This window comes from Campylobacter sp. P0109 (assembly GCF_002138755.1).
GTDB lineage: Bacteria > Campylobacterota > Campylobacteria > Campylobacterales > Campylobacteraceae > Campylobacter > Campylobacter devanensis.
Genome location: NZ_MJKK01000005.1, coordinates 1 through 57671, shown reverse-complemented (window position 1 = coordinate 57671; position 57671 = coordinate 1). Strand labels below are relative to the sequence as shown.

At 34.2% G+C, this 57671-nt stretch carries 58 protein-coding genes and 6 tRNA genes (1 of these 64 running past the window's edge); 38 read left to right on the top strand and 26 right to left on the bottom strand.

Annotated features, from left to right (window positions below):
- From recA to CIGNP109_RS06180, 5 genes are all read right to left on the bottom strand, one after another.
- Positions 1–105: the beginning of a recombinase RecA gene (recA, locus tag CIGNP109_RS06200; RefSeq protein WP_086225985.1), read on the bottom strand. 930 nt of this gene lie to the left of the window's left edge; the window shows 105 of its 1035 coding nt (coding positions 1–105); it begins with the start codon at positions 103–105; its stop codon lies off the left edge, out of view.
- Between the two features lie 141 nt (positions 106–246).
- Entirely contained in the window at positions 247–1359 is a 1113-nt protein-coding gene (locus CIGNP109_RS06195) for a glycosyltransferase family 4 protein (protein ID WP_086228667.1), read from the bottom strand.
- The gene (locus CIGNP109_RS06190; protein WP_086228604.1) at positions 1356–2894 is read right to left on the bottom strand and encodes a glycosyltransferase family 2 protein; all 1539 of its coding nucleotides are present in this window, start codon (positions 2892–2894) and stop codon (positions 1356–1358) included. The genes CIGNP109_RS06195 and CIGNP109_RS06190 overlap by 4 nt, the downstream gene beginning before the upstream one ends.
- A gap of 8 nt (positions 2895–2902) precedes the next feature.
- A complete protein-coding gene (gene coaE / locus CIGNP109_RS06185) occupies positions 2903–3517 on the bottom strand; it encodes a dephospho-CoA kinase (protein ID WP_086228603.1) in 615 nt (204 codons plus the stop codon).
- A complete protein-coding gene (locus CIGNP109_RS06180) occupies positions 3510–3872 on the bottom strand; it encodes a RidA family protein (RefSeq protein ID WP_086228602.1) in 363 nt (120 codons plus the stop codon). The genes coaE and CIGNP109_RS06180 overlap by 8 nt, the downstream gene beginning before the upstream one ends.
- A gap of 92 nt (positions 3873–3964) precedes the next feature.
- Between CIGNP109_RS06180 and CIGNP109_RS06175 the strand changes: the two genes are divergently transcribed.
- Both CIGNP109_RS06175 and purM read left to right on the top strand, forming a co-directional pair.
- Positions 3965–6775, top strand: a complete 2811-nt coding sequence (locus CIGNP109_RS06175) for an FAD-binding and (Fe-S)-binding domain-containing protein (RefSeq protein WP_086228601.1) — start codon at positions 3965–3967, stop codon at positions 6773–6775.
- Between the two features lie 42 nt (positions 6776–6817).
- Positions 6818–7801: a phosphoribosylformylglycinamidine cyclo-ligase gene (gene purM, locus CIGNP109_RS06170; RefSeq protein WP_086228600.1), complete on the top strand. Its 984-nt coding sequence runs from the start codon at positions 6818–6820 to the stop codon at positions 7799–7801.
- A 519-nt stretch (positions 7802–8320) separates the two neighbouring features.
- Here purM and CIGNP109_RS06165 read toward each other — a convergent pair.
- Genes CIGNP109_RS06165 through CIGNP109_RS06155 form a run of 3 tightly spaced genes read right to left on the bottom strand, consistent with a single transcriptional unit; the run spans position 8321 to position 9938 of the window.
- Positions 8321–8605: a hypothetical protein gene (locus CIGNP109_RS06165; RefSeq protein WP_086228599.1), complete on the bottom strand. Its 285-nt coding sequence runs from the start codon at positions 8603–8605 to the stop codon at positions 8321–8323.
- A 14-nt stretch (positions 8606–8619) separates the two neighbouring features.
- Entirely contained in the window at positions 8620–9462 is an 843-nt protein-coding gene (nfo, locus tag CIGNP109_RS06160; protein WP_086228598.1) for a deoxyribonuclease IV, read from the bottom strand.
- Positions 9459–9938: a hypothetical protein gene (locus tag CIGNP109_RS06155; RefSeq protein ID WP_086228597.1), complete on the bottom strand. Its 480-nt coding sequence runs from the start codon at positions 9936–9938 to the stop codon at positions 9459–9461. Before CIGNP109_RS06155 ends, nfo begins: the two co-directional genes overlap by 4 nt.
- A gap of 110 nt (positions 9939–10048) precedes the next feature.
- Between CIGNP109_RS06155 and CIGNP109_RS06150 the strand changes: the two genes are divergently transcribed.
- The 3 genes from CIGNP109_RS06150 (at position 10049) to CIGNP109_RS06140 (ending at position 13914) form a co-directional block, all read left to right on the top strand.
- Positions 10049–10123: transfer RNA gene (locus CIGNP109_RS06150), tRNA-Glu, on the top strand.
- Positions 10124–10291: 168 nt separating this feature from the next.
- On the top strand, positions 10292–12358 hold the full coding sequence (locus CIGNP109_RS06145) for a motility associated factor glycosyltransferase family protein (RefSeq protein ID WP_086228596.1): 2067 nt from the start codon (positions 10292–10294) through the stop codon (positions 12356–12358).
- A complete protein-coding gene (locus CIGNP109_RS06140; RefSeq protein WP_086228595.1) occupies positions 12355–13914 on the top strand; it encodes a class I SAM-dependent methyltransferase in 1560 nt (519 codons plus the stop codon). Before CIGNP109_RS06145 ends, CIGNP109_RS06140 begins: the two co-directional genes overlap by 4 nt.
- A 6-nt stretch (positions 13915–13920) precedes the next feature.
- Here the strand turns inward: CIGNP109_RS06140 and CIGNP109_RS06135 are convergent, their stop codons facing one another.
- From CIGNP109_RS06135 to hemB, 7 genes are read right to left on the bottom strand one after another with little or no spacing between them, the layout of a single operon-like run.
- On the bottom strand, positions 13921–15189 hold the full coding sequence (locus CIGNP109_RS06135; protein ID WP_086228594.1) for a (Fe-S)-binding protein: 1269 nt from the start codon (positions 15187–15189) through the stop codon (positions 13921–13923).
- On the bottom strand, positions 15190–15930 hold the full coding sequence (locus CIGNP109_RS06130) for a pyrroline-5-carboxylate reductase (RefSeq protein WP_086228593.1): 741 nt from the start codon (positions 15928–15930) through the stop codon (positions 15190–15192). It lies immediately after the preceding gene.
- A complete protein-coding gene (locus CIGNP109_RS06125; protein ID WP_086228592.1) occupies positions 15927–16745 on the bottom strand; it encodes a DUF5718 family protein in 819 nt (272 codons plus the stop codon). The genes CIGNP109_RS06130 and CIGNP109_RS06125 overlap by 4 nt, the downstream gene beginning before the upstream one ends.
- Positions 16746–16755: 10 nt before the next feature.
- Positions 16756–18111, bottom strand: a complete 1356-nt coding sequence (gene hemN, locus CIGNP109_RS06120; protein ID WP_086228591.1) for an oxygen-independent coproporphyrinogen III oxidase — start codon at positions 18109–18111, stop codon at positions 16756–16758.
- Positions 18112–18113: 2 nt separating this feature from the next.
- On the bottom strand, positions 18114–18539 hold the full coding sequence (locus CIGNP109_RS06115; RefSeq protein WP_086228590.1) for a DUF2603 domain-containing protein: 426 nt from the start codon (positions 18537–18539) through the stop codon (positions 18114–18116).
- Positions 18532–19461, bottom strand: a complete 930-nt coding sequence (gene argF / locus CIGNP109_RS06110) for an ornithine carbamoyltransferase (RefSeq protein ID WP_086228589.1) — start codon at positions 19459–19461, stop codon at positions 18532–18534. Before argF ends, CIGNP109_RS06115 begins: the two co-directional genes overlap by 8 nt.
- Positions 19462–19463: 2 nt before the next feature.
- The gene (hemB, locus tag CIGNP109_RS06105; protein WP_086228588.1) at positions 19464–20444 is read right to left on the bottom strand and encodes a porphobilinogen synthase; all 981 of its coding nucleotides are present in this window, start codon (positions 20442–20444) and stop codon (positions 19464–19466) included.
- Between the two features lie 115 nt (positions 20445–20559).
- Here hemB and ribA point away from each other — a divergent pair, with 115 nt between their 5' ends.
- The 6 genes from ribA to CIGNP109_RS06075 are packed head-to-tail and all read left to right on the top strand — an operon-like array spanning position 20560 to position 23616.
- Entirely contained in the window at positions 20560–21120 is a 561-nt protein-coding gene (ribA, locus tag CIGNP109_RS06100) for a GTP cyclohydrolase II (protein ID WP_086228587.1), read from the top strand.
- A complete protein-coding gene (gene rsmG, locus CIGNP109_RS06095; protein ID WP_086228586.1) occupies positions 21117–21656 on the top strand; it encodes a 16S rRNA (guanine(527)-N(7))-methyltransferase RsmG in 540 nt (179 codons plus the stop codon). The genes ribA and rsmG overlap by 4 nt, the downstream gene beginning before the upstream one ends.
- Positions 21653–21847, top strand: coding sequence for a hypothetical protein (locus CIGNP109_RS06090; protein WP_086228585.1), 195 nt, complete (start codon positions 21653–21655; stop codon positions 21845–21847). Before rsmG ends, CIGNP109_RS06090 begins: the two co-directional genes overlap by 4 nt.
- Positions 21844–22155, top strand: coding sequence for a hypothetical protein (locus tag CIGNP109_RS06085; protein WP_086225210.1), 312 nt, complete (start codon positions 21844–21846; stop codon positions 22153–22155). The genes CIGNP109_RS06090 and CIGNP109_RS06085 overlap by 4 nt, the downstream gene beginning before the upstream one ends.
- Before the next feature lies 1 nt (position 22156).
- Positions 22157–23020 carry a zinc metalloprotease HtpX gene (gene htpX, locus CIGNP109_RS06080; protein WP_086228584.1) on the top strand — a complete coding sequence of 288 codons (864 nt, stop codon included), beginning with the start codon at positions 22157–22159 and terminating at the stop codon, positions 23018–23020.
- Complete coding sequence (locus CIGNP109_RS06075; RefSeq protein ID WP_086228583.1) at positions 23020–23616, top strand: hypothetical protein; 597 nt, start codon at positions 23020–23022, stop codon at positions 23614–23616. Before htpX ends, CIGNP109_RS06075 begins: the two co-directional genes overlap by 1 nt.
- Positions 23617–23633: 17 nt before the next feature.
- Here the strand turns inward: CIGNP109_RS06075 and CIGNP109_RS06070 are convergent, their stop codons facing one another.
- Entirely contained in the window at positions 23634–25028 is a 1395-nt protein-coding gene (locus tag CIGNP109_RS06070; protein ID WP_086228582.1) for an anaerobic C4-dicarboxylate transporter, read from the bottom strand.
- Positions 25029–25164: 136 nt separating this feature from the next.
- Between CIGNP109_RS06070 and CIGNP109_RS06065 the strand changes: the two genes are divergently transcribed.
- From CIGNP109_RS06065 to ung, 4 genes are all read left to right on the top strand, one after another.
- The gene (locus CIGNP109_RS06065) at positions 25165–26130 is read left to right on the top strand and encodes a putative transporter (protein ID WP_086228581.1); all 966 of its coding nucleotides are present in this window, start codon (positions 25165–25167) and stop codon (positions 26128–26130) included.
- 65 nt (positions 26131–26195) lie between these two features.
- Complete coding sequence (gene rpmI, locus CIGNP109_RS06060) at positions 26196–26387, top strand: 50S ribosomal protein L35 (RefSeq protein WP_086225205.1); 192 nt, start codon at positions 26196–26198, stop codon at positions 26385–26387.
- An 81-nt stretch (positions 26388–26468) separates the two neighbouring features.
- On the top strand, positions 26469–26822 hold the full coding sequence (gene rplT, locus CIGNP109_RS06055; RefSeq protein ID WP_086225204.1) for a 50S ribosomal protein L20: 354 nt from the start codon (positions 26469–26471) through the stop codon (positions 26820–26822).
- 30 nt (positions 26823–26852) lie between these two features.
- Positions 26853–27530 (top strand): uracil-DNA glycosylase, encoded by a 678-nt coding sequence (ung, locus tag CIGNP109_RS06050; RefSeq protein WP_086228580.1) that lies wholly within the window; start codon positions 26853–26855, stop codon positions 27528–27530.
- A gap of 22 nt (positions 27531–27552) precedes the next feature.
- Here the strand turns inward: ung and CIGNP109_RS06045 are convergent, their stop codons facing one another.
- The 7 genes from CIGNP109_RS06045 to CIGNP109_RS06015 form a co-directional block, all read right to left on the bottom strand.
- Positions 27553–27840: a hypothetical protein gene (locus CIGNP109_RS06045; RefSeq protein WP_086228579.1), complete on the bottom strand. Its 288-nt coding sequence runs from the start codon at positions 27838–27840 to the stop codon at positions 27553–27555.
- 216 nt (positions 27841–28056) lie between these two features.
- The gene (locus tag CIGNP109_RS06040) at positions 28057–29400 is read right to left on the bottom strand and encodes an anaerobic C4-dicarboxylate transporter (RefSeq protein WP_086228578.1); all 1344 of its coding nucleotides are present in this window, start codon (positions 29398–29400) and stop codon (positions 28057–28059) included.
- Between the two features lie 64 nt (positions 29401–29464).
- On the bottom strand, positions 29465–30871 hold the full coding sequence (aspA, locus tag CIGNP109_RS06035) for an aspartate ammonia-lyase (RefSeq protein ID WP_086228577.1): 1407 nt from the start codon (positions 30869–30871) through the stop codon (positions 29465–29467).
- Positions 30872–31147: 276 nt separating this feature from the next.
- Positions 31148–32152: an AI-2E family transporter gene (locus CIGNP109_RS06030; RefSeq protein ID WP_236845059.1), complete on the bottom strand. Its 1005-nt coding sequence runs from the start codon at positions 32150–32152 to the stop codon at positions 31148–31150.
- 23 nt (positions 32153–32175) lie between these two features.
- A complete protein-coding gene (locus CIGNP109_RS06025) occupies positions 32176–32610 on the bottom strand; it encodes a molybdopterin synthase catalytic subunit (RefSeq protein ID WP_086228576.1) in 435 nt (144 codons plus the stop codon).
- 1 nt (position 32611) lies between these two features.
- Positions 32612–32833, bottom strand: coding sequence for a MoaD/ThiS family protein (locus tag CIGNP109_RS06020; protein ID WP_086228575.1), 222 nt, complete (start codon positions 32831–32833; stop codon positions 32612–32614).
- Between the two features lie 9 nt (positions 32834–32842).
- Positions 32843–34153 (bottom strand): NFACT RNA binding domain-containing protein, encoded by a 1311-nt coding sequence (locus CIGNP109_RS06015; RefSeq protein WP_086228666.1) that lies wholly within the window; start codon positions 34151–34153, stop codon positions 32843–32845.
- A gap of 62 nt (positions 34154–34215) precedes the next feature.
- Between CIGNP109_RS06015 and leuC the strand changes: the two genes are divergently transcribed.
- The 3 genes from leuC to CIGNP109_RS06000 are packed head-to-tail and all read left to right on the top strand — an operon-like array spanning position 34216 to position 37065.
- Complete coding sequence (gene leuC / locus CIGNP109_RS06010; protein WP_086225196.1) at positions 34216–35481, top strand: 3-isopropylmalate dehydratase large subunit; 1266 nt, start codon at positions 34216–34218, stop codon at positions 35479–35481.
- Entirely contained in the window at positions 35481–36020 is a 540-nt protein-coding gene (locus tag CIGNP109_RS06005) for a molybdenum cofactor guanylyltransferase (protein WP_086228574.1), read from the top strand. Before leuC ends, CIGNP109_RS06005 begins: the two co-directional genes overlap by 1 nt.
- The gene (locus tag CIGNP109_RS06000) at positions 36001–37065 is read left to right on the top strand and encodes a phospholipase A (RefSeq protein WP_086228573.1); all 1065 of its coding nucleotides are present in this window, start codon (positions 36001–36003) and stop codon (positions 37063–37065) included. The genes CIGNP109_RS06005 and CIGNP109_RS06000 overlap by 20 nt, the downstream gene beginning before the upstream one ends.
- A 256-nt stretch (positions 37066–37321) precedes the next feature.
- Here the strand turns inward: CIGNP109_RS06000 and fliI are convergent, their stop codons facing one another.
- Both fliI and folE read right to left on the bottom strand, forming a co-directional pair.
- Positions 37322–38632, bottom strand: a complete 1311-nt coding sequence (gene fliI / locus CIGNP109_RS05995; RefSeq protein ID WP_086228572.1) for a flagellar protein export ATPase FliI — start codon at positions 38630–38632, stop codon at positions 37322–37324.
- Complete coding sequence (gene folE, locus CIGNP109_RS05990) at positions 38629–39216, bottom strand: GTP cyclohydrolase I FolE (protein ID WP_086225192.1); 588 nt, start codon at positions 39214–39216, stop codon at positions 38629–38631. Before folE ends, fliI begins: the two co-directional genes overlap by 4 nt.
- A 131-nt stretch (positions 39217–39347) precedes the next feature.
- Between folE and tig the strand changes: the two genes are divergently transcribed.
- From tig to CIGNP109_RS08650, 20 genes are all read left to right on the top strand, one after another.
- Positions 39348–40646: a trigger factor gene (gene tig / locus CIGNP109_RS05985; protein ID WP_086228571.1), complete on the top strand. Its 1299-nt coding sequence runs from the start codon at positions 39348–39350 to the stop codon at positions 40644–40646.
- On the top strand, positions 40643–41227 hold the full coding sequence (clpP, locus tag CIGNP109_RS05980; RefSeq protein WP_180380025.1) for an ATP-dependent Clp endopeptidase proteolytic subunit ClpP: 585 nt from the start codon (positions 40643–40645) through the stop codon (positions 41225–41227). The genes tig and clpP overlap by 4 nt, the downstream gene beginning before the upstream one ends.
- 16 nt (positions 41228–41243) lie before the next feature.
- The gene (locus CIGNP109_RS05975; protein WP_086225189.1) at positions 41244–42290 is read left to right on the top strand and encodes a GGDEF domain-containing protein; all 1047 of its coding nucleotides are present in this window, start codon (positions 41244–41246) and stop codon (positions 42288–42290) included.
- Between the two features lies 1 nt (position 42291).
- Positions 42292–42810 (top strand): peptide deformylase, encoded by a 519-nt coding sequence (def, locus tag CIGNP109_RS05970; RefSeq protein ID WP_086228569.1) that lies wholly within the window; start codon positions 42292–42294, stop codon positions 42808–42810.
- Positions 42807–44321, top strand: coding sequence for a YifB family Mg chelatase-like AAA ATPase (locus CIGNP109_RS05965; RefSeq protein WP_086228568.1), 1515 nt, complete (start codon positions 42807–42809; stop codon positions 44319–44321). The genes def and CIGNP109_RS05965 overlap by 4 nt, the downstream gene beginning before the upstream one ends.
- Positions 44318–45730: an NAD(P)H-hydrate dehydratase gene (locus CIGNP109_RS05960; RefSeq protein WP_086228567.1), complete on the top strand. Its 1413-nt coding sequence runs from the start codon at positions 44318–44320 to the stop codon at positions 45728–45730. Before CIGNP109_RS05965 ends, CIGNP109_RS05960 begins: the two co-directional genes overlap by 4 nt.
- Positions 45721–46305, top strand: coding sequence for a phosphoribosylglycinamide formyltransferase (gene purN / locus CIGNP109_RS05955; RefSeq protein ID WP_086228566.1), 585 nt, complete (start codon positions 45721–45723; stop codon positions 46303–46305). The genes CIGNP109_RS05960 and purN overlap by 10 nt, the downstream gene beginning before the upstream one ends.
- A complete protein-coding gene (locus tag CIGNP109_RS05950) occupies positions 46298–47017 on the top strand; it encodes a TerC family protein (protein ID WP_086228565.1) in 720 nt (239 codons plus the stop codon). The genes purN and CIGNP109_RS05950 overlap by 8 nt, the downstream gene beginning before the upstream one ends.
- Before the next feature lie 113 nt (positions 47018–47130).
- Positions 47131–47208 (top strand) — tRNA-Pro (locus CIGNP109_RS05945).
- 4 nt (positions 47209–47212) lie between these two features.
- Positions 47213–47289 (top strand) — tRNA-His (locus CIGNP109_RS05940).
- Positions 47290–47305: 16 nt separating this feature from the next.
- A tRNA-Arg gene (locus tag CIGNP109_RS05935) sits at positions 47306–47382 on the top strand.
- A gap of 30 nt (positions 47383–47412) precedes the next feature.
- Positions 47413–47489: transfer RNA gene (locus tag CIGNP109_RS05930), tRNA-Arg, on the top strand.
- A 38-nt stretch (positions 47490–47527) separates the two neighbouring features.
- Positions 47528–47612, top strand: a tRNA-Leu gene (locus CIGNP109_RS05925).
- Positions 47613–48128: 516 nt separating this feature from the next.
- Positions 48129–48872, top strand: a complete 744-nt coding sequence (locus CIGNP109_RS05920; RefSeq protein ID WP_086228564.1) for a carbonic anhydrase — start codon at positions 48129–48131, stop codon at positions 48870–48872.
- A 394-nt stretch (positions 48873–49266) separates the two neighbouring features.
- On the top strand, positions 49267–50862 hold the full coding sequence (locus CIGNP109_RS05910) for a type I restriction-modification system subunit M (protein ID WP_086228562.1): 1596 nt from the start codon (positions 49267–49269) through the stop codon (positions 50860–50862).
- A gap of 3 nt (positions 50863–50865) precedes the next feature.
- Positions 50866–52086: a restriction endonuclease subunit S gene (locus tag CIGNP109_RS05905; protein ID WP_086228561.1), complete on the top strand. Its 1221-nt coding sequence runs from the start codon at positions 50866–50868 to the stop codon at positions 52084–52086.
- A 214-nt stretch (positions 52087–52300) separates the two neighbouring features.
- Positions 52301–55324, top strand: a complete 3024-nt coding sequence (locus CIGNP109_RS05900) for a type I restriction endonuclease subunit R (RefSeq protein WP_086228560.1) — start codon at positions 52301–52303, stop codon at positions 55322–55324.
- A 170-nt stretch (positions 55325–55494) separates the two neighbouring features.
- The gene (locus CIGNP109_RS05895) at positions 55495–56040 is read left to right on the top strand and encodes a superoxide dismutase family protein (protein ID WP_086225179.1); all 546 of its coding nucleotides are present in this window, start codon (positions 55495–55497) and stop codon (positions 56038–56040) included.
- 48 nt (positions 56041–56088) lie between these two features.
- On the top strand, positions 56089–56412 hold the full coding sequence (locus CIGNP109_RS08655; RefSeq protein WP_086228559.1) for an acyltransferase: 324 nt from the start codon (positions 56089–56091) through the stop codon (positions 56410–56412).
- Entirely contained in the window at positions 56405–56980 is a 576-nt protein-coding gene (locus CIGNP109_RS08650) for a hypothetical protein (RefSeq protein ID WP_086228558.1), read from the top strand. The genes CIGNP109_RS08655 and CIGNP109_RS08650 overlap by 8 nt, the downstream gene beginning before the upstream one ends.
- A gap of 84 nt (positions 56981–57064) precedes the next feature.
- Here CIGNP109_RS08650 and CIGNP109_RS05880 read toward each other — a convergent pair whose 3' ends face one another.
- On the bottom strand, positions 57065–57541 hold the full coding sequence (locus CIGNP109_RS05880) for a cysteine permease (RefSeq protein WP_086228557.1): 477 nt from the start codon (positions 57539–57541) through the stop codon (positions 57065–57067).
- Positions 57542–57671: the final 130 nt, after the last annotated feature.

Genomic DNA, 57671 nt, shown 5'->3' with positions numbered 1-57671 from the left:
TGGCTCAATTTCCTTATCGCCAAGCCTAAGAACAGTACCTTTACCAAAGGCTTTATCAATCTGTTTAAGGGCTAAATCAAGGCTTTTTTTCTTATTTTCGTCCATTATTTTCCTTGTTTTTTTGGTTATGCAAATGCTGATATTTTATCTTAAAAAAGCTAATATGCTAATAAAATTTACTAAATTTGAGATTTAAATTTTTATAAATTCAAGTTTTTGTGTAGTTTGTTTTCTTATTATTATAAATCAACTTTTAGTATAATATATCACTAGTAGAAGAGTTGCTAACTCTAGGTTATTTTTTAATCCCTTAAACAGCTCCATCCACTGCTTTATCACCACCTCTTTGCTAAATTTATTTTTGACTATCTCTTTGCTTTTTTCGCCCATTTTAGCTCTTAAGCTCTCATCTTGCATTAATATTTTTAGTTTATTGGCGTATTCATCTAGATTATTATCTTCTATCAAAAATCCGCTTTTTTCATCTTCTATTATATCGCTTGGGCCTGTGGCGATATCAAAGGCTATGGTTGGCAAGGCATAAGAACCCGCCTCTATAAGCACCATAGGAAGTCCTTCAAAGTGGCTTGCCATAGCATATATACTAGCGCTTAGATACTCTTTTTCAACTTCAGTAGTAAATGGTTTTAAGATTATAGAGTTAGATAAATTTAGATTATCTATCTTAGTTTTTATCTGCTCTTTTAGATCACCATCGCCTACAATGTGTAGCTTCCAATCTCCAAATTCCTTGCTATCTTGGATTAACTTCCATATATCGATTAAGCGCAAAAAGCCCTTTTCATCTACTTTTGTCATGCGTCCCATTGAGAGTACGACTTTTTGAGAGTAATTGGTGTTTGAATTTGGGATATTTGAGATGAAATTTGGGATTAAAAATATATTTTTATGATGACTTTGCCAAAAATCAATCTCTTTAGAGGCTATAAGCACTATAGAATCAAAATAGTTATATCTAGCCAGGTAGCGTCCTTTTGAAGCTGTGTGGTTGATTTTTAGATATTTTGTATTTTTATTTTTAAATAGTGGAAAATGCGGCGAGTTATTAAAAATCACAAAATCCTTATCTTTGAAATCACGCTTTAAGATATAGCTCTCAATAAATTTATAAAAGATTTTATAGAAGAAATTTTTACGCTTATCATCAAAAGATTTATCATGTAAATATCTTAACTTCACTCTACTATCAAGCTCAAAAGCTTCATTTATTCCTCCTTTATAAAAGCTTAAAATCTCCACATCTAGCCCAGAGGCCGCGTAAGCATTTGCTAGATTAGTTACAACTCTTTCAGCACCGCCTTTTATAGTGATATCGCCTATTGTTAGCAATACTTTTATCGCCATTTAACTCTCTTTTCTTTGATGGTGTTTAGGTAAATTTGGTGGTTTGATTCTAGCATTTTTCTGCTGTTTTCAGCGTGATAGAGATGATACGCAATCCCTGAAAATTTAAGCCTTCTAAGCTCTCCGCCACTAAACAAAAATCTCGCCACAAACTCAGAATCCTCCCTACCCCAGCCGATAAAATTCTCATTAAATCCGCCGATCTCATTGCAATCAATTTTATAAAAGCTCATATTACAACCTCTAATTCCTTTGATGAAATCTCGCTTTTTAAAGAAACTTGCCCTAATGGCTGAGCTTTTGTAGATGAGTTTTGAGAGTATGGAATTTCTCTTGGATTTAAGAGTTTTAAACTCGCTCGTATACCCTCCCCCATTTATCAATAAATCAGTTTGACTCTCATCCAAAACCACTCTTGAGCCTTGTAAAAACTGCTTTTGCTTGGCGAATTTAAGATGATCTAAAATAAAATTTCTATCTAAAACCATATCGCCATCAATGATTATGATATACTCACTAGTTGCTATATTTATAGCTTTATTGCGAATTTGGCTCAAGCGAAAGCCCTTATCTTCTTGCCAAACATGCTTTAACTCACAAGGGAAAATCGCCTTAAATTTCTCAATCAAATTCCTTGTAGCTACGCCACTTCCATCATCAGCGACCAAAACTTCATTAGGCAAATAATCTAAGTTTAAAATACTTTTTAAGACCTGCTCTAAATATTTTTCGCTATTATAAGTGGTGATGATTAAGCTCACGCTTGGCATTTGGTGATTTAGCTCATAGAGTTTAGCATACTTAAAAAACGCCCCAAGAGCATTACAAAGGCTAATCACAAAGCCCTTATAACCATACAAAAATCCCTTTTTAAAGGCGTAATCACGGATGAATTTCCACACGCTATGTAGCACGGCTTTGCCGATATTGCTCCTTTTGGCTCTATTTTGTATCGCATAAAGGGTGGAGTATTTTTGCATCTTTTCTATAAGTGTGCTAATATCATCATAAGCGTAATGCCTTAATCCATTTTTAAGTTTTATTATATTTAAATTTTTGGCTTCCAAGCTCTCATGGACGAAATTAGAATTAAATTTGGTTTGAGTTTTATTAAATAGCCTTAGGACAAAATCTGGATACCATCCACACGCCTTTATCCACATGCCTTTATAGAGATTTTTCCTAGGTAGGGCGTAGATATTTTGGGGATTTAGATCTAAATTTGCTATCTCATCAAGAGCTTGATATTCCAAAACCTCATCGCTATCAATGCTAAAAATCCAATCATTATTAGCGTAATTTATCGCTAAATTTTTAAGCGGCCCAAAACCGATAAATTCACTAGAATAAATTTTCAAATTATTAAATTTGGCCTTAAATTCATTAGCGATTTTTAAGGTATCATCGCTACTTTGATTATCAAGCAAGATAATCTCATCAAAGCTTTTTAAGGATTCTAAGCACTCTTTAATGGTATTTTGGGCGTTTTTGACTAGGATACAAACGCTAATCTTGGTACTAAGTTTCATATATTCCTCTAAATATTTAGGGTTTTGTATCTGCTTTTTAGTGCCGATATGAACTTATCAATTTGCAAATTTAGATGTTTCATATCTGAACTATTATCAATTACGAAATTAGCTAGACGGAGCTTCTCGTCGATTGATATTTGCGAATTTAATCTAGCCTTAGCCTCATTTAAACTAATCCCATCTCGCAGCATTATGCGTTCTAAACAGATTGGCTCAAGTGCATAAACCACACAAACACTCTCAAACTCATTATAAGCTGGCGCACTCTCAAAATATAAAGGTAGATCAACTAAATATGGTTTTTCTTTCTCTTCAAGTTCGCTAGCACTATCAAAAATTTGTTTTCTAATAAGCGGATGGAGCATATTCTCAAGTCTTTTTTTAGCATTTTCATCGCTAAAAACTAGCTTACCAAGGCGCTTTCTATCAACCTTTTTATCGCTTATAAATTCATTGCCAAATTCATTAGCGACTCTCTCCCAGCACTCATCTAAAAGCCTATGTGCAATCTCATCAGCATCAATCACGCTAAAGCCATAAACTCTAAGTAGATTTACAACTGTGCTTTTGCCACTACCAATAACCCCAGTAATTACTATAGCATTTTTAAATTTACTCAATGGAAGCTATGACCTCTACTTCTACTTTTACACCTTTTGGCAATTCTTTTACTGCTACAGCACTTCTAGCTGGATATGGCTCACTGAAAAACTCAGCATAAATTTCATTCATTTGAGCAAATTCAGATATATCAGTTAAAAATACAGTTGTTTTAATAATATTTTTATAGTTTAAATTTAGCTCTTCTAAGATCCCGCCTACATTTTTCAAAGCTTGGGTTGTTTGGGCTTTGATATCGCTTCCTACTACCTCACCACTAGCTGGATCTAGAGGGATTTGACCGCTACAATATACTAAATTTCCAACCACTCTATAAGCGCTATATGGGCCAATTGCTTTTGGGTAATTTGACATTTTATTTCCTTAAATGAAGTTTGGCTATATTAGCATAAAATAAGTTCAAATTTGCTAAAATCAGCCAAATTTTAGCTACAAAAGGATCTATTATGCAAGATTATGAAGGGTTTTATAAGGCCGCTTTTAAGCTCTTTGATGGTAGAGTTTATAAAGATTATTTACGCCGATTTTGCTATGGTGTGGAGGCCTCTTGCTACTCATATATACCAAAGCTAGTTTTAATGCTAAAAAGCGAAAAAGAGATTATAAAGGCTTTTGAGCTATCTCGCAAATTTAACACTCCACTATGTTTTAGGGGTGCTGGGACTAGTCTAAGCGGTCAAAGCTCGTGCGATACGGTGCTAGTATGTTTGGATTTTAGCTGGGATCATATGAGGGTTAGTAGAGATGCTAACTCTATAAATTTAGGTTGTGGGGTTATCGGCGAAAATGCTAATAAAGCCCTAAAACCGCTAGGCAAAAAGATTGGCCCCGATCCTGCTACTATCGCTGCGGCGCAAATTGGCGGAATTGTCAATAACAATTCAAGCGGAATGTGCTGTGGGGTCAAGCAAAACTCATATAACACGCTAAAATCCATTAGAGTGATTTTAGGTGATGGCACTATCCTTGATAGCTCTGACGGCTTAAGTGTGGCTAGTTTTAAAAATAGCCATAAAGATTTAATAGAGCAAATTCTAAATTTACGCTCTCAAATTCTAGCTGATACTGAGCTTTGTGAGCTTATAAGGCGAAAATATAAGATCAAAAATACAACTGGCTATAGCATTAATGCCCTTTTGGATTATAGCGATCCAATTGATATTATCACCCATCTATTTATCGGTAGTGAGGGGACTTTGGGTTTTGTAAGTAGTGTAGAATTAGAGTGTGTGGATGATGAGAAATTCAAAGCTTGTGCGCTTTTATTTTATGATGATATCTTAAAAGCGGCTAAGGTTGTGGAGATTTTGGCTAAATTCGAAAATGAGATTTCTAGTGCGGAGATTATGGATTATGGCTCACTTAAGGCCGCTTCTAAATTCAAAGGCGTGAGCGAGATTTTGCCTGATATTAAAGATGGTGAAGTCTGTATCTTGATCCAGAGCCAAAACAACTCTCAAGATAGATTAAATGAGCAAATTCAAAAGATAAAAGATGCGATCAAAGATTATCCAACTAGTCAAGAGATGAAATTTAGCTTTGATGAGAGTGAATTTGCTAATTGGTGGAAGATTAGAAAAGGGATATTTCCTATCGCTGCTACGGCTAAAAGGCCCGGAAGTAGCGTAATCACAGAAGATATATGCTTTGAGATTAAAGATCTTGGAGAGGGGATTAAAAGCCTTCAAGAGCTATTTAAAAAGCATGGATTTGAAGATAGCGCTATAATTTTTGGCCACGCATTAGCGGGTAATTTACACTTTATAATCACGCCTGATTTAAACCAAAATAGCGAATTTGAGAGTTTTGCGAATTTGGTTGAAGATATGTCTTTGATGGTTTCAAATTTCGGCGGAAGTATCAAGGCCGAGCATGGCACTGGTAGGATGGTAGCGCCATTTGTAGAGCTAGAGTGGGGAGCAAAAGCTTATGCCATAAATAGAAAAATCAAAGAGATTTTTGACCCACACACTCTAATAAATCCCGATGTAATCATCACAGATGACAAAGAGATATACAAAAAAAATATCAAGCAATCAGCCATTATAGGAAATGAATTTGATGATTGTGTGGAGTGTGGATTTTGTGAGAAAAACTGCCCATCTAATAAGCTAACTCTAAGCCCACGCCAAAGAATAGCCCTAAAAAGAGAGATACAAAGACTAGGGGCTTTAAGTGATAAAGCTAGTAAAAAGCTGCTAAAAGAGCTAAAAGATGGAGCCAAATACTTCTTAAACGAGAGTTGTGCAGCCTGTTCTATGTGCGAAGAGCTATGCCCTGTAGGTATAAATACAGCAAACCTAGCCCTAAACGAACGCAAAGTAAATGCCAGTGATTTTAGCAAAAAAACTGCTGAGTTGGCTAAAGCAAACTTCTCTTTAGCTCTAAATGGAGCCAAATTTGCCCTATCAGCTGCAAATTTACTAAACTCAAATTCAATTCGCAAACTCTCTTTTAAAGCTAATTTAGCTATAAAAACTCCGGTTCTTAAAGAGTATCTACCAAGAAAAAATAGCTATAAACTGCGTGATAAAAATTATGGCTTTGATGAGAGTGTGGTATATTTTTCAAGTTGTCTAAATAGAGCCTTTGCCCCAAATCAAAATTTAAATGACAAACGCCCTATCCAAGAGGTATTTGAATCACTATGTAAAAAAGCTAAGATAAATGTGATATATCCGCAGCAAATCAGTGATATGTGTTGTGGGAAAGTTTTTACCAATTATCCAGATACAAAAGAGCTAAATAGAGCTAAAAATATAGATATTTTAAGAGAGGCTACAAACGAGGGTAAATATCCTGTGGTGATAGATCACGGCGCTTGCTCTTATGAGCTTATAAAATCACTTAAAGATAGATTTGAAATTTATGATTTGAGCGAGTATTTACTTAAATTTATCTCTACAAGACTTTCTATTGTCCCAATAAATGACTCAATAGGACTATATACAATGTGTGCTAGTAAAAAATTTGGACTTGAAAATACTATGATGAGTTTAGCTAAGCTTTGCACTAAAGGGCAAGTTATAGTCCATAGCGATACTGCATGTTGCGGTTTTGCTGGGTATAAAGGGTTTTTTACCCCGCAACTTAACTTACACGCTACAACTAAATTTAAGAGATTTTACCAAAATAGCGCAGTCAATATCGGTTTTAGCAACTCTAGCACCTGTGAAATCGGGCTAAGCGAGGCAAGTGGATTTAGCTGGCAGCATATTGCTTATTTACTAGATAGTGTTAGCATTAGCCAAAAATAAGTTCAAATAGTGTAAAATCACGAAATTTAAAAGAGGTGAAAAATGATAAGTTATAAAGACGCAGGCGTAGATATAGATGCTGGAAATAGCTTTGTTGAGGGGATTAAACCATTTGTTAAATCGACTCTAACTCCAAATGTAATAGGTGGAATAGGATCATTTTCTGGAGCATTTAGACTTCCAAGCGGATATAATAAACCAACTCTTCTAGCTGCAACCGATGGTGTAGGAACAAAACTTCGCCTAGCAATAGATAGCGGTAAATTAGATAGTGTGGGGATTGATCTAGTTGCAATGTGCGTCAATGATTTAATATGTAATTTTGCTACTCCGATGTTTTTTTTGGATTACTATGCAACTGGTAAATTAGATATAAACTCGGCCAAAGAAGTAGTAAGCGGTATCGCCAAAGGATGCGTAATAGCCAAATGCGCTCTAATAGGTGGCGAAACGGCTGAAATGCCAAGTATGTATAGCTCGGGGGATTTTGATTTAGCTGGGTTTGCTGTGGGTGTGGCTGAAGAAGATGAGATCGATAGGAGTAAATTTGTAAATGAAGGCGATATCTTAGTAGCGTTGCCAAGCTCAGGCCTTCACTCAAATGGCTTTTCATTAGCAAGGGCTGTAATTAAAAAAGAGAAGTTAAATTTGGGTAGTGAATTTGAGGGTAAGACACTTTTAGAGACACTTTTAGAGCCTACTAGAATTTATGTAGATGAGTTTTTACGCCTTAAAGATAGTATAAATGCAATGGCTCATATAACTGGTGGCGGTATAGTCGAAAATCTCCCTAGAGTCTTGCCAAATGGACTTGGCGCAAAGATCCAAAGAAGTGCTATCAAAACGCCAAAAATCTTTGAATTAATCGCCAAAAGCGTAGAGCAAAGCGAGATGGATAGAACGTTTAATTGTGGTGTAGGAATGGTATTAGTAGTGCCAAATGATAAAGTTGATTATGTATTAGCTAATAGTGATGGGTATATAATTGGCCAGATTATCAAAGGTAGTGGCGTAGAGATGTTGTAGGCTTTGTGATTATTTATTATGCGCTATCACAAAGTATTAATATTAAGGCAATTTTTGGTAAAAAGCATTTTTAAATTCCAAATTTTGTCTTTTTTAAAATGTTTTTAACAGATGAGCATTGTAAAAGTAAAATTTATAATGCTTTAGATAAAATGGAACCAGATGAAAGAATTTTGCCACTATGTAAAATTAAGTAAATTGTAGAAAATTATATTTTTGATCTAAATAATGAATTTACATTCACAATGATTAAAGAATGCAAAAATAAAACTTAGGTCAAGTATATTTATCTATTCTTTTGTCGTCTGCATTATTTTGGTTTGTGCTAAATATTTTCATTTTATCATTGTTAATTTGAAATTTCATATTAAATACTCCTTTAGCATACCAAACACACATTTTGTGTTGTTGAGTTTGGTTTAATAAATCGCTTCTTTTTGCATTTATTAAAAACTTGCAATGATAAATATTTGTTAATCGCACTAAGTGGGCAAGATCTATAATTTGAGGCTTAAAAATTTAATCAAATGACATTGAAACAAATATATCGCAATTAAATTTAGTAATCATAGCTAAAAATTCGGGCGAATTAATATCGCAATCTCTAAAAAGCTCTATACCATAATCAGCAGCAAATTTAGCTAAAATTTTATCATCTGAGCCACGCCTAACGCATATAAAACAAATTTGCATATTTGGATCATTTGCGATTATTTTAAATGCGTTATGCGACCAAATACCATCAGCAAAATAGCCAATATTTAGTATTTTATTTTGGGCTTGATCCCCCCCCCCCAGTCTCATTAGAACTTCCTAAATTATTTTGTAAAATCTCTAAGCATTTTAATTTCATCAGCCCAGATAGTCTCATCAATAGTCTCTAAAATTAATGGAATCTCATCAATTCTATCGTCTTTCATAATACATCTAAATGCTTGTTCTCCAATTAGTCCAACTCCAAGGCTATCGTGACGATCTTTGCGAGAACCAAGGGCGCCTTTGCTATCGTTGATATGCATTCCGCTTAAGTATTTAAATCCTACTATTTTATCAAATTCAGCCATAGTTTTAGTGTAACTTTGCTCATCTTTGATATCATATCCGCTAGCAAATAAATGACATGTATCGATACACACGCCCACACGAGAGCTATCTTGGCTCATATTAATCAAAGCCGCTAAATGCTCAAATTTATACCCTAGATTACTGCCTTGACCGGCGGTATTTTCGATAACTAGCTTGATATTTGATGAGTTTTTTAATAGATTGTTCATCTGCTGTGCGATTAGCTCTAAACACTCATCTTCGCTTATCTGCTTTAGATGTGAGCCGGGATGAAAATTTATAAGCTCAATCCCTAGAGCTTCGCACCTTCTAATCTCATCTAAAAATGAGTTAAAACTCTTAGCCCTTGCATCAGCATCTGGATGGCCTAAATTCACTAAATAACTATTGTGAGCTAGGATATGCTCTGGCTTTATGTTGGCTTTATTTAAATTTGATTTAAACTCATCAATATCTTTTTGGCTTAGGGGTTTAGCGCTCCATTGTCTTTGATTTTTAACAAATAGAGCAAAAGCGTCCGCACCGATATTTGCAGCATTTTTTGGAGCATTTGCTACTCCACCACTTGCACTTACATGCGCTCCTATTCTTTTCATTGCAACTCTCTTATTATAATTTTTATATTATTTTTACTATCTATAAATTTAGCTGTTTTATTGCAAACCTCATATCTAAAACTACTAAAATCTTGTGTAAATCCACAATCAGTTTGAATCAAATTTGCTGAGTCATATATTGCTCTTTGGGTTATAATATCATCTAAAATCTCATTATAATGGGGCGAATTTAGATATTTGATGTTAAAACTTTTGCGAGACATACAAGCTGAGTTTATGCAGATATTTTGAGCTAATTTTAGGTTTAGAGTTAGTGTGCCGCTATTGTAGATTTGAACTTGTGTACCATTTGTATAGCTGTGAATAAACCCTGTATCGCTAATGCGAATTTGTGGCGTAATAAAACTAAATAAAACCCCACTAGAACGCTTTGGCTGAACAGTGCCACAGCCAAAAATTAACGCAGATAATAGTGTTAAAGTAGTAAATTTAGACCAAAATTTATAGATATTCAAACTATGCCTTTTTAAATTTGACAAATTATACAGTTTTTTTGTAAATCGCTATGATTTTTAAGCGATATTTAAGCATTACTCTTGTATAATTCCTCTCGCACAACCGCAGTGGCCCCTTCGTCTAGCGGTTAGGACATCGCCCTTTCACGGCGGTAACACGAGTTCGAGTCTCGTAGGGGTCACCACTTTATTCTAAAAATCCCACATTTTATCATTCTTTTATAATATTTTCTCAAAAGTATAATTTTTGTTAAATTTAAATTTATCTTCTATTTATTCTTTAAATTCAGCGAAATTTTTGTAAAATAAAGCCTAAAAATGACGATATTAAAGTTAAATTCAAAAGGACACATATGCAAAATGGTGAAAAAAAAGATGTTAATGAGTTAAAAAATGACATCTCAAAAAAAGATGAGCGAGATCTAACTGAAGATGAGAGAAAGTTTAAAGAGCTTGATTCGAAGATAGCTCAAAAAATTAAAAATGATGAAGAGATAACCACACTTGATAAAAACATAACTGCTATGATGCCTTATGCTATCGATACTTCGCTTACGCTATTTGGTCTTGAAGAGAATAAAAAATTTGGCGTTTATATGGGCAAAGACCCGCTAGATCTAAATATCATAAATCTTGAAACCAAAGAGTATTTATATGAAAGCCCAGCTAAAGATGTTGAGAAAAAGATTATAGAATTCGAAGAAGAGCACGCCAGACATAGGGCGCTTTTTATCTATGGAATTGGCAATGGAGTATTTTTGAAATCCATCTTAGCAAACCCAACGCATAAAAAGATATTTGTTTTTGAACCTGAGATTGAGATTTTATATGCTGCGCTTAGTTTGATTGACTTTTCTAGGGATATTTTTACTGATAGGTTATTTATTTTAGATTCGCATAAGGTTACATTTTTACAGTTTTATATCATTTGCAGGATGCCTGATGTATTTCATAGTTTTAGATTATATAATCTACATATTATCGATGATTATTATAATAATGAAAAATATCAAGAAAATATTATGGAATTAAATAAAACTATGCAAAAAGCAATTATCCAGACGCTTTATGAGCGTGGAAATGACTCTAAGGATTGCTTGTTAGGAATGATTCAAACAACACAACATCTTCCAGATGTATTTGGCGCAATTCCTCTAAGAGATATTATAAATAAAAGAAAAAATAAGATTAACTCAGCTGTAATAGTATCTACTGGTCCATCGCTTCACAAGCAGCTTCCAATACTAAAAAAACTAGCTCCATATACTGTCATAGTAGCTGTTGATGCAAGTTATCCTATCTTAAAAGAGCATGGGATTAAGCCTGATTATGTAACATCTATAGAGAGAATTCCGCCTACTCCGGACTTTTTCAAACCTGCTAGAACTAAATTTGATGATGGGATTATATTTGTTGTGGCTTCTCTTACGCATCATGAGTCAGTTGAGAATTTGCATGATAAAGATGTTTGTTATGCTTTAAGGCCGCTAAATTATGAGATGAGCTTTAAAGATTTTAAATTTGGCTATATCGGCGGGGGACAGAGTGCTGCGCATATGGCGTGGAATGTAGCCCAAGCTTTAGGTTGTAAAGATGTAATGTTAATAGGCCAAGACTTAGCTTATGGTGAAGATGGCACTAGCCACTCTAAAGGACATATATTTAAAGAGACCGAAATTCCATTAGAAGAAGTTCCTATAATGACAACCAAATATGGCGGTAAAGGCGAAATTCAAACTACACTTGTATGGAATTTATTTAGACAGTATTTTGAGCATAATATCGCAATGATGCAAAGAAGTAATCCAGATTATAAGCTTTATAACTGCACCGAAGGCGGAGCAAGAATAGAAGGAACAACTGAAATTCCATTTAAAGAGATGGCTGATAAAATTATCGCTAAGGGCAAAACAAAGAGCTTCAAGCCAATTTCGCCAATTAGCAAAGAAAAGCAAGAAGAGCATCTAAAAAAAGCAATCAAAAATATAACTAAAATTTTCAAAACTGGTCATAAAATTCAAAAAAAATGTGAAAAGCTATATCTCAAAATCGCTAAAGAGATTGAAAAATCCAAAAAATTAAAAGAGCAAGATAAAGCAGATAAAATCAACTATGATAAGCTACAAAAACTCTCATTTGAGATTGATAGCCTAAAAGAATATGTCTTTAAAGATAAAGTCTTTATGTCGTCATTTTATGGTATTTGCGGAGCGATGCTAAATAGCCAAGAGCTCGAACTTGCCGTTATCTCAGCTCGTAGAGCCGATAGCGATGAAGAGAAAAATGATAAGTTATTTGAGTGGGTTTCGTGTCAGAGTTATTGGATATTTAGCTTAGCTGGTAGTATAGATGCGACTTTGGGTAAATTAGCTGACGCCGCTAGTGGATTTATGGATAGTCATAAGTTGTTAGAACAATGATAAATAGCGATATTAAATCAACATATGATGAGCATACATATGACTCATATTCATACGCTCAAACTTGTATAGATTGTCTTTGTGCGGTGGCTAAATTTCATGGCCTAGATGCTGTTAATCCGCATAATTCCAAGGTTCTTGAAATTGGTTGTGCGATGGGTGGAAATATCATAGGCCAAGCTATCAATCATCCAAATTCAACTTTCATAGGAATTGATTTAAGTAGTGAGCAGATAGCTATAGGCAAGAGAGCAATCGAAGGAATCGGGTGTAAAAATATAAAATTGATTGAGATGGATATTTGCAATCTCATAAGTGAATTTGGTGGTAAAATAGAGTTTGATTATATTATTTGCCATGGTATTTATAGCTGGGTGCCTGATTTTGTAAGAAGTGCGATTTTGCAAAGTTGTCAAAAGCTATTAAGCCAAAATGGCGTGGCATTTATCAGCTATAACTGCTATCCTGGGTGGAAATATGTAGAGCCTTTGCGTGATTTTATGCGTTTTAGTGCGGTTAAAAGTAGTGGCAATGTCGCTGATTTGGAGTCTGGATTAAATGCTATTAAATTTCAAAAGGCTTTTTATGCCAAATATAGCCCAAATGAATCAAGTGCTACACATATTAAAAATTTAAATTCTGAGTATATTAAACATATTCAAAACTACCCAAAAAGTTATGTGGCACATGAATATATGGAGATTTATAATCAGCCATTTTATTTTTTAGATTTTGTAGCTGATGCTGGTGATAATGGGCTTTGCTATGTAGCCGATGCCACATATCATTTCGATCCATCATTTTTGCCTGATGGTGCGATAAGTGAGTATTTTAAGCTATCATTTGATGATTATATTTCGGCTAATCAAGCTTATGATTTTTTATACTCTATTAGATTTAGAAGCTCTATTTTAACCAAATCACAAAATCAAAACAAGTTAGCTACAAAAGATGAAGATAAGGCTAAATTCGCTCCAAATTTATATTTTAAACTCATCAAGCCCTCATCTGAACTTTTAAATTCAGCCAAGGATACATATATAGAGCCTTTGGCTAAGGCTTTAAATGATGCTTTTCCGGCGACTTTGAGCTATGATGAGATTAAGGCTATTTATCCAAAGGATGATATTGTATTTAGGTATTATGATATTAGAACTTTGACAAATAACGCTCTTACCATTACTTGCGAGCCTGATAAAAAGCTATTATATATCCCAGGCAAGACTAGGCTTAAGAGAGTTTATGTAGATTATTTGCGATATTTTTTAGAAAATGATATCCCGCAAATTGGCGTAGCAACTCCATCTAATGATAAATTAAATGCTGATAAACACACGCTAGAGCTTATATTGATGTTTGATGGAAATCATAGTATAAAAGATATCCAAAACCATATAAAAGCCAAATTCGAAAAAGATAAATTAACCCCAGCAATCCAAAAAGATGGTGAAAATATTCCACTAAAAAGCCCAAAAGAGCAAAACGAATATTTCAAAAACGCAGTTGAAACTATCAAGCTCTCACTTATCAATACCCTAATGCTAGAAGAGTATTAAACTCTTCTACAAAGCATTAGCGATCAGCTCAATTGGATTAGAGCATTTAGTATCGCTACCATAGATATGTAAGGCGTTGTTTAGCTGCATTTTACAAGCGCTACACTCACTTCCTACGCATTTGGCATTCATGGCGTCTATCTGTGCGGCTCTGCTTTGACCGGCTTGGCGACTTAGGTGGTATTTTTCACTTTGCATTGTTACCCCACCAAATCCACAACAACTATGATTATCGCTCATATCATTTAAGATATAAGCGTGTTTTAAAAGCTCTCTTGGCTCTTTCCAAACTCCTTGCATCTTTCTAGCGTGGCAAGGGTCATGATATGTGATTTTAGATAGTTTTTTATCTCTATTTCGCTCTTTTAAAATTTGAGCTAGATCTGTAAATTTAGCCAAATATTCAGTAGCTAAATATATTTTTTTGCTGATATTTATAGCTCTTTGCTTCCACTGCAAATCATTGTGAAAATAGTGCTCATAATCTACCTTTATCATCGCCGAACAAGTCGCTTCTGGTATTATAATAGCTTCGATTTTACCGCTATTTAATAAGGATTCAAAATACTCAATATTCTTTTTAGCTAGATAATCTACGGTATTAAAATCCCCAGTGAAATACGCTGGAGCCGAGCAGCAGCCTTGAGATTTCATCAAATGAGCGTTGATTTTAAGTTCTTTTAATATCTTAAGTAACCCCTCGCCAATAGCGGTATAAGCATAGTTTCCCATACAGCCGATAAATATCCCGATAGTTTTATCTCCGCCATTATCTATAAATTCAGTGTGAGAGTTTAAAAAGCTCTTTTTAGATGCTGCTGGTAAAAGACGCTCTTTTTTTAACATTGGCAGACTAAATCTTGGGCTCATATTGCCATCTTGAACTTTAAATCCACAGCTTTGAAACACATATCCAAATTTCGCAGCGATATCCATAATTTTTCTATTTCTAAGTAGATAAAAAAATAGCCTTTTATACCACGAAATACCAAATTTAGCCGCTATATCGGCTCTAGCATTTTCTATCATAGTATCAGTTGGCAAGGATACCGGGCAGTCTTGGACGCAATTTGTACATAAAAAACAGCTCTCAAAAATATCTTTTAAATTCTTATCAAGCTCGATTTCACCTCTATTATAAGCCCCCAAAAGATCCAAAAATCCTCTTGGGCTCTTGACCTCATCGTGGCTGATTTTGTATATTGTACAATTTGGCTTACATTTTCCACACTTCACACACGCATCGCTAATCTCACTAAAATTATAGTTACTCATTTATCCTCTTTGTTTCATCAAACTTGCTTTGATAGCCTCTATAAAGGCGGTTCTAACACCGGCTTTTTCTAGCTCGCATACACCCTCGATAGTCGTTCCAGCAGGAGAGCAAATGCTATCTTTTATTAGTGCTGGATGAGTATCTTTAATCAATCCAGCAAAGCTATCAAATAGCCCACTTGTCATAGCTTGAGCCTCGTCCAATCTAAGCCCTGATCTTACAGCGGCAGTATTGATAGCTTCAGCTACTAATGCTAGATATGCTGGAGCGCATCCGCTGATTATGCTAGCAGCATCAAAAGTGGATTTAGAATCAAATTTAACCGCTTTTCCAAAGCCATTTAGGATCTTTTCTACTAGATTGGTATCGCCAATTGCTATATATGGATTTATACTTTTTTGGTATTTTGCGGCGATATTTGGCAAGCAAATAGCGTGATTTATGGCGTTTATAGCTTGAATTTGCTCTAAGCTTGTGCGAGCTAGCACGCTAATTATCAAATTTGCTCTACCTTTTGCGAGATTTACAAACCACTCAAGGGCATTTGGCTTGATAGCTAATATAATGTTTTTATCACTTATATCGTAGTTTTGATCTATTATCTCTACTTCAAATTCACCTTTTAAAGCCTCTAATCTATCGCTCAATCGCCCCGCAAAGCTCACTTCAAAACCAGATAATTTCAGCCCATTAGCCATAGCTAATCCCATATTTCCAGCGCCAATTATAGTAATTTTCATCTTACTTCCTGTCTTAAAATAGATACGCTACTTGGTAATTTAGAGCCATTTTTGATAGCGTTTGTTATGCTTGATAGATCAAATTTAGTATGATCAAAGGCGACCACATAGCAGATATCGCCAGGTTTTAGATATCTATTTTTGCCCGCCTCTTCATATCTTGTAGCGCCGATTGTGATTATCATCTTATTTGGGTAGTTTGCATTTTTTAAGATATCTGATAAATTCTCTAACACAGCATAATTTTCTTGTGTGTTTAATCTATCTTTGATCCACTCTAATAACTTTTCATAAAAATATGAGTATCCGCTTAATTTAGCGCACTCGCCATATCTAATTAGCTCATTTTGGCTTTGTAAAAATGATACTAAGCTATAATTATCACAGATCCCACCAAGGCTAAATTTGTCTATATCAATCTCATTTCCGATTCCTTTTGAGCCGTTGCTGAAGTTTTTCTTTTGTGATATTTTTGTAGCGGTTTTGTCATTTCTAACTGAAGCGTCATTAAAAGCAGCAAATTTAAGTGGCTTAATGCTTTTAACCTTATTATTTTCATACTCTAATTCGCATCTTAGGGCGATCTCAGGCTCCATTTGGATATTTAAATTTTTATCATTAGGTAGATATAAATAGCCATTATCTATACAATTCCTACCCAAAAAACTATCGCTACCTTTGATATAAAATGGAAATATCCCTTTTGGGGCGTATTCATCATCGGTTTTAACCAAGGCGAAATCATCAGCCTCGCCAGCTTGCTCTAAGTGTAAGGCGAAATTTCCAGCTATCCCAAATCCTAAAATCTCACTCACAAAATCTCCTTTAAACTGTCTTTGAAAAGCTATTATTAACGCCTTTAAATTTAGCCATATACTCATCAAAGCACATAGCGATATTACGGATTAATAGCATTCCGGTTTGGTTTATCTCAATTTTTTGGCTATCGATGTTCATAAATTGCTTTAACTCGCCTAGCTCATCTAATTCATCTTTAAAATGGTTAAAGAAATCAATCTTAAATTTACTCTCCACAGACCCAATATCAAGAGCGAAATTCGCCATCAACTCCATAATCACAAATTTTCTAAGCTTATCTTCTTCATTTAGCATTATGCCTTTGAAATTTGGCAATTTACCAGTATCAATAGCAGCTTCATAGCCGCTCATATCTTTGTAGTTTTGAGCGTAATAGTCACCACCTTCGCCGATACTAGTTAGCCCTATACCAATGAGTTGCGCTCCGCCTTTTGTAGTGTATCCTTGAAAATTCCTATGAAGTGTGCCATTTTTTAAAGCACCAAATAGCTCATCACTAGGCTTAGCGTAGTGATCCATACCTATCATTTTGTATCCATTGGATGTGAGAAATTCCATAGTGTATTTTAAAATTTCAAGCTTAGTTTTTGGGCTTGGTAGCGTGGCTTCGTCGAATTTTCTCATACTTTTTTTGATCCATGGGACATGAGCGTAATTAAAGATAGCAAATCTATCAGGATTTAGACTAACTCCTAGCTCTAAAGTGCGTTTAAAACTCTCTAAGCTCTGATAAGGCAAACCATATATAAGATCGGTATTTACACTTAACATTCCATATTTTCTAGCCAAATTTACAGCATTTTGAGTTATGCTAAATGGCTGAATTCTATGGATCTCTTTTTGAACCTTTTCATCAAAATCTTGTACCCCAAAGCTAACTCTATTAAACCCATGCTTTCTAAGGACTTCTAGCTGATCTTCATTGATAAATCTTGGGTCTATTTCACAGCTTATTTCAGCATCATTTGTGAAATTTTTAAAATGTTTTTTAATAGCTTTTATAATCCTATCGAGCTCACTAGCGCTATAAAATGTAGGTGTCCCACCACCAAAGTGCATCTGTATCACTGCTCTATTGGTATCTACTATACTAGCTAAAATTTCAAGCTCACGCTCCAAATAATCCAAGTAGCGACTCATCTTATCGCTTTTGCTAGTATATATCACATTACAACCACAAAAATAGCACGCCGAGCGACAAAATGGTAAATGAAAGTATAGTGAAAGTGGCTTATCACACTCTTTTAATCTCTTGATATACTCATCATAGCTAAACTCATCGCTAAATTCCAAAGCCGTAGGATAGCTAGTATATCTAGGTCCTGGCTTAGAATACTTCACAAATGCTTCAAAATCTACCACAATCACTCCTTATTAACAAGCGAGCGCATATCCAAAAATAAATTTGGATGCTCTTTTTTGATTTTAGCTATCAATCTGTCTAAATTTGGCTCTTTTTTGTAGTTTGCTTTTTTGATCTCTTCTATTGCCACAGTCCAGACATCGCCAAAATCAATTGGCAAATTTTGTAAAATAGATCTCTCAAGCTTTAGCTCAAAATTCTCTTTTTGTGCGTTTTTTAGTGCGTTTATCACCGCTTCAAATAGCTCAGCAGGCACTAGGGCGCAAGGCTTATCTCCATACATACCAAACCATGGAGTATTTAAATTCGCTTTGCCTTTGTAGCTAAGCTTCATTTGATTATTATCCATATCTTCTAGCTCAAATGTTGTGCGACGCTTTTTGCTAATGCCTAGAGTTTGACTAATATTTTCCAAATGATTATTCATATCTCATCCTATCGCACCAGACCATTACGCCTTTTTGTGCGTGAAGTCTATTGTGGGCTTCTCTAAATATCTCATCAGCGTGAGTCTCAAATACTTCTTCGCTGACTTCATATCCTCTATAAGCAGGCAAGCAGTGTAAAAACACAGCCCCATCTTTTGCTAGACTCATCATACTTTTATCTACACAAAATCCAGCGAAATCGGCGATTTTTTTCGCTTTTTCATCCTCTTGACCCATAGAGACCCAAGTATCAGTAGTAACGACATCTACGCCACTTATAGCCTCTTTTGGGTCATTGCTTATTTGGATTATTGCGCCACTTGATTTGGCATTTTCTAAGGCTATGTTTTTTACCCATTGTGGGACTTTATAGCCTTTTGGTGTAGCGATTCTAAGCTCAAAACCAAGCTTAGAAGCAGCCATAAGCCATGAATTTGTCATGTTATTGCCATCACCTACATATGTGACTTTCATATTTTGGATATTTAAGCCAAGCTCATCTAAGGTTAGCAAATCAGCCATTAATTGAACAGGGTGAAAATCATCGCTAAGCCCATTTATCACAGGCACACCGCTAAATTTAGCAAGCTCAACCAAATCACTTTGTTTATAAACCCTAGCCATAATCATATCCACCATTCCCCCAAGCACTCTAGCGGTATCTTTGATAGGCTCGCCACGGCCAAGTTGTATATCACGACTACTTAAAAACAGCGCTTTTCCGCCGAGTTGTTGTATCCCAACTTCGAAGCTCACTCTAGTCCTTGTCGAGCTTTTTTCAAAAATCATAGCTAAAAATTGATCTTTTAAATATGGTTTATACTCTTTATTTAAGGCCTCTTTTTTGATATCTTTGGCAATGTTTAAGATATCTAAAATCTCATCCTTGCTTATATCATTTAGAGTCAAAAAGTGTCTCATATCTATCCCTTGTTTGAATTTAATATCTTAGCAACTTCTTTGGCGTGATAGCTGATGATTAGATCTGCTCCAGCTCTTTTAAATGCTATCATAGTCTCCATCATCACACGATCATAATCTATAACACCAGCTTTGGCGCCAGCTTTTAAAAGTGCGTATTCTCCACTCACATTATATACACAAAGTGGTAAATTTGTTCGCTCTTTTATATCTCTTATGATATCTAAATATGCTAAAGCCGGTTTAACCATCAAAATATCAGCGCCTTGAGCCTCATCTTCTAAGCTCTCATTAATCGCTTCAAGTCTATTAGCGGGATTCATTTGATAGCTTTTTCTATCGCCAAAGCTTGGAGTGCTTTGCGCTACATCACGAAACGGCCCATAATATGCTGAAGCGAATTTGGTAGAGTAGGACATAATAGGTAAATTCATATATCCATTTTCATCCAATGCCTTACGCAAAGTATAAATTATCCCATCCATCATCCCACTAGGCGCTATCATATCAGCACCAGCTTTGGCGTGGATGAGAGCTTGTTTGGCCGATATTTCAAGGGTAGCGTCATTATCCACGCTGCCGCATTTATGATCCAAAATTCCGCAATGTCCGTGATCTGTGTATTCACAAAAGCATAAATCAGTAATAACTATAAGATCTTTAAATTTCTCTTTAATAGCCCTAACGGATCTAGCAATTATCCCATTTTCATCTAAAGCATCGCTACCTATGCTATCTTTTAAATTTGGAATTCCAAATAAAATTATAGATTTTATCCCTAAATTTACAATTTCATCGCACTCTTTTAAAATCTCATCTAAACTCATCTGAAATACGCCAGGCATCGAGCTTATCTCATTTTTAATTCCCTTGCCCTCAACTACAAAAAGTGGATATATAAAATCACTAATAGATAGTCTATTTTCTGTTAGCATATCACGCAAAGGCTCATTTAATCTTAATCTTCTATATCTTTTAAACATTATTATTCTCCTGAAAATTTGGTGATTATAGCAGAATTTAAGTTAATTAAAGATAATTGATTTTGTTTAGATTTAATTGCAAATGATACAATAAAACAAAAACAGAAGGAAAAAAGTGCATATAGGGATATCTAAAGTTGCAAATTTGCCAACTAAATTTGGAAATTTTAAAATTAAAGCATATAAGGAAAATGATAAAGAGCATTTAGTAATTTTTAGTTCAAATTTAAGCGATCCATTAAATCTTAGAATTCACTCAGAGTGCCTTACAGGTGATGCGTTAGGAAGTAAAAAGTGCGACTGCGGAGAACAACTAGAAGCTGCACTTAAATATATCGCAGATAATGGTGGAATGGTGATATATCTTCGTCAAGAAGGTAGAAATATCGGATTATTAAACAAAGTCAATGCCTACGCCTTACAAGACACTGGCCTTGATACTATAGAGGCAAATCATCAGCTAGGATTTAAGGCTGATGAGAGGACATATGAGATGGTTGATTTTATCTTAGATGATTTTGGGATAAAAAGTGTGAATTTATTAACCAATAATCCGCTTAAACTCTCAAGTATAAAAGCTCAAATAGTAAGCCGAATTCCGATACAAATAGAGGCAAATAAATACAATAAAGATTATTTAAATATTAAAAAAGAGCAGATGGGGCATATGCTATGAGTGATGAATTTTGGGAGAGTGTGGCTAAGTTTGATGAGGTCTTAAAAAAATTCAATAAAATTCATAATCTAACCAATTATAAAGATATCAAGCCAGTAGCCCTTGATAGCATAGAGCCGATTAAATTTCTAGGCTTTGAGCCTAGGGTTTGTGTGGATGTAGGCAGTGGGGCTGGATTTCCGGCGATATTTTTGGCTATGATTTTAGATGAATGTGAGTTTCATCTATATGAGCCAATAGCGAAAAAATCAAGCTTTTTATCCTATGCGGCTTTGAGTTTAAATTTACAAAATATCACCGTCCATAGTGGTAAAATTGAAAATTGTGATAAGATAAAAGCAGATTTGATAACCTCTAGAGCGTTGATGAATACGGCAGATTTGATTAAAATTTGTCAAGGCTTTTATGATGAAGAGACTACATTTTTGCTATATAAGGGCTCAAATGCTAAATTTGAGATAGAAGAGCTTAAATGTTATAAGAAAATTTATCAAGAAAATGAGCGAAATTATGTAGTATTAAAGGGGTTAAAATGATAGCTAAAATCATAATATTTGTTTTGATTATAGGGGTAATTTACTATTTTATAATTCCTAAATTTAGGAGTAAAAAGCCTAGTGATAGCGGTGAAAGCTTTGTTGAATGTAGTAAATGTGATACATTTGTAGAGCTAAAAGATAGCACACTAAGAAATGGTAAATATATATGCAAGGAGTGTCTAAAATGATTATAATTGGTAGTGATTTAATAGCTTATGAGCCAGTGTTTTTATCTAAATTTGAGCCAAAAAATTTAAACTCAAAGTGTAATTTTATTGTAGTTTCTAATATTAAAGAGGCGTTAATTGCTAATGCTAATGGAGTTAAATTTATCGTATGCGATACTATAAAACTAGCTAAAAAACTACAAAAATTAGCCAATAATTATCTATTTGATAGCAAAATCGCCTTAATAATTAATAGCGATAATGAGCTAGAAAAAGCAGCTAAAAAACAGATTGATGCAGTTATCTATCTTGGAGCAATAAGGGGGTAAGATGGAGATTTTTAAGACTGTATTTTTTATGGTAGCTCTTATGTTACTTTTTGTCTTTATCGGTGGTATGATAGGCGGAGTTGGTGGTATGTTAGTAGCGTTTTGTATTGCGCTGGCTATGAATTTTTTCAGCTATTTTTATAGTGATAAGCTTATTTTAAAGCGATATAACGCCCAAGAGCTTAATAGCTCACATCCATTATATCATATGACTAAAAGGCTCTGTTTTAAAGCTGGATTAGAACTACCAAAGCTATATATAATTAGCGACTCTGTCCCTAATGCATTTGCTACTGGTAGAAATCCAGCCAATGCTGCTGTGGCTCTAACTACTGGATTGCTTGATACACTAAATGATAATGAGATAGCAGCAGTTATAGCTCACGAGCTAGGTCACATAAGGCACTATGATATCTTAACAGGTTCTATCGCAGCTATCTTTGCTGGGGCGATTGCTATTTTGGCGAATTTCGCTCAATTTGGTGCTATGCTAGGAAACAATCAAAACCGCCAAAATCCCATTTTGATGATCGCTCTAGCTATCATAATGCCACTAGCTGCTACCATAATCCAGATGAGTATATCACGCTCAAGGGAGTTTGAAGCAGATAGATTTTCAGCTTCGATAACTAACGCTAATGACCTAGCAAACGCTCTATTGAAATTAGAGAGTAGCAATCAGCGTGGCGTAGTAAAAAACGCCAATGAACAAACCGCTCATATGTTTATCATAAGCCCATTTAGTGGTGGTATCGCAAGTGGGATATCTAATCTCTTTCGCACTCATCCCACAACCAAGCAAAGAGTGGAGAGACTAAGAGAGTTAAGCTATCAAAACCCAGCTAAAAGGTATTTTAATAGCTGATGGAGAATTTAGAAAAAGAGCGAAAATCTATAAGATATAAGCTTATTTGGATCTTGATTTTAGCGGCTTTTGTGGATTTTGTAATTACTTTGGTGCTTTGGTTTTTTGATCCTTTTTTGGCTTTAATCGGTGGATTTTTAGCCGGTCTTTGGATATATTTTTGGTTTAAATTTAAATTTTTTGCTGAATTTGAGCTAGGTTTAAAAGAGAGGCTAAGAGATGAGCTAATCAAAGAATTGGGCTTAAATCAGCCAAATTTATCTCGTATTAATAGCCATTTTAATGGCGATGTTAGTGAGTTTGGACTATTTAGCTTAAATGGTTTTGATGTGCGTGATATATGTGTGAAAAATAGCGATGAAATTATATTTTATGGTCTTTTAATCAGTGGTAAAATCAGCAAAAATATAGAGATCAAAGAGAATTTGCTAGGATTTAAAAGCTCATATTATATCCAAGATGGTTATTTGAGTTTATATATTTACACAGACTCTGATACTATAATTGCGAATTTAAAAACACCTTTAAATATCAGCTATAAAAGTGCTAAAGAGAGTATAAAAAATATTATAAAGATCATAGATCAGCTAGGTTGATCCTAGCTGAATTTGAATTATAGGTATCCTGCAAAAGTAGTAAAGATATAACCAAATATACAAGATACAAATACCCCAAGCAAGCCTGGAATAATGAAACTATGGTTGATTACATATTTGCCTATTTTAGTTGTGCCTGAGCGGTCAAATTGTATCGTAGCAAGGTCGCTTGGATATGTAGGAAGGATATAGTATCCATAACAAGCCGGAGCAAACGCCACGATAATAGCAGGATCAACCCCGATACCCAAAGCTAATGGCACAAATGCCGCCAAAGCCGCAGCTTGTGAATTTACAAATTTAGATATCAAAAGTAGCATAATAGCATAGGTCCATGGATATAGCTGAACGATACCACCTAATGATTCTTTAAGCATTGGAGTATGAACGCTAAACATTGTATTAGCCATCCAAGATATACCAAATACCGCTACAATAGCTATCATACCAGATCTAAAGATTGCATTTTGAGCGATTTCGCCGGCTTTTACTTTAGTTACTATTATAAGGATTGCGCCAGTAATTAGCATAAATATTTGAATTACAGATACCATACTCATCGGCTTCATCACGCCTTTGCCATTATCAAATGCAGGGCGAAGCTCAGGGAAGGCACCAAGGATAGCCACAATAGCAATCGCACCTAAGAATATCCACATAGCAACCCACTCTATCGTAGGTAGTTTGACATCTAAAAGTGTTTTAGAGTCGCCATAGACATATTTTTTAAATTCAGGGTCATTGTGAATTTTAGTTTGGAACTCTTCATCTTTATCTAGATCTTTCCCTCTAAACCAGCTATAAATCCCAACGGCTAAAACACCTATCAAGGTTGATGGTACAGTGATCGCAAGTAAATTCAAATATCCATCAAAGCCCTCTAAATGCTTAACACCAGGAGCTAATAGCATAGCAGTCAAAGATACCACCGCCACGCTCACAGGACTTGCGATGATACCCATTTGCGAACTAACTGATGCTGCGGCCATAGGTCGCTCTGGGCGAATTCCATTTTTGATAGCGATATCATAGATAATTGGCATCATTGTATAAACCACATGTCCAGTCCCGCATAGAATTGTTAAAAACGCAGTTACAAATGGGGCTAGGATTGTTAAGAATTTAGGATTTCTCCTTAGGATTCTTTCAGCAATTTGAAGCATTACATCAAGACCGCCACTAGCAAGTAAGGTCGCACTAGCTACAACCACGCATAAAATAGTAAAAATAACATCAATAGCCGGTTTGCCAGGAGCTACATCAAAACCAAATGTAAGCACGAACATACCAACACCGCCAAGCAAGCCAAGAGCTATACCGCCCTTTCTAGCACCATAAAATAGACAAATCAAAACAACCAAAAGCTGAATAGCAAATTGTTTGCCATCGCTTAATTGTGTTAAAAACTCCATCTATTCTCCTTTCTTTGTAATAAATTTAAAAGCAATTTTATCTTTTAAAAAATTATATCTGACTTAAATTTTTATGCGTAAATTTAAAATTAAAAATTATTTTGTATAATCGAGCTATTTTATCTAAGGCAAATATATGTTTTCAAGCTTTTTTAAGAGTAAAAAATGGGCTTTTTGGGCTTATGGTGGGCTTTTTGTGATTATTGTATCTTTGATTTTTCAAACTAGATTAAATGTAGCGATTAATGATTGGTATAAAGATTTTTACGATATTATGCAAAATGTCAAAGATCATAGTGTAGATGAGTTTTGGGAGCAAATTTATAGATTTTTATTAATTGCGATGCCTTATGTGATTATCGCTACTATCACCACATTTTTTGCTAGCCATTGGGTTTTTAGGTGGCGAGAGGCTATGACTTTTGGCTATCTAAACAGATGGAGAGCGTGTAAGCATGATATAGAAGGCTCTAGTCAAAGGATACAAGAAGATGTTTATAGATTTGCTAAGATTACTGAAACCTTAGGCTTACAGATATTAAAAGCTATAATGATATTAATAGCGTTTATCCCAGTTTTATGGGGACTTAGCAGTGGAGTGGATTTGCCATATTTAAAAGAAATTCCCGGCTCATTAGTTTGGATAGCCTTAGCTGTGAGTGTAGGTGGGCTTATAATATCCTGGTTTGTAGGTATAAAGCTACCAAAGTTAGAATACAATATCCAAAAGAGCGAAGCGGCTTTTAGAAAAGAGCTAGTTTATGCTGAAGATGATAAGGTAAATTATGCGAGTTTTGAGAGTGTATTGGGGCTATTTACTGGGCTTAGATTTAACTATTATAGGCTATTTTTACACTATGGATATTTCAATGTTTGGCTTATTTCGTTTTCGCAATTTATGGTTATTGTGCCATTTATAATTATGGGAAATGGGCTATTTAGCGGAGTTATAACGCTTGGAGTCTTAATCCAAGTTAGCAACGCATTTGACCAAGTTCGCAGTAGTTTTAGCGTATTTATAGATAATTGGACGACGATTACAGAGCTTAGAAGCATACATAAAAGGCTTGATGAATTTGAGAAAAATATTAAATTTGGCTAGTTTTATATAGTTTTAAATTCAAATTTGATATAATCCGAACTTATCTTAAAGTAAAGGAAAAGCGTATGCCAAAGATGAAATCTGTTCGTGGTGCAGCTAAACGCTTTAAAGTTGGCAAAAATAAGATAAAAAGAGGCTCCGCATTTAGAAGCCATATCTTAACCAAAATGTCACCTAAGCGCAAAAGAGACCTAAGACAATCTCAATATGTAGATAGCACAAATGTTTCAGCTGTGAAAAAAATGCTTTGTATATGAGTTTTTGACAATTTAAGTCATTCTAACCTCCCTTTTATGGGGCAAGTTCCAAATTTGGACGCCAATTTGTAAAGGATAAATATGGCAAGAGTTAAAACTGGTGTTGTAAGACGCCGCAGACACAAAAAAGTTCTAAAACTAGCTCGTGGTTTTTATAGTGCTAGACATAAACATTTTAGAAAAGCTAAAGAGCAGTTAGAAAGAAGTTTAGTATATGCGTATCGTGATAGACGCGCTAAAAAGCGTGATTTTCGTAGATTATGGATCATCCGCATTAATGCAGCGTGTAGATTAAACGATATTAGCTACTCAAGATTTATAAATGGTCTTAAAAAAGCAAACATCGAATTAGATAGAAAAGTTTTGGCAAACCTAGCTATGAATGATGCAGCGGCATTTGCTAGCATTGTAGCAGAGGTTAAAAAAGCTTTATAATATTTGCCTAGCTTTTGCTAGGCTACTTTTATGTATTCAAATTTAATATCATATCTAGACCCAGAGTGGCAAGAGCTTTTAAAAGATGAGCTAAATAGCCAAAATTTCGCTAATATAATTAAATTTTTAAACTCACAAACCGCTACGATTTATCCACCAAAAGAGCTTATTTTTAATGCATTTAATTTATGCAAACCAAGTGATTTAAAGGTTATAATTATCGGTCAAGATCCATATCATAATGCTGGTGAAGCGATGGGATTAGCCTTTAGCACTCCAAATAATATAAAAACACCGCCAAGTTTAAAAAATATATTTAAAGAGCTTTTTGATGATTTAGATTGCGATATATTTACTAGTAGAAGCAGTGATTTAACTAGCTGGGCAAAGCAAGGAGTTTTGTTGTTAAATAGTGCTTTAACAGTAGAACAAAATCGCCCTGCTTCGCACTCTAAAATTGGCTGGCAAATCTTTACTGCTGGTGTTATTCGTGTTATAAATGCTAAATTTGACCACTGCGTATTTATGCTTTGGGGTAATCATGCTAAAAATCTTGCTTCGCTTATCGATTCAAATCGTCATATGATTTTAAAAGCCGCACATCCTAGTCCGCTTGCTCGTGGTGCGTTTTTTGGCTCACGGCATTTTAGTCAGTGCAATGCTTATTTGTTATCCCATGGCAAAGCCTTAATTGACTGGCTTAGCTAAAAAACCTTTAGTTAAAAAGCTATTAATATGCTTTGTAGTATTGGATATTATGTCTAATTTGCGTTAGTTCATTTTCATCGATTTTTTCACCCATTTCCTTTAAAATACTTAGCTTTAAATTTTGCAACATATATTGTTTTAAATCTTCAATATTTAAGCTTTTTGGATTGAAATTGATGCGATTATTTTTCAAATCATCATAGGTATAAATCGGAATAATGCCTTTAATAGCAGAAAAACGATTAATATTCTCTTGGTTTTTAGCTATTAATACTACAGAATACCCATCGCAGTGCAAGGCGCAGCACAATGCAAAGCAGATGTAACTATTAATTTTTGCCTTATTTTTATAAGTTTGTAGTAGATCCTCAGTTTTTCTATATAAGTTTTTCCAATATAAAGATCCATCTACTTCGAAAGAAGCTTCTTGTTGATTAATATGTTATAAAATTTGAATTATTTTATAATTAGTAAAAATAGTTAAAGGAAAATCTACTCCAAGTAGCTGCTTGGAGTAGATTAAGTGTTAGATTATAGCAGAAGCGATAAAGCCAAATGCTACAGAAAAAGCAATGGCTAAAATGCCAGGGATTAAGAAAGCGTGGTTAAACACATATTTGCCAAGTCTTGTAGAGCCTGTATCGTCCATTTGAACTGCACCTAAAAGTGTAGGATATGTAGGCAATACAAATAGAGCCGAAACAGCAGCAAAAGACGCAACTAGCATATATGCATCGCCTGGATTAGATGCGCTGATACCAAGGGCTGCTATAACTACTGGAGTGATCGCCTTAGCGGTTGCTGCTTGAGAGTATAGAAGCATAGCCGCAAAGAAGAATATAACAGCAAGCAGTGATGGAACAGCCTTAACCCAATCACCAGCTAGAGTTTTAATCTCTTCTGTATAACCACCAACAAATGTATTACCAAGCCACGCAACACCAAGAACACAAACGCACGCTACCATACCTGATTTGAATACACTTGTATCGGCTACTTTGCCAACTTCAATTTTACAAAAGATTGTAATGAATGTAGCCACACCTAGCATAAAGCTCATAATAGCAGCATCTCTAGGGACAACGACATTTTCAATAAGAACTGGTTTTCCACCAACTTTAGAGATAGCTGTAGCATATAGAACAACTAGTAAAACGCCGATTAAAAAGATAGCAACAGATAGTTTAGCACCTGGTTTAAGCTCTTTATTTTGAACGCCAGTTGATGGTTTTACTAGACCTTGAGCTAGACGTTCTTTATATACTGGATCTTTGCTTAAATCAAGATTAGCAAATAGTGTAATAATTAAAGCTGTAAGCATACAACCAGCAAATGTAGTTACTAACCATAATCCAATTAGAGTTGGATAACTCCAACCAAGTGGCTCTAATACGCCTGTCATATAAACAACAGCAGCACTAACTGGGCTAGCAGTAATAGCTATTTGGCTAGATACAACTGCAATTGACAGTGGAGCTGATGGTTTGATATTTTGCTCTTTAGCAACTTCAACAATAACTGGAATCATAGAAAATGCTGTATGGCCTGTACCTGCTAAAATTGTCAAAAAGTATGTAACAGTTGGAGCTAGGAAGTTGATATATTTAGGATTTGAGCGTAAAATTCTCTCAGCTATTTGAACTAAATAATCAAGCCCGCCAGCAAGTTGCATAGCTGAAATCGCTGCAATAACTGACATAATAATTAAGATAACATCCCAAGGAATAGTTCCTGGTTTCATGCCTAGACATAAACCTAGGATAACAACACCGATACCACCGGCGTAACCGATACCGATACCACCGAGGCGAATACCTACAAAGATAGCGCCTAGTAGAACAATGATTTGTAAAATCAATACAAAATCCATAGATTCTCCTTTATTTGGCTTGCTAAGAGATCAACTCTTAGCAAATTTTAAAACGAAATTTAGATTATTTATTTTCACCCATATGTGGGTTAAGCATATTAGCAGGTGTTAAGATTTTATCAATCTCTTCTTTGGTTAGATAGCCACGCTCTAAGCAGATATCTGCTACGCTTTTGCCTGTTTGTAGGGCTTCTTTGGCTATGCTAGCTGATTTTTCGTAGCCGATATATGGGTTGAAAGCTGTAACAATACCAATAGAGTTATAGACAAAATCGCTACAAATTTTCTCATTAGCTGTGATTCCATCTATACATTTGTCAGCTAGAGTTTTCATGGCTTTTTCAAGCATGATAATTGAGTTAAATAGACTATATGCTACAACTGGTTCAAAGACATTTAATTGTAATTGACCACCTTCACAAGCGAATGTAACAGTAATATCAGAGCCGATTACAGAGTAGCAAACTTGATTTACCACTTCAGGGATTACAGGATTTACCTTGCCTGGCATGATAGAGCTACCTGGTTGCATTTTTGGTAAATTTATCTCATTTAAGCCACATTTTGGCCCTGAGCTTAGAAGCCTTAAGTCATTACAAACTTTTGATAATTTAGTAGCTACCCTTTTTAAAACACCAGAAATTTGGACATATACGCCTGTATCTTGTGTAGCTTCTATCAAGTCTTCAGCTACTTTATACTCATGGCCTGTAACTTCTCTTAATTTTTTCTCTACTACTTTTGGATAATCTGGGTGAGAGTTTATACCTGTACCGATAGCGGTACCGCCTAAATTTACTTCTAATACAAGTTTTCTAACTTCTAGAATTCTCTCGATATCTTCGCCTATCATTACGGCAAATGTTTTAAACTCACGGCCTAAAGTCATAGGCACCGCATCTTGAAGTTGAGTTCTACCCATTTTTAATACATTTTTAAATTCTTCAGCTTTTCTCTCGTAAGCTTTTTTGAGATACTCCATAGCTGTGGCTAAATCTGTCAAATAGTCGTGAAGTGCTAGGTGAAGTGCTGTTGGATAAGCGTCATTGGTGCTTTGGCTCAAATTTACATGGTCATTTGGATGAAGGAATTGATATTCACCTTTTTTATGACCTAAATGCTCAAGCGCAAGATTTGCAATGACTTCGTTTGCGTTCATATTTGTTGAAGTACCAGCACCACCTTGGATCATATCTACTACAAATTGATCATAGTATCCACCAGCTAGAATTTTGTCGCAAGCTGCGATGATAGCGCCTTCTTTTTCTTGATCCAAAAGGCCTAATTCGCGGTTTGCCATTGCGGCTGCTTTTTTAACTCTTGTGATAGCGCGCACAAATCTAGGAAAGTTTTTTAATCTGTCGTGAGATATGTTGAAGTTTTCAACGGCTCTAAATGTTTGGACGCCGTAATAAACATCATCGCTAATTTCTAATTCACCGATAAAATCGTGCTCTTTTCTTGTACCCATTTTTATCTCCTTTGATAAATATTTCAATTAAGATTCTATTACCTTATTACTTAATATATTTTGAAAATTTCAAAAAAGACCTCCAAATGTCGAATTTACGGGAATTAAAATTTGTCGATTATGGATTTTTGGGCTTTTAAAAGAGTATTATTTTTTTTTAAAATATTATATTATAATTGATGTTTAATTTTATTTTAATTTGATTTATATTGAAATTTAGTCCCAAAAAATGAGAATTTGGGACTTGTTAAGTAAGATCTTGTTTAAATTTATAGCTTATTTTACTTTATTGCTTAGCAAGATTGAGATAAATTTAGTATTTGGATTTGCATCTAGAGCAATTTTTATACTCATTGTTAGTGGTACAGCTAAAAACATTCCGCCAATGCCAAAAACAAACCCCCAAAATAGTAAGCTTAAAATCACTACTAGCGTAGAAATACCAAGTCCTTTGCCAAGAAATCTAGGCTCGATAAAGTTCCCAATAGCGATATTTACAACCAAATATATTAAAGTAAGCCACAAGGTTGCACTCAAATCATTCACAGCTAAACTAACTAAAATAGCAGGAACTGCTGCAATAATAGATCCTATTGTGGGGATATAGTTTAAAATACAAGCCAAAATCGCCCAAAGAGAGGCGTGTGGTACATCAAAAAATATTAAAAATCCCCACACAATCACTCCTGTAGCAATTGATGAAACGGTTTTAATAGCTAGGTAATGTTTTAAATTTGATATAAATGTACTAGCAATATCTAAAGCTATAGGATTTTTGGAGGCAAAGTACTCGACCTTGTCTTTAAAAATCTGCGCTTCAAATAAAATAAATGCTAAAAGCAAAAATACTAAAAAAGATTGCGTAACTATCCCGCCTGTTTGAACTAATAAATTTGAAGTAGTTGCTAAGAGCTTGTCTATATTTATAAAGCTTAATATATTATTACTTATATCGATATTTGCGTTAGTTTTTAAATATATTACTAGATTATCCATAAATATATCAATTTTAGCTTTATAAAGCGGCAAATTAGCACTAAAACCTAACAAAGCCGTAGCAATAACATTACCTAAAACCCAAAGTCCACTACCGCAAATACCAATTAAAATGATAAATGCAAAAAAGCGATTAATATGCACTTTACTCATCAATTCAAGAGCCGGAAAAGCAATAATTGCTATAAAAACTGCGAGTAAAAATGGCACTACAATCGAACTAGCTAGGCTTAGCCCGCCAATAATAATTACAAAACTAGCAATTGCTACTAGATTATATCTCAAATTTATTCCTTATAATATCGATTTTATGCTAAAATTCCAGCATTTTGAAGTTTTTGACTTCGTTTAATAGCATAAATTCGCTCATTGTTAATTAAATCATACTTCCAAATTGGTGCATTTGCCTTAAAATCTTCAACAAATTCATTTATTAGTTTAAGTGCTACTTTTCTTTGTGGGCTACAAACTCCAGCTATAAAGCTGCTTTCATGCACTGCTACATCGCCCCTGCTATGCGCCATTAAGATTATAGCATTTTGCGATTTTGCTCTTTCTTGCCACTTATTAAACCACGCTTTTAAAATCGGTTCATATAGATCAAAACTAAGCCCACTTATACCACCCTCATCTCTTACCACGCCTACAAAACTCATAATAGCTCCATAATTTTTAAGCTTATTATCGCTATACCATCGGCTAGTTATTTCATTTGCGTCTAGATTGCCATCATAAATTTCCATCTTAACCCCCACAAACTGGTGGTAAAATACAGATTCTATCACCATCATTTAGCTTAGTATTTATATCACTTGCAATTTCATCATTGATTGCTACAGCGCATAATTCTAGCCATTTTGATGCTTGTTCATTTTGGGCTAAAATTTCCTTAAGCTCTTTTAAGTTTGCAACTTCAAGCTCCATTGCATCAAGTCCAATTGGTCCTAAAAACTCCACTTTTACCATATTTTTCCTTTAAATTTTAATAACTATAGTTTTATAATTTACATAATTTACAAAGGCACCATTTTGGATTTTTACATTTTGTCTTTTAGTATAATCAACCTCATAGCTACCGCTAGATTTAGTGCTAAATTGAACACAAAGCTTGGCCGCAAATAGCGTAATTTCCTCGTTTAAATTTAGCTTATTAGATTTAACAATAACATGTGCGCTAGCCCTATCTTTTAAATGAAACCAAAAATCATCTTTTTTGGCATTTTTTAGCAAAAACTCATTTCCTTTTTGACTTTTACCAAGGCTTATTTTATATCCATTGATATAGAAATTCTCTACCAAATCGTTAAATTTAGCTTCGCTTTTTTGTCCTTGCTTTTTAGGAGATAAAATCTCAATTTCATTTGCATCACAGCTTGTGTTTATAGCATTTTTAAGAGAGTTTAGAAATTCTAATTTTGTTAGCAAATTTTCTTTTTGAATCTCTATATTTTGTGCTTTTTGTCTTAATTTTTTACTAGATTTAAACATCTCATTTGCTGCAATTTTTGGCGAAGAATCAATAGTAATTTGAATAATATTGCCACTATAATCCATAAGCTTTAAATCTCTATCATAATCATTTAAATTATGCAAATTTGCAATTATTAAATTTGCTTTTTGGTTTAGCTCATTTGCTCTATTATTAAGCTCATAGCTTGTTTGGAGTGTATTTAAATTTGAGTTTAAAATCTCAATTTTTTTATTGATATTTGCTATCTTGTTTGCTTTGATTTGTTCTAAATTTTTTAAAGAAATTTTGGCAAATTCATCTTGAAAATACTCATCAAAATTCTCTATAATTTGGCTTGGTTTTTCTTTTATCTCTATCTCTTCAAGCAAGGTTAAAACCTTACCAACTTTTATACTTCTTGTAGAATTATCAAAATGATGTAAAGCCTCTAAGATTACTCCATTTTCATCGCAGATAATCGCATTAGTAAATCGCCCAGTAAACTCCAAATATAGCGTACTAACAAGCTCTTTATATGAACCTAAAAAAGATGCTTTAATAGCTAAAATTCTATTATTAGGTAAAGTTTTTATACTTAAAATTTTAGCCGAGTTTAGACGCTTTTTAAGCAAAATATCAAATGGAGCCTTATACTCTTTAATTTGAATTTGATCGCTTTTATATATAGCTGAAGATGTTTTATTTAGATCAAATATCAGCTCATAATCACCATCAAATCTAATAGCAATCATCAAATCACCAATTCTTTTGATAGATGAAATTTTACGAAATTTAGACAAAAATTCTGAGATTTGGGTTAAAATTTTGTATTTCATAAGCACGATTATACCAAAAATTTGCTACAATGTAGCCCAAATTTGGTTAAAAAAGGAAGTGTATGAAGCAGACAATAACTGAGAAAATTTTTAGCGAGCATGTAGGCAAAAAAGTAAGTGCTGGTCAAATCGTAGAGAGCAACATTGATATGGTAATTGGAAATGATATTACTACACCAATTTCTATCAAAGCTTTTAAAGAAAGTGGAGCTAAAAAACTAGCCAATCCAAATGGTTTTGCTATTGTGATGGATCACTATATCCCAGCAAAAGATATAATGAGTGCCAATCAAGCTAAAATAAGCAGAGATTTTGCTTATGAGCATGATTTACCAAATTTCTTTGATGAAAAAGATATGGGTATTGAGCATGCGCTAATGCCTGAAAAAGGTCTAGTAGTTCCAGGTGATGTTATCATTGGAGCTGACTCTCATACCTGTACGCATGGTGCTATTGGTGCATTTAGTACTGGTATGGGAAGTACTGATTTAGCATATGCAATGATAACAGGTAAAAACTGGTTTAAAGTGCCACCAACGATAAAAGTTGAGTTTGTAGGCAAACCAGGCGATCACATCTATGGTAAAGATCTAATCTTAGAAGTTATTAGAATGATTGGCGTTGATGGTGCGCTTTATAAGGCGCTTGAATTTACTGGTGACGCTATGGCGTATCTAGATATGGATAGTAGATTTAGCCTTTGCAATATGGCTATTGAAGCAGGCGGTAAAAGCGGCATAATCGCAGTTGACGATATCACAAAAGAATTTTTGAGCAAAGTAAATTTAAGAAGCGAGCCAAAACTTCATTATAGCGATGAAGGTGCAAACTATGACCAAATAATCACAATCGATGTTAGCAAACTTGAACCAGTAATTGCATATCCATATCTTCCAAGCAATGGTAAAAGCGTAAGTCAAGCTGTAAAAGATGATATTAAGATTGATCAAGCATTTATTGGAAGTTGTACCAATGGTAGATTAAGCGATTTAAGAATAGCAGCTCAAATTTTAAAAGGCAAAAGAGTAGCTAAACATACAAGACTTATCATCACTCCAGCTACTCAAAAAATAGCCTTACAAGCACAAAAAGAGGGCTTAATGGATATCTTTGTAGAAGCTGGTGCAGTAGTAAGCAATCCAACTTGTGGTGCGTGTCTTGGTGGATATATGGGAATTTTAGGCGCTGGGGAGAGATGTATCAGCACAACAAACCGTAACTTTGTAGGCAGAATGGGCGATCGTACAAGTGAAGTTTATCTAGCAAATTCAGCTGTCGCAGCAGCAAGTGCAATTGCTGGTAAAATCGTAGATCCAAGAGATATCTAATGCAAAATGCGTTGATACTAGCTGGCGGCAAAAGCTCTAGAATGGGTACTGATAAGACTTTGCTAGAGTTTTGCGGGGCGCCTAGTATCACGCATTTTTTATTTGAGCGTTTAAGTAAGCATTTTGATAATGTAAAGGTTGCAAGCAAACAGGAAAAATTTAATCCAAAATTACCACTTTTAATAGATGAATTTAGCGAATTTGCTCCAATTTATGTCATTGCAAATTTAGATAAATATTATAATGATCCAGTCTTTATAATAGCAGCAGATACTCCATTTGTTGAGATTGATACTATTAAAGAACTATCAAAACAAAAGTCTCAAATAGCCATAGCAAGCGATGATGAGTTTATGCATTATCTATGTGGATTTTACTCTCCAAGTGTGGCTAAGTTAGCAAGACAAATGATAAAAAATGGCGATTTACGCCTAGCAAATTTAGCAAAAATTTGCGAGTGCGAGAGTATTAAATTTGGGAATCTGAAGCAGTTTTTTAATATAAACACTAAAACCGATTATGAAGAAGCTAATATTTAGCATTTTTTTATTTTATGGCGGATTTATTAGCGGTTTTGCTGATGAATTTAGAGGCGAAATTGATGAGTGTAGTGATGAGTTAGTAGCTAATTTTAGCGCTATAGAGCTTTATCAAAAAGCAGTAGAATTTGAACAATCTAGCAATTTTAAACAGGCTTTAAAATATTATAAACTCTCAGCTCAAAAGTCGCTTAAAAAATCTAGTGATTTATCTTTACAATCAGTATCTAATTTAGAGCAGAGTTTAAAATCTGAGCTAATTTTAAGCCCTAAGATAAATTTACCCCCTCAAACTAATAAGCAATCAAATTCAAAATCTAAAATCAATAAAAATAATCAAAATTCACAAGAAAATGAACTATTTTGGGGAATTACGGCATACCAAAATAACTACTTTTTACCTATTTCATATTCAAGCTACAAAGGCACTCATAAAGATATTACCAGTGAGTTTTCTATCAGTCTTAAAAAACTCATAGCTAGTGATATAATCGGACTTAATGAGGATTACTATTTTGCTTACACTCAGCTTTCATGGTGGGATATTTATGCTGATTCTTCGCCATTTTATGAAAATAATTATCAACCAGAAATTTATACTCAAATACCAGTTGATTTTTATAATTTTAATCATATTCGCCTTGGATTTTTACATGATTCAAATGGCAAAAGTGAGCTAGAATCTCGCTCGTGGAATCGTATCTATAGCTCGTTTGAGTTGGATTTTGGCAAGTTAAGTTTAACTCCACGGCTTTGGCTTAGGCTACCTGATAATGAAGATGACAATCCAGCTATTGTTAAATACAATGGAATTATTGATTTAACTGCATATTATAAGCTGCCTAGCGGCTCATTTATCCAAAGTATTTTTAGTAATAATCTACGCTTTGATAAGGAAAATAAAAGCTCATTTGAGTTACGATATCTGCATTATATTGGGGATGGATTTTATATTTATTTAAGCGGATTTAGCGGTTATGGATATGAGTTGGTGTATTATAATAAGTATCAAAATCGCATTGGAATTGGTATTGCGTTTAGATAAGTTTTGATTTGCAATATATTAAAATGGTTTAAAATTAAATTAATAGTTAGTCGTAAATTATCTTTGCAAGAAAAATAACTAAAAATAAAAAAGCACAATATAAAGAGCGATAAAAAAAGAGATTGAAGTCTTCATTAATATCTATAAAAGATAGATGGCATTAAATTAATAACATTCCCAACTACTTTAGCGGTTGGGAATGTTACTTAAATAGATATTAACTTGCTAAATTTATAATTCAAACAAAATCAAGCTCTTACACTCCTGCGATTTTAGCAAGTGTTTGTATAGTTTGAGTAAATTGGACATTCTCATCGGGATTTTGTTTCATAAAATCCTCCATAGCAGCTTTTTTGCTTATAGCATAATCTAACTCGTTATCTACACCTTTTTGATAGGCGCCAATTCGGATTAATACCTCATTTTCTTTTAACATCGAAAAGAGTCGTTTAAATTTACTCGCATTTTGTCTATGCTCTTTAGTAATTACGTCGTTCATAACACGGCTAGCTGAGTTTAAAATATTAATTGGAGGATATATCCCAAAGTCTGTTAGCTCTCTACTTAGTACGATGTGACCATCTAGTATAGAACGGCTTTGATCGGCTATTGGATCGCTCATATCATCACCCTCGACTAAAACTGTAAAAAATGCTGTAATTGAACCTTTACCATCTTCTTTACCAGCTCTCTCCATTAGCTGCGGAAGGAGCGTAAGAGCGCTTGGTGGATATCCTTTAGATGTTGGTGGCTCGCCTAAAGCTAGGCCGATTTCACGCTGGGCCATAGCAAAGCGTGTTACGCTATCCATCATAAATAGCACATCTTGCCCTCTATCTTTAAAATACTCTGCAACACTCATTGCGCAAAATGCGCCATATTTTCGCATTAGTGAACTATCATCGCTAGTGGCTACTACTATTACTGTGTTGGTCAGGTCTCCGCCTAGATTTTTTTGGATAAATTCAGGCACCTCACGCCCACGCTCACCAATGAGCGCAATGACTTTGATTGGAGCTGTAGTATTTTTTACTATCATTCCCATTAGAGTGGATTTCCCAACTCCTGAACCAGCAAATATTCCAAGTTTTTGACCCTTTCCACAAGTTAGCAATCCATCAATGCTCTTAACACCAACACTAAAACATTCATCGATTAACCCACGTTTCATAGCTGGGATTGGCGGACGCATTATAGAGATTAGTTCCATACAGTTAATTGGTCCTTTATCGTCTTTTGGATTCATAAATGGATCAACTACACGCCCTAGTAAAGCCTCTCCTACTGGAATGCTCATCCCTTGATCGCTTGCATAGACTCTATCGCCAACCTTAAATCCTTCAACAAAGCCAAATGGGCTAACGCAAGCACCATTTTGATGGAGTTCTGTTACCATTCCTAGTTCAGTTTTATCGCTGTCGATACTAGTTATTTTTACTATATCGCCAATGCTTGGACGCAGACCAGATATCTCGATATTATTGGCATTAATGCGAGTTATTATGCCAAAGACACTAGAGAGATTTACTTTTTTAGCGAGGCGATTTTTGATATTGTTTAGGCTCAAAATTTAACCGATTTTGGTGAATTTATTAGATCAAAGAACTCTTTGCGAGTCTCTGGATTTTTTATAAATGAACCACGAAGTGCCGAAGTTGTAGTGACTGAATTGATTTTTTCAACGCCTCGCATCTCCATACACATATGTCTAGCCTCTAGTACAACTCCAACACCTTTTGGATTAATCGCTTCTTGCAAGGCCTGTGCTATTTGTTCAGTCATCTGTTCTTGAATTTGTAATCTTCTAGCGTATATATTTACCATTCTTGGGATTTTACTTAGCCCTACGACCTTTCCATCTGGAATGTAGGCTACATGTGCTCTACCGATTATAGGCAAAAGATGATGCTCACAAATACTATAAAACTCAATATCTTTGATTAAAACCATCTCATTATTGCTACTTTCAAACATCGCATCGCCTAGGATATCTAAAGGGCTTTGACTATAGCCTTGAGTTATGAATTCATAGGCTTTTGCGACTCTTTTTGGAGTGTTTAGTAATCCATCTCTATTTGGGTCTTCACCCATGATTTCAAGCATCTTTTTTACGCAGTCTTGAAATTCAGTCATTCTGTTTTTATCAAACATAATTCACCTTAAAAAAATTTTGCATAATTTTACAATAATTTGACTTGAGAGCAAATAAATTTAGCAATTTATACTTAAATAAAGCAAAATTTTGCTATATTATGCGCCAAATTTTTGTCAAAAGGAAAATAATGGAAGTTAATGCTAAACTTACAAATTCAGTAAATGTTACTGCGACAACAACTCTAACAGCAGATGAGATAAAACAAAAAGTAGAAAAATTAGCACAAAAAGCAGCTAAAAATGTAAAAATTGATGGATTTCGCCCTGGTAAAGTGCCAGTAGCTGAAGTTATCAAAAGATATGGTAAAGACTTAGAAAATGATGCTCGTGGCGAACTTTATAGAGAATTTATAAGCGAATCTGTAAAATCAGTAGAGAGATCAAACTCAGATATAATTTCTGAACCAAGAGTTCTTAAATTTGATGAAAAAGATGGTAATATAGATATTGAAGTTGAAATTTCATTCCGTCCAACTGTAGATGTATCAGGATATGAAGCACTTATCCCAAGCTTTGATGAGCCAAAAGCAGAAAAAAGTGAGATAGACGCTAAAATCAATGAATTTTTAAATATGATGGCTCCACTTGAAAAAGTAGAAAAAGATAGTTTAGAAAAAGGCGACTTTGCTAAATTTGATTTTGAAGGCTTTGTAGATGGCGTTGCATTTGATGGCGGCAAGGCTGAGGGATATGTGCTTGAGATTGGTAGCGGTCAGTTTATTCCAGGATTTGAAGATGGAATGGTTGGATTAAAAGTTGGTGAAGAAAAAGATATAAATGTAACATTCCCAGCTGAGTATGGCGCAGCACATTTAGCAGGCAAAGCCGCAGTATTTAAGGTAAAACTACATGAAATCCAAGGTAAAAAAATTGGCCAATTAGATGCTGAGACTCTAAAAAAAGTTCTTCCAAATGAAGAAAATCCAACTAAAGAGATACTAGAAGAGCGTATTAGCAGTCAAATCAAAGCTGAAAAAATGGCTAAATTAGTTGCTGAGGAGCTAAAACCTAAATTTGCCCAATCTGCTGTAGAAAAATTTAGCTTTGATCTACCAAATAACATAGTAGAACAAGAGATTGATATGCAGTTTAGAAATAACTGGATGAGTTTTAGCGATGAAGAACGCAAAAAATTCCAAGAAGACCCAAAAGCATTAGAAGAACAAAGAGCAAAATATAAAGATGATGCGCTAAAAAGTGTTAAACTTACATTTATTATTGATGAGCTAGCTAAAGTTCGCAATATTGCTGTAGCCGATAATGAAATTTTACAAACAATCTATTTTGAGGCTTATAGATATGGAGTAGATCCAAAAGAGCATCTAGAAAACTACAAAAAACAAGGTATGATTCCAGCAATTAAGATGGCATTGGTAGAGGAAAAATTATTTACAGATCTATTTGGCAAAAAAGATGAGAGCAAATAATGATACCTTATGTAATTGAAAATGATGGCAAGGGAGAGAGAAGCTATGATATCTACTCTCGCTTACTTAAAGACCGTATAGTAATGCTCACTGATGAGATAGAAGATCGTATGGCTAGTGCAATTGTAGCTCAGCTACTATTTTTAGAAGCACAAGATCCAGATAAAGATATCTATCTATACATAAATAGCCCAGGCGGTATAGTAACTAGCGGTATGAGCATCTATGATACGATGAATTATATCAAGCCTGATGTCTGTACCATCTGTATCGGTCAAGCTGCTAGTATGGGCTCATTTTTGCTAAGTAGTGGGGCAAAAGGCAAGAGATATATTTTGCCAAATGCTAGGGTTATGATTCATCAGCCTCTAGGCGGAGCGCAAGGTCAGGCTACTGATTTAGAGATTAGAACTAAAGAAATTCTAAGAATCAAAGAGAATTTAAATAGTATTTTAGCTAAAAATACAGGCCAAAAACTAGCAAAAGTTGTAAAAGATACAGACAGGGATTACTTTATGAGTGCCCAAGAAGCTGTGGAGTATGGTATTGTTGATACGATTTTGACAAAGAGTTTTAAATAAATTTTAAGGTGTTGAGATGGTTAAATTAGATGAAGATAAAAAAGCAAGGCCAGCTCCTAGACCGGCTGTAGTTAGAACTGGAATTCGCCCAACTGCTATGGGTAGCGATGATGAGAATGTTGATTTAAATAAATTCTCTTCTGCGGTTTTAAAGCAGTTGCTAGCTGAGAATATCCAGCCAACACCTGAAAATTTTGATATATATTTTAGAAAACTTTTAGAAAGTAAGCCTGCAAATTTTCAAAAAAAGGTCTTAGAGCTACTAGATTTTAGCAAAGAAGACAAGCTTGACCGTCAAGCCTTAATAGAAAAAGATATTAAAACTGGCTTTGCCCAGATTCGTTCTATGATGCAGATTATATCGCTTATTTATAAGAATTTAGGCATTATGAAAGGCATAGCTAAAAAGCGCCTAAATGAGATGAGCGCTAGTGCTAATCCGCTTGAAATTCAAGGCAATATCAAGGCTTTTGGTGAGGAGTTGAGTAAGCTAAATATTTTAATGGAGCGCCACATCGGAGCTATTAAAACTAGCTATGAAGAGGTTGATAAAATATTTAAAAATGTTGAAGATAACTCTATTTATGACTCCAAATTTGAAGTTTATAATAAAAAATATTTACTAAAAGTTTTATACGATGAGTTTAATGATGTTAAACGCTATAAATATAATGTAAGCATTATGCTAATTCATGTTAAAGATAGTGTTTTAAACAAAATCCCAAGCCTAAAAGACAAAAACGGAATTTTACGAAATATTGCCAAAATTCTACTTAAAACATCACGCCGAAGCGATATTGTGGCTCACTATGGTGATGGTTGTTTTGCGATGGTGATGAAGCACACAGATCTTGAAAGTGCCAAAAAGGCAGCCCAAAGGATTGCAGAGCTGCTTTATCAAACTACATTTTTTATGGGCGAAGATGAACTAGATATGGATATGGAGCTATCTGTTGGTTCGATTGATCCTGAGAGTAGTATAGAGGAGATTCTATCAGCACTTTTAGATGCATTGCCTCGTAGCGGCAAAGGGTTAAAGTTATTTGAGACTGTAGAGAGCTAATATGGTTTTAGAAATTTTAGAATATCCTGATAAGAGGCTTTTTGAGCGTAGCGTAGAGGTGGATAAATTTGACACTGAACTAGGCGAGTTTTTAGATAATATGTATGATACGATGATTTTTAAAGGCGGAATTGGTTTAGCTGCTATTCAAGTAGGTAGACCAATTCGTGCCTTAATTATCAATCTAGTAAATGAGAATGAAATTCAAGACAAAGGTGATTTGCTCGAAATCATTAATCCTAAATTTATAAAAAAAGATGGGGAACAACTCTATCAAGAAGGCTGTCTGAGCGTGCCTGGATACTACGAAGATGTAAAAAGAGCTGCAAATGTAACACTAGAGTATCAAGATAGATTTGGAGCTAGTCACACACTCGAGGCAGATGGTTTACTAGCTGTTGCCTTGCAGCATGAAAATGATCACTTAGATGGACATCTATTTATAGAGCGAATTGGCTTTAATAGGCGTAAAAAATTTGATAAAGAGTATAAGAAAAAGTCAAAACAAAAACCATTATGAAAGCCTTAAAATGCGCCTGTTTGAACTCAAAGCTACATATAATTGATATAGAATCTACTTTGCTTAGAGCTTTGCCTGGATTTGAGATCGTTGGACTTGCTAGTGTAACTATCAAAGAGTCAGTAACCCGTGTTAAATCAGCTCTTGCAGCTTTGCATGATTTTACTCTTCCAGCGATGAAAATTATCATAAATCTTAGTCCAAGTGATGTTAAAAAAGACGGCTCGCATTTTGATTTGGCTATTGCACTTTTGGTATTGCTGCAAAAAGAGCGTTTCGATAGTGATTATTTTGTATTTGGTGAGTTAGGTCTTGATGGTAGACTGCGTAGTTCAGCTGAGCTTTTTTCAGTTTTGCTTTTTCTTAGTACGCATGTCAAAAGTGCTAAAATATTACTTCCAAAGGATATTGCGCTTAGAGCTGCAATGATACCAAATTTTGAAGTTTATGCTGTGGAGAATTTAGCACAAGCAAGGGATTTTTTCTTAAATGATGAATTTAAAATTAGTTGCAAAGTCGATGCAACTCATCCAATTTTTGATAATGTCATCGAAATTGCAGGTCGTAAATTCGTTCCAAATTTACATTTTAAGCTCGATTTTATCGATATCAAAGGGCAAGAGCGTGCTAAGCGTGCTAGCATAATTGCAGCAGCTGGAATGCATAATATTTTATTTGAGGGAAGTCCAGGATGTGGAAAGAGTATGAGTGCAAAACGACTACCATATATTATGCCGCCACAAAGCCTAGAAGAGATTTTACTAGCAAGTGCTTATGAGTCATTAAATTCAAATAGTAGTGATTTTAGCGCCATTAGAGCCTTTAGGAGTCCACATCACACAAGCACAAGAAGCTCAATTTTTGGAGGCGGAAGTAGTGCAGCAAAGATTGGCGAAGTCGCATTAGCCAATGGTGGCGTACTCTTTTTTGATGAATTTCCTTATTTTGGTAAGCAGATTTTAGAAAGCCTTAGAGAGCCATTAGAAGATTATAAAATTAACATTTCTAGAGTAAATTCAAAGGTTAGCTATGATACGAAATTTCTATTTGTTGCAGCGATGAATCCTTGTCCGTGTGGAAATGCATTTAGTAAAAATAATGTCTGCACTTGTAGCGATAAAGAGATTGCAAAGTATAAAAATGTTATATCTGGCCCTATATTAGACCGTATTGATATATATTGTGCTATGGGCGAGATTAATGATGGAGATGTGCCAAGTTATAGCTCAAAACAGATGAGCGCAATGGTTTTAAATGCTTTTAAAAATCAGATTAAGCGTGGTCAAAGTGAGCTAAATGGCAAATTATGCGACTTTGATATTGCTAAGTTTTGTACTCTTGAGAATGCAGCAACAGAGATTTTAAGTAAAGCAATTACAAACTATCATCTAAGTCAGCGTGGAATAAATAAAATACTAAAAGTAGCTCGTACGATTGCTGATTTGCGTGATGCTAAATCTATCTCAAAAGCAGATATAATCGAGAGTTTAAGCTATAGGATGAAGAGATGAAAAGACTTTATACTAATACGGCTAAATTTGATAAAAATGCTGTTGATGTACTAGGATTTAGCGAGTTAGTTTTGCAAGAAAATGCTGCTCGTGCGGTAGCAGATTTGGTTCGTAAAGAGTTGAAAATTGGTACTAAAATCTTAGCGCTTTGTGGTAAAGGAAATAACGCAAGCGATGCAATTGCCACACTTAGAATGCTTAGTGGCGAATATGAATGCGGATTGATTTTACTTCAAAAAGAACTTAATTGCAATGCTCAAATTCAGCTAAATATCGCTAAAAATGTCGGTGTAAATGTTTTAGATTTAGATAGTTTAAGTAATTTTAGTGAGTTTGATTGTATCATAGATGGGATTTTTGGTAGTGGGTTTTGCGGAGAGATTGGTGAAAAAATTGCTAAAATTATAAAAATAGCAAATAGCTGTAGCGCTCTTAAAATTGCTGTAGATATACCAAGCGGAATAAGTGAAAATGGAGCCGTAGCAATAAATGGAGCGTTTAGGGCAGATTTTACCGTTTGTATGGGGGTGTTAAAGCTTGGGTTATATGCAGATGCTGCTAAAGATTTAGTAGGGCAGATCGTGCAGGCAAATTTAGGTTTAAATGAGAGCAAATTTAGTTTTGATGATAGCGATTTTTTAGTACTTTTAGATGATTTAATTTTGCCTAGTAGAGATATAGAAAATGTAAATAAAGGCGACTTTGGTCATGCATTTATTGCTTGTGGACAGATGAGCGGAGCAGCGCAGATTGCGGCAAATTCGGCACTTAGAATGGGGGCTGGTAGAGTAAGTATAGTAAATTTGACTAAAAGTATTCAAGGGCTTAGTAGTTTAAATTTAGATCCACAGATTATGCTTAAAAGCAGTTTTGATGGTGCAGATGCTGTGGCTTTTGGAATGGGGCTTGGTGAAGTTGAGTTTGATTTTATGAATTTACTCAAAAAGCCGTGTGTAGTGGATGCGGATGCATTTTATAAGCCTTGGATTTGTGAATTTGCTAGAAGTAATAAAGCTATTTTAACTCCGCACCCAAAGGAGTTTAGCTCATTGCTTAAGATTTGTGAAATAGGCGAATTTGATGTAGAGCAGATCCAAAATAACCGTTTTGAGCTAGCTCGCAAATTTAGCTCTAAATTTCTTGCTACACTTATATTAAAAGGGGCAAATCCAATAATTGCTCAAAATGGTGTGCTCTATATAGCGCCACAGGGCAATGCAAAGTTAGCAGTTGGCGGTAGTGGCGATGCATTGGCCGGAATAATTTTAGCCTATTTAGCAGGTGGATTTAGCCCATTAAATTCGGCTATAAATGGCGTCCTAGCTCATCAAAAATCAGCTCAAATTTATAAGGGTAATAGCTATAGCTTTACCCCAAATGATATTATAGAAGGATTAAAATGGTTGTAAAAAATATTGCGGTTTTATTCAGTGGGAGTGGCTCGAATTTGCAAGCCATATTAGAAAAAGTTCATGGTAAGATTTTTAAAGGCATTAAGATTAATGTTGCTTTACTAATTTGCAATAATCCTGATGCTAAAGGGATTGAGCGTGCGAAAAAATTTGGTCTTGATACTGTGGTTATTAATCATAAAGATTATGCCAGTAGAGAGGAGTTTGATAAAGCAGTAGTTGATGAGATTAATAAATATAGTATTGATTTGACTATTTTAGCTGGATTTATGAGAATTCTTACGCCTATATTTACTGATAATATCAAGGCTATTAATTTACATCCAAGCATATTGCCACTATTTAAAGGAGCGCATGCTATAACAGATAGTTATCATAGCGATATGCAAATAGGTGGAGTAAGCGTACATTGGGTAAGTTCTGAGCTAGATGCTGGAGAGATAATAGCACAAAAGAGCTTCGCTCGTAAAGATAAAACCCTACAAGAGTGGGAGGAAAAAATTCATAAAATTGAGCATAAACTACTACCAAAAACAATTATAAAAATTCTAACAAAGGATAAAAATGCTTGAGTGGATCTATATGCCCGAGGCGTGGATTAGCTTAATGACGCTAACTGCACTTGAGATAGTTTTGGGTATTGATAATATCATATTTATAGCAATTTTATGTGGCAAATTGCCAAATGAACAAAGAGATCGTGCCAGGGTAGTTGGTCTTGGGCTTGCGATGATGACTAGAATATTATTATTACTTAGCCTATTTTGGATTATGAAGCTTACTACGCCGCTATTTAGCATGATAGGGCAAGAAATTTCAGGGCGTGATATCGTATTGATTGCTGGTGGGTTGTTTTTAATTGCTAAATCTACGTTAGAACTTCATTCTCATGCTGTAGGTGAAAATGAAGAACAAAGTATGGCTAGCAAGGCTGGAGCTGGCTTTATGATGATTATTATTCAAATTGCTGTACTTGATATTGTCTTTTCGCTTGATAGCGTGATTACGGCCGTAGGTATGGCCGATCATATAGAGATTATGATATTAGCCGTTATATTAGCAGTTGGTGTGATGTTGCTTGCTAGTGGTGCTATTAGTAGATTTGTGGAGTCCAATCCGACTATTAAAGTTTTAGCTCTTGCGTTTTTGATTTTAATAGGCGTGGCGCTAGTGGGCGAAGGGTTGGAGTTTCATATACCAAAAGGTTATATATATTTTGCTATGGCATTCTCTTTGGTAGTAGAGATGATAAATCTTTATTCAAGAAAAAAGAGAGAAAATTAATAATACTGCTTAAATTTGGAATAATTTTTCAAATTTAAGCTAAATTTAATTGACAAATGATTTTTTTTTGTATATAATTTCAGCTCTTTATTTGAAATAGCGAGACTATACTTCGGGGTGTAGCGCAGTCTGGTTAGCGCACTTGGTTTGGGACCAAGGGGCCGAAGGTTCGAATCCTTTCACCCCGACCATGTGGTGAGTGTAGCTCAGTCGGTTAGAGCATCAGATTGTGGTCCTGAGGGTCGTGGGTTCGATTCCCATCACTCACCCCATTTATATGAGGAGACTGCGCTTGTAGCTCAATTGGATAGAGCGACAGACTTCGGATCTGTAGGTTGTGGGTTCGAGTCCTACCTGGCGCACCACTTTCAAATATAAGAGCTGAGTTTTCATATGCGCTCATAGCTCAGCTGGATAGAGCAACGGCCTTCTAAGCCGTAGGCCAGAGGTTCGAATCCTCTTGGGCGTACCACCTTGTTAAGTTTTTGCTTGACAAACCTTATTATTGTTGCGGACGTGGTGAAATTGGCAGACACGCCAGACTTAGGATCTGGTGCCTTACGGTGTGGAGGTTCAAGTCCTCTCGTCCGCACCATTACTACTTTTTATCACTTTTCTTAAACTTACATAAATCACGAAAAAGCCTTGAAATCACATTACAAAATAAATTAAGCTTTTATTTTGATATTTTTTTCACTCAAAAATATACCCAAAAGAAAATACAAAATTCTAAAATGAAAAGTTATACAATGCTATAATCAGCCAAAAGCCATCAAGCTACGACCACAAGGCCAAAAAGTCAATATCTAGATATAAATTTTCAAATTTCTAAATTACCTCCAAAAATCATTTTAAATTTAGTCCAAAATCTCTTTAATAGCGTTCAATGGCGATGAAGTAAAAATAGGCAAAATAGCAAATTTATACTAGATTAAGCTAAATCAAATATCAAATTTAAATTAATGAAATTCGCTACGCATAAAAATATAAATATTAAGAAAAATTTATGTTTAAGGCGAGTATAATAACTAATTTTTATTATAAAATAACTTTAATTATATAATTAAATTATATGAATTAAATTATTTTAAATTCACTCTAAGGAGAAATTATGAGATTTTTAGCTATTTTGCTTTTTGGTTTTTTAATTGGTGTGAGTGGTTCTAATACTCATCATGATACGCCACATTGGGGTTATAGTGGTGATGGATCGCCAGAGCATTGGGGAGATTTGGCGGATGAATTTCGCACCTGTAAATATGGCAAAAATCAATCACCAATTGATATAGCTCAAACTACGAAATCCACGCTACAAAAGCCTATATTTGATTATAAAAATAGCCCAAAAGAGCTTATCAACAACGGACACACTTTACAAGTGAGTTTCAATCCAGGCAGCACCCTAACATTTCAAAACAAAAAATTCGAGCTTTTACAGATGCATTTTCACACGCCATCAGAATATACTTTTGATAAAAAGCACTATCCTATGGTGGCTCATTTAGTTCATAAGGCTAGTGATGGGGAGCTTTTGGTATTGGCGATTATGTTTGATAAAGGTGGCGAAAATCCTGTGATTAAAGAGATTTGGGCGGACGCACCTACTAAGGTTGGAGAGAGTAGAAAAATAGCGAATTTAGCCTTAAGCGACCTAGTCAAAAATCTTCAAAATTATATTGAGCTAGTTGGCTCACTCACTACGCCACCATGCTCTGAGGGTGTGATTTGGCTAATAAATCATGGCAACGCCTTTGCTTCAGATGAACAGATTAAATTTTTTACCAATATAATAGGCCAAAACAACCGCCCAATCCAAGATACCAATGGCCGAAAAATCCTAGAAATATCTAAATAAATTTATAATCCATCTTTAAGCCACTGCCCAATAACAGCCAAATTCCACTAAATTCCGGGCGGTAGCCGCCTATTGTCGTCAGCCACTAGCACCATCGGCTTCTTTTTTTTACCATTGCCAAATTCCGCTGCCAAATTCAGCTGCCAAATTCCGCCGTAGTATTCAAAAATGCCACCCACAAAGAGCCAATTCCACCACCCAACAACAAAAACACCACAAAAATTCGCCACCCAACCCTAAAAACGCTACACAAAAAGCCAAATTTAACCCCACAAAAAGCCAAATTTCCTATCTATTCGCACAAAATTAGATTAAAATATTGTAATTTAACTAATGAAAATATATAATACAAGCCAAAAACGCTATCAAAAATCAAATTTAAAAGGCAATCAAAATGGCAAGCAACCACCAAAGAGAAGAATTACATAAAGCGATATGGTCCATCGCTGATGATTTGAGAGGTTCAGTAGATGGATGGGATTTTAAGCAGTATGTGCTAGGTATTATGTTTTATAGATATATATCAGAAAATATAGCAAATTATATAAATGAAGGGGAGAGAGAAGCAGGCGAAGCTACTTTTGATTATGCGAATTTCGAAGATAGCAAGGCCGAGCGGGATAGGGATAATCTTGTTACAGAAAAGGGATTTTTCATTCGTCCTTCAGAGTTGTTTTGTAATGTGATTAAATCAGCTAAAAGCGATAGCGCTACATTCACAGATAGCGAGGGCAAAACGAAAAATATAAAAGATAATTTAAATGAATATTTAGAAATGATATTTAACAATATCGAAAACTCCGCCAAAGGCACGCAGAGTGAAGATGACTTTTCTGGGTTATTTGATGATATAGATGTCAATAGCAATAAGCTAGGCGCCACAGTTGCTAAAAGAAATGAAAAACTTCTAAAAATATTAGATGGAATAGCTGGGATAAATCTAGATTATAAGGATAATGATATAGACGCATTTGGGGATGCTTATGAGTTTTTAATGTCTATGTATGCTTCAAATGCTGGTAAATCAGGTGGAGAGTTCTACACACCACAAGAGGTTAGCGAACTACTTACAAAACTCGCTATTTTAGATAAAACAGAGGTTAATAAGGTTTATGACCCAGCTTGTGGAAGTGGGTCATTGCTTTTGAAATCTGCGAAAATTTTAGGCAAAGATAATGTAAGAAACGGCTTTTATGGTCAAGAGATAAATTTAACTACCTATAACCTTTGTAGGATTAATATGTTTTTACACGATATTGGTTATGATAAATTTAACATAGCTTGCGAAGATACTTTGACCATGCCTAAACACTGGGATGATGAGCCATTTGAGGTGATAGTATCTAATCCACCATACTCTATCAAATGGGCTGGAGATGATAATGCCATTTTGATAAATGATGAGCGCTACTCTCCGGCTGGAGTTTTAGCACCCAAGTCAAAAGCGGATTTTGCCTTTATAATGCACTCATTATCTTGGCTAGCACCTAATGGCACAGCTTCTATAGTATGCTTTCCTGGGATATTATATCGAGGCGGAGCAGAACAAAAGATTAGAAGATATTTAATCGATAATAATTTTATTGACTCGATTATCCAACTACCTGATAATCTATTTTTTGGGACAAGTATAGCAACTTGTATAATGGTATTAAAAAAGGGCAAAAAAGATAATAGCACACTCTTTATAAACGCTTCTAAAGAGTGCGTCAAAGTAACTAATAACAATAGATTAACCGATAAAAATATAGATAATATAGTTAAAATATTTAAAGATAGAAAGGATATTAACCACATTGCCAAATTAATCCCAAACAAAGAGATAGCCCAGAATAACTACAATCTATCAGTATCAACCTATGTAGAACAAGAAGACACAAGAGAAAAAATAGATATAGTAAAGCTAAATAATGAAATAGCCCAAATAGTAGCTAGAGAAAACGAGCTTCGCAGTGAAATAGATAAAATCATTTTAGAAATCGAGGCGTAATCTATGAGTAAATTAGAAGAATTAATCAACAAATTATGCCCAAATGGGGTGGAATTTATTTCTTTAGAGACATTATTTAAACAATTTTCTGGCATGACAGGCGTAAGCAATAAATGGAAAGAAATAGGAAATTGTAAATTTATTGACTATATGAATGCTTATAAAAATTTAAAAATAGATGTAAGCAGATTAGAAAATGCAACAGTAAAAAAATTAGAACAGAATAAATTAGCAAAGGGAGATATATTACTTACAAGTGCTTCTGAAACTCCAGATGAATGTGCGTTATCGTCAGTTATTGAAAAGGATATTATTGAAAATGTTTTTATGGATGACCATCTTTTTGGAATAAGATTAAAAGATGAATATAAGACAACTATAAATACAAGTTATATAAATTATTATATGCATACTAATCAATTTAGAAAAGATGTATTTAAAGCTGTTAGAGGCGTAACTAGATTTTATATTTCAGTTGATACATTTATGAAAATAAAGGTTGCTGTGCCTCCGTTGGAAGTGCAATGTGAAATTGTCCGTATATTGGATAATTTCACATTGCTTTCAGCAGAGCTTTCAGCAGAGCTTTCAGCTAGGCAAAAGCAATATGAGTATTATGCTGAGAAATTATTATTTAATAATGAATATGAAAAAGTAAAATTAGGAGATTTGTGCGTTGTAAATCAAGGTTTGCAAATTCCTATAAATCAAAGAAAAAAGGAACCAGGACAAAATAGATATTTTTATATAACTGTTCAGTTTTTAAAAGGTGGAGATGAAAATTATTATATAGAAAATCCACAACGAAATGTTATATGTAATAAGGAAGATATTTTGGTAACTAGAACAGGAAGTACGGGTAAAATAATAACAGGTGTTGAAGGTTGTTTTCACAATAATTTCTTTAAGGTTGAGCCAAATGAAAAAGTATTAAAAAGATATTTATACTTTGTTTTAAATAGTAAAACAATGTATAACAAAATGCTTTCTTCTGCTTCAGGAGGAACTGTTCCAGATTTGCCGCATAAAAAGTTTTATAATTTAGAAATATTTTTACCAAACATAGAAGAACAAAAAAGAATAATTAATATATTGGAAAAACTATATAAAATATCTAATGATATATCAAATGGTCTTCCAGCTGAAATAGAAGCAAGAAAAAAGCAATATGAATTTTATAGAGATAAATTACTAACTTTTAAGGAATTAAAAGATAATGAATGAAAGATAAAAAAGATGATTTTAGGAAGTTCAACTATCAAGGAAATCTTGATAGTTCAAAAAGAAAGCAATAGAAATGTTCAAAGCAATGAAATTAATATTTTATGATGGCGAACTTAAAGAAAATTTAGTTGTTCGGTTTTTCCGAACAACCGAAAATTTATATCACGAAAAAATCAAAAAATTTGTGATATAAAATTAAAAATAGGAAAATAATATGAATAAATATAATATAGTGATGGAAATGACAAATGCTACTGTGGTGGCTGAATATGAACCATTAAAGAAAAAATCTGATAGTTATCAAAGCGAAGCAGCCTTAGAAAATGAATTTATAAAAATGCTTAGTGAACAAGGCTATGAATATCTAAAAATCAATGATTCAAAGGGGCTTATTAGTAACCTTAGAGCTCAATTAGAGATATTGAATGATTATAAATTTAGTGATAATGAATGGGATAGATTTTATAAAAATAGTATCGCTAATAACAATGATGGAATAGTCCAAAAAACCAAAAAAATCCAAGAAGATCATATCCAAGTATTAAAAAAAGATGATGGAACGAGTAGAAATATCTATCTAATTGATAAGAAAAATATCCATAATAATATATTACAAGTTATTAACCAATATGTAGAAAAGGGCGGAAACTATGAAAATCGCTATGATGTTTCGATTTTGGTCAATGGATTGCCTTTGATTCATATAGAGTTAAAAAGACGAGGAGTAGCCCTAAAAGAAGCATTTAATCAAATCAATAGATATCAAAGAGATAGCTTCTGGGCTGGTAGTGGGCTATATGAGTATATACAAATATTTGTAATCTCAAATGGCACAAATACAAAATACTATTCTAACACCACAAGAGAGAGCCATATAAAAGAAAAAACCCAAACACAAAATAGAAGCAAGAAAACAAGCAATAGCTTTGAATTTACTTCATACTGGGCTGATGCGAGTAATAAAGTGATACCCGATTTAGTGGATTTTACTAAGACATTTTTTTCAAAGCATACAATACTAAATATATTAACCAAATATTGCGTATTTACGGCTGAAGAGTTATTACTGGTGATGCGCCCATATCAAATAGCCGCCACTGAAAGGATACTAAATAAAATTCAAATAAGCACAAATTATAAAAAAATGGGAACGATAGAAGCTGGTGGCTACATATGGCATACCACAGGCTCTGGCAAGACTTTAACATCATTTAAGACCGCTCAACTCGCAAGTAAATTAGACTATATAGATAAGGTGCTATTTGTCGTTGATAGAAAAGATTTGGATTATCAGACGATGCGAGAGTATGATAGGTTTGAAAAGGGTGCGGCAAATGGTAATAGAAATACCAAAATACTACAAAAACAGATTGAAGATGATAACGCTAAAATCATAGTTACAACTATCCAAAAGTTAAGCGAATTTGTAAAAAGAAACCCCAAGCATCCGGCATTTCAAAAGCATTTGGTTTTGATATTTGATGAGTGCCATAGATCGCAGTTTGGTGGTATGCATATATCGATAGCTAAGAGCTTTAAGAATTATCATCTATTTGGATTTACGGGGACGCCAATTTTTGCTAAAAATGCTACTAATAAATCAAATCCTAATTTTTGTACCACTGAGCAAGCCTTTGGGGATAAGCTACATACTTATACCATTGTTGATGCTATCAATGATGGGAATGTCTTGCCATTTAGAATTGATTATGTAAATACGATTAAGAAAAAAGATGAAATAAAAGATAAAGAAGTCGCAAGGATCGATGAGGCAGGAGCATTGGCAGATGACAAGAGGGTCAAAAAAATAGTTGAATACATAATCGAGCATTTTGACCAAAAGACAAAAAGAAGCTCATATTATGATTTAAAAGGTCAAAGAATGAGTGGATTTAACTCGATGTTTGCGGTCGCTTCGATTGAGATGGCTAAAAAATATTATTTGGAATTTAAAAAGCAATTAGAAGAAAAGCAAAAAGATTTAACCATCGCTACGATATTCTCTTTTTCAGCCAATGAAGAAGACAGAGCCGATGGGATAATAGATGATGAGGGATTTGAGACGGAGCTATTAGATAAAAGCTCAAGAGAGTTTTTGGATTTTGCTATAAGTGAATACAATAAAAAATTTAAAACAAATTTCTCATCTGAAGGCAATGGATTTCAAGACTATTATAAGGATCTATCCGATAAGGTCAAGAAAAGAGAAGTTGATTTATTGATCGTTGTTAATATGTTTTTGACAGGATTTGACGCTACTACGCTAAATACATTATGGGTGGATAAAAACCTAAAACAACATGGATTGATACAAGCATTTTCAAGAACAAATCGGATATTAAATTCTGTAAAATCCTATGGAAATATCGTATGTTTTAGAGATTTACAGCAAGAGACAAATGACGCTATAGCCCTATTTGGCGATAAAAATGCGAGCGGGATAGTGCTGCTAAGATCTTTTGAAGATTACTATTATGGATATAATGATGACAAAAAGCATATTATGGGCTACGAAGAAAAAATATCCCAGCTCATCCAAAAGTATCCACCAGAAGAGCAAATCATAGGAGAATCAGCCAAAAGGGATTTTATAATCTCCTTTGGTAGCATTCTAAGACTAAGAAATATCCTATCATCATTTGACAAATTCAAAGGTATGGAGATACTAAGCGAAGGGGATTTTCAAAATTACCTTGGCAAATATGAAGATCTCAATGAGGAGTTTAAATCAAAATCAGAAGATAGCGAAAGTATAAAAGATGATTTGGTATTTGAGATGGAGCTTGTAAGGCAATTAGAGGTAAATATAGATTATATTTTGATGCTAGTTACAAAATACCATAAATCAAATTGCAAAGACCAAGAGATACGAAGCTCAATCGATAAAGCAATTAGAGCAAGCATGTCACTAAGATCCAAAAAAGATCTAATAGATGGATTTATCAATAAAATTAACGCCGATACAGATGTAATGACAGATTGGGCGAAATTTGTCAAAGAACAAAAGGAGAGTGATCTAAAAAATTTAATAAAAGATGAAAATTTAAAAGAGAGCGAGACGAGAAAGTTTATAGATAGCTCTTTTAGAGATGGTCAGGTCAAAACAATAGGAACAGATATAGAAAAAATACTACCACCTATGGGGAGATTTAACGGCGGCAATAGAAATGAAAGAAAACAAGCAATAATCGAAAAATTATTGAAATTCTTTGATAAATATTTTGGATTGGGTGTATAAAGGTGGCTTTTAAAGAGATATTAGACTAAATGCGAAAAATCGTTAAAAATTTATACTTTTTGGCGTGGTTTGTTTGTTTGCTAAGTGAAATTTGGATTTTGTATTAAAAATCTTAATTTATTAATAATTTTTGGTTATAATGAATTATACTTCAATTTTAAAGGAAAATTATGAAAAAATTTGGTTTTGTAGCATCTGCTTTGATGCTTGCTAGCTCTAGTTTATTAGCGGCTAATATGACGATTTTCGATCCTAAAAGTGTAGATCACATTGAGATCAAAGTTGATTTACTAGGACAAGACAAAAACACTCCAGTAGGTAGCGTAATAGCGGTTAAAACCAACTACGGCGTGGCGTTTTTCCCTGATCTTAAAGGCTTAGAGCCAGGCTTACACGGATTTCATGTCCATGCAAATCCTGATTGCGGCGCAACAGATAAAGGCTTAGGTATGAAAGCCGGTGGCCACTGGGATCCAACAAATAGCGGTAATCACTCTTTACCTTGGGATGACAAAGGCCACAAAGGCGACCTACCAGCGCTATATGTAGCAGCTGATGGCACAGCGACAAATCCTGTTTTATCTCCTAAAATCAAAGATTTAAGCGAGTTAAAAGGCCACTCTTTGATGGTTCATATCGGTGGTGACAATCACAGCGACCATCCAAAAGCACTTGGCGGCGGCGGCGCTAGAATGGCGTGTGGCGTTATTAAATAAGCCTTTAGGCCCTTTTTAGGGCTTAAAACTCTACGTGGACAAAGATCTTTGCTGCTATCTGAAAGAAAAAACATTATAATAGGAGATCAATGTCTTTTCTCGCATACGATTTGGTTTAGAAATGCGGATCCACATTTAATATACGACAATATTACCAATAAACGTATCAATCCTACTCAAAGCATTTATATAGGAGATCATGTATGGGTTGGACAAGAAGTAGCATTTCTCATAAAATCATTCGTTACTTCTGGAAGCATTATTGGCACAAAAAGTGTAGTTACAAAACTTTGTTATTCTAATACTATTAATGCTGGCAATCCAATTAAACAGGTAAAAGAAAATATCTCTTGGAGAGGAGAGTGTGCATAATTGGGATTTAGAAGAAACAAATAAATATAACTATATTCCAAACAATGATTTCAAATACACCTACAATCAAAATGAATTCCTATCTCCTAAAGCAATTGAAGAAAAACTAGACTCCCTAAATACAGCACAAGAAAAATTAGAATTTGTATATAATGCAATATACTGTAATAAAAATAAAAATCGCTTTGCATATTTTAAAGATATGCCTTATGATATCCCTTTACCTAAATATGAAAATAAATTTAAATCTTTAAAATTTGAAGAGATAGATGAAACTACACCACAACCAACCCCACAAGAACTAGAGATAAAAGTATTAAAAGAACAACTAGCACAAAAAGAGCAAGAACTCATAAATATGCAAGATAAATTTGATAAACAAAATACAAATATATCTATTTTAGAAAATAAATACCAAGAAGCCCTAAACACGAAAAACCATTTAAGCTATAAGTTAGGAGCTGCTTTAATAAAAGCCAATAAAAATTGGTATAAAGGCGGATATGTTAAATTTATATTTGAAGTTATGAGGATTAAAAAGGAGTATAGAAATAGAGGGCAAATTTAGAAAATAGTTTATATTGCTCTTAAAATATAATGTAAATTTATTAAATTCAAGAGACAAAATTTTACTATATGATTATAGTAAGTACTAATAGTATCCCAAGCAAAGAGTCTCAGTGATTTTAATTCTCTTTTCAAATGGTGTAGGTGAAAAATATTTACATTTTTCGATATAAATATGGGCTGAATATGGAAGATCAAGATCATCATAGAGTTTTTTTAGATTAACGAATTTAAATTTATCAACCATTTTGATTTCGAGCATACTATGAAGAGCTGAGTTATTAGAAGCTACTAAATGCGAGTTAGATATACCTGTAAATGAGCAAAATGCGCTTGCTAACACAAACCCATCTAAATTAGAGCAATAATTTATTGCATATTGATATTTATGCGGGATCGATTTTTTGTGCAAAAAGAGCGTTCTAGAGTCTTGATAACTTGCTGCAACAATACCTTTCCAGAATTTATACGCACCATTTGAAAGTTTACATGCGTTTGCAAATTCGCAATTTAATACATAATTATCTAAAAAACTATTTGATGGCAATGTAAATTTAATCATATTTTCTCCAAAATTTTATTAATTTTACTAAATTTTTAACCAAATTTGCAAATTTTTTTAAATTTTTTAGAATTTTCCCTAATATTTAATCTTATTTTAAGCATATCTCTTATATAATTCCAGCTCACGA

Coding starts and splice junctions, on each gene's coding strand:
- CIGNP109_RS06190 (WP_086228604.1), bottom strand. CDS start 2,894: ATGAAACTTAGTACCAAGATTAGCGTTTGTATCCTAGTCAAAAACGCC.
- CIGNP109_RS06180 (WP_086228602.1), bottom strand. CDS start 3,872: ATGTCAAATTACCCAAAAGCAATTGGCCCATATAGCGCTTATAGAGTG.
- CIGNP109_RS06175 (WP_086228601.1), top strand. CDS start 3,965: ATGCAAGATTATGAAGGGTTTTATAAGGCCGCTTTTAAGCTCTTTGAT.
- purM (WP_086228600.1), top strand. CDS start 6,818: ATGATAAGTTATAAAGACGCAGGCGTAGATATAGATGCTGGAAATAGC.
- CIGNP109_RS06165 (WP_086228599.1), bottom strand. CDS start 8,605: ATGAGACTGGGGGGGGGGGATCAAGCCCAAAATAAAATACTAAATATT.
- nfo (WP_086228598.1), bottom strand. CDS start 9,462: ATGAAAAGAATAGGAGCGCATGTAAGTGCAAGTGGTGGAGTAGCAAAT.
- CIGNP109_RS06145 (WP_086228596.1), top strand. CDS start 10,292: ATGCAAAATGGTGAAAAAAAAGATGTTAATGAGTTAAAAAATGACATC.
- CIGNP109_RS06140 (WP_086228595.1), top strand. CDS start 12,355: ATGATAAATAGCGATATTAAATCAACATATGATGAGCATACATATGAC.
- CIGNP109_RS06135 (WP_086228594.1), bottom strand. CDS start 15,189: ATGAGTAACTATAATTTTAGTGAGATTAGCGATGCGTGTGTGAAGTGT.
- CIGNP109_RS06130 (WP_086228593.1), bottom strand. CDS start 15,930: ATGAAAATTACTATAATTGGCGCTGGAAATATGGGATTAGCTATGGCT.
- CIGNP109_RS06115 (WP_086228590.1), bottom strand. CDS start 18,539: ATGAATAATCATTTGGAAAATATTAGTCAAACTCTAGGCATTAGCAAA.
- argF (WP_086228589.1), bottom strand. CDS start 19,461: ATGAGACACTTTTTGACTCTAAATGATATAAGCAAGGATGAGATTTTA.
- hemB (WP_086228588.1), bottom strand. CDS start 20,444: ATGTTTAAAAGATATAGAAGATTAAGATTAAATGAGCCTTTGCGTGAT.
- rsmG (WP_086228586.1), top strand. CDS start 21,117: ATGAGTGATGAATTTTGGGAGAGTGTGGCTAAGTTTGATGAGGTCTTA.
- CIGNP109_RS06090 (WP_086228585.1), top strand. CDS start 21,653: ATGATAGCTAAAATCATAATATTTGTTTTGATTATAGGGGTAATTTAC.
- CIGNP109_RS06085 (WP_086225210.1), top strand. CDS start 21,844: ATGATTATAATTGGTAGTGATTTAATAGCTTATGAGCCAGTGTTTTTA.
- htpX (WP_086228584.1), top strand. CDS start 22,157: ATGGAGATTTTTAAGACTGTATTTTTTATGGTAGCTCTTATGTTACTT.
- CIGNP109_RS06075 (WP_086228583.1), top strand. CDS start 23,020: ATGGAGAATTTAGAAAAAGAGCGAAAATCTATAAGATATAAGCTTATT.
- CIGNP109_RS06070 (WP_086228582.1), bottom strand. CDS start 25,028: ATGGAGTTTTTAACACAATTAAGCGATGGCAAACAATTTGCTATTCAG.
- CIGNP109_RS06065 (WP_086228581.1), top strand. CDS start 25,165: ATGTTTTCAAGCTTTTTTAAGAGTAAAAAATGGGCTTTTTGGGCTTAT.
- rpmI (WP_086225205.1), top strand. CDS start 26,196: ATGCCAAAGATGAAATCTGTTCGTGGTGCAGCTAAACGCTTTAAAGTT.
- rplT (WP_086225204.1), top strand. CDS start 26,469: ATGGCAAGAGTTAAAACTGGTGTTGTAAGACGCCGCAGACACAAAAAA.
- ung (WP_086228580.1), top strand. CDS start 26,853: ATGTATTCAAATTTAATATCATATCTAGACCCAGAGTGGCAAGAGCTT.
- CIGNP109_RS06040 (WP_086228578.1), bottom strand. CDS start 29,400: ATGGATTTTGTATTGATTTTACAAATCATTGTTCTACTAGGCGCTATC.
- aspA (WP_086228577.1), bottom strand. CDS start 30,871: ATGGGTACAAGAAAAGAGCACGATTTTATCGGTGAATTAGAAATTAGC.
- CIGNP109_RS06025 (WP_086228576.1), bottom strand. CDS start 32,610: ATGGAAATTTATGATGGCAATCTAGACGCAAATGAAATAACTAGCCGA.
- CIGNP109_RS06020 (WP_086228575.1), bottom strand. CDS start 32,833: ATGGTAAAAGTGGAGTTTTTAGGACCAATTGGACTTGATGCAATGGAG.
- CIGNP109_RS06015 (WP_086228666.1), bottom strand. CDS start 34,153: ATGAAATACAAAATTTTAACCCAAATCTCAGAATTTTTGTCTAAATTT.
- leuC (WP_086225196.1), top strand. CDS start 34,216: ATGAAGCAGACAATAACTGAGAAAATTTTTAGCGAGCATGTAGGCAAA.
- CIGNP109_RS06005 (WP_086228574.1), top strand. CDS start 35,481: ATGCAAAATGCGTTGATACTAGCTGGCGGCAAAAGCTCTAGAATGGGT.
- CIGNP109_RS06000 (WP_086228573.1), top strand. CDS start 36,001: ATGAAGAAGCTAATATTTAGCATTTTTTTATTTTATGGCGGATTTATT.
- folE (WP_086225192.1), bottom strand. CDS start 39,216: ATGTTTGATAAAAACAGAATGACTGAATTTCAAGACTGCGTAAAAAAG.
- tig (WP_086228571.1), top strand. CDS start 39,348: ATGGAAGTTAATGCTAAACTTACAAATTCAGTAAATGTTACTGCGACA.
- CIGNP109_RS05975 (WP_086225189.1), top strand. CDS start 41,244: ATGGTTAAATTAGATGAAGATAAAAAAGCAAGGCCAGCTCCTAGACCG.
- def (WP_086228569.1), top strand. CDS start 42,292: ATGGTTTTAGAAATTTTAGAATATCCTGATAAGAGGCTTTTTGAGCGT.
- CIGNP109_RS05965 (WP_086228568.1), top strand. CDS start 42,807: ATGAAAGCCTTAAAATGCGCCTGTTTGAACTCAAAGCTACATATAATT.
- CIGNP109_RS05960 (WP_086228567.1), top strand. CDS start 44,318: ATGAAAAGACTTTATACTAATACGGCTAAATTTGATAAAAATGCTGTT.
- purN (WP_086228566.1), top strand. CDS start 45,721: ATGGTTGTAAAAAATATTGCGGTTTTATTCAGTGGGAGTGGCTCGAAT.
- CIGNP109_RS05950 (WP_086228565.1), top strand. CDS start 46,298: ATGCTTGAGTGGATCTATATGCCCGAGGCGTGGATTAGCTTAATGACG.
- CIGNP109_RS05920 (WP_086228564.1), top strand. CDS start 48,129: ATGAGATTTTTAGCTATTTTGCTTTTTGGTTTTTTAATTGGTGTGAGT.
- CIGNP109_RS05910 (WP_086228562.1), top strand. CDS start 49,267: ATGGCAAGCAACCACCAAAGAGAAGAATTACATAAAGCGATATGGTCC.
- CIGNP109_RS05905 (WP_086228561.1), top strand. CDS start 50,866: ATGAGTAAATTAGAAGAATTAATCAACAAATTATGCCCAAATGGGGTG.
- CIGNP109_RS05900 (WP_086228560.1), top strand. CDS start 52,301: ATGAATAAATATAATATAGTGATGGAAATGACAAATGCTACTGTGGTG.
- CIGNP109_RS05895 (WP_086225179.1), top strand. CDS start 55,495: ATGAAAAAATTTGGTTTTGTAGCATCTGCTTTGATGCTTGCTAGCTCT.
- CIGNP109_RS05880 (WP_086228557.1), bottom strand. CDS start 57,541: ATGATTAAATTTACATTGCCATCAAATAGTTTTTTAGATAATTATGTA.